Raw genomic sequence first — 57,671 nt, 5'->3', positions numbered from 1 at the left:
CCCTTTTAAGTATACTTGTTGAGGGTTATGCACAAGAGAAGTGCGATACCGTTTTTGTTCGTGCAAGCACCGAAAATGGTATCATCGAAGGATTCGAAAAGGCCGGGGTTAGGATTTTCAGGGGTATTCCTTATGCTCAGCCTCCGGTGGGAGAATTGCGTTGGAGAGAACCACAACCCGTAAAAAATTGGGGGGGAGTTAAAAAAACGGTTCAATTTGGTCCGCGTGCCATGCAATTGCCGGTTTTTAGCGACATGCGTTTCCGATCCAACGGGATGAGTGAAGATTGTTTGTATCTGAATGTATGGACTCCTTCGAAAAACTACCGGGAAAAACTTCCCGTTCTGGTTTATTTTTACGGCGGTGGTTTTATTGCCGGAGATGGTTCGGAATACCGCTATGACGGTGAAAGTATGGCCAGACAGGGTATTATAGCGGTAACGATTAATTATCGTCTGGGTATATTCGGATTTTTCAGTCATCCCGAATTGACAAGGGAATCGCCTCACCGAGCTTCCGGGAATTACGGGTTGCTCGATCAGGCTGCAGCCTTGCAATGGGTTAAACGCAATATAGCCCGTTTTGGAGGCGACCCCGGGAAAATCACCATCGGTGGTGAATCGGCCGGCTCATTTTCGGTAAGTGCACAGATGGCCTCGCCGTTGTCGCGCCATCTGATTGCCGGTGCCATAGGAGAAAGCGGTTCATTGTTGGGCTTCAGGGAGATGCTTTCTTTGGCGGAAGCCGAAAACCGGGGACTTTTGTTTCAGAAGGCAGTGGGAGCCGGCAATCTGAACGATCTGCGCACTCTTCCTGCCGATCGGTTGCTGAAAATGACCCAACGAAAGGATGTTCCCTCCTTTGGGGTTATTGTGGACGGTTATTTTTTCCCGGAAAAACCGGAAACCATTTTTTCGAAAGGTAAACAAGCTCATGTCCCTCTGCTCGTGGGTTGGAATTCAATGGAGGGCCATTATAAAGCGCTACTGGGAAACGAAGAGGTTACGGTAGAAAATTATGAAAAAGCTGTAAGACAACGTTATCCCGATATTGCAGAAGGGTTATTGAAGGTTTATAAAGCCAATTCCGATGAGGAAGTTGCTCAGGTTGCCACGGATTTGGCCGGTGATATGTTTATCGGTTACGGAACATGGAATTGGTCGGACATCCACGCACAAACCGGGGATAAAAAGGTATATCGCTATTATTTTGTTCATCCCCGTCCGGGTTACAAAAATGCAAAAACCGGCGACGACCCGTTGATTAAAGGAGCGGTTCATTCAGCCGAAATCGAATATGTGTTGGGTAATTTGCCGGTTAACGACGTTTATGATTGGCAATCGGAAGATTATTTTGTTTCGACCCTCTCGCAATTGTTTTTTGCCCATTTTATCAAAAAAGGCAATCCAAATGGTTTCGGCGTTCCTGTTTGGTTGCCTGTCAGACCAAACCAACCGGCCGATGTGATGATCATTGGCAGCAACACCCGGTTACAAAAAGAGCAACATCGCGATCGCTATCTGTATTTAAGGAATGTGCATTTTTAATATATTGAATGACAGAAAATAAACATCGATCGGGTTTCGTCAATATTGTCGGGAATCCTAATGTGGGTAAATCCACACTTATGAATTTATTGGTAGGAGAAAAACTTTCCATCATTACTTCGAAATCGCAAACCACGCGACATCGCATCATCGGCATTGTGAATACACCGGAATATCAGGTGGTTTATTCCGATACGCCGGGTGTGCTTCGACCCAATTATAAACTGCAGGAGCAGATGCTGTCTTTTTCGCTTTCGGCTTTGGATGATGCGGATGTGTTGCTATATGTTACCGATGTGGTGGAAACGATCGATAAAAACGATGATTTTCTGCAACGTGTACGACAAATGGATATTCCTGTGCTGTTGCTCATCAATAAGATCGATCTTACGAATCAGACAGAACTGGAAAAGCTGGTGGATCAATGGCATGAATTGTTGCCCAAAGCTGAAATTTATCCGGTTTCGGCATTAAACAATTTCGGGATAGAGGAAATCAAGAAACGAATAGTGGAACTTTTGCCCGAATCGCCTCCCTATTTCGAAAAAGACGCCTTGACCGACAGACCCGCGCGCTTTTTTGTTTCGGAAATTATTCGGGAGAAAGCCTTGATGCTGTATCAGAAGGAAGTGCCCTATTCGTTGGAGGTGTTGGTGGAAGAATTTAAGGAAGAAAACGATATCATCCGTATCCGTGCCGTGATATGGGTGGAGCGCGATTCTCAGAAGGGAATCATAATCGGGCATAAGGGCGAAGCCTTGAAAAAGCTGGGTACGATGGCGCGTAAAGATATCGAACGCTTTTTTGAAAAGAGAGTTTACCTGCAGCTTTTTGTAAAGGTTGAAAAAGATTGGAGAAACAACGAAAGAATATTGCGGTCATTAGGTTACAAATTGGATTGATGGATTTTTGGAGATAACACACCTCCTTTTGAGAAAAGAAGTATGAAAAAATTAGTTGCTATTGTAGGACGCCCCAATGTCGGAAAATCGACGTTATTCAACCGATTGACTCAGAGTCGACAGGCTATTGTAACAGAAATTGCCGGCACTACACGTGATCGCCAATACGGGAAAGTTTTTTGGAACGGACGTGAATTTTCGTTGGTAGATACCGGTGGTTGGATTGTGAATTCCGACGATATATTGGAGGATGAGATCAACAAGCAGGTCAACATTGCAGTAGAAGAGGCCGATGTCATTCTTTTTGTGGTGGATGTGAGAAATGGCATTACCGATTTAGATACAGAAATTGCCAATATGCTGAGGCGATCAAATAAACCGGTAGTGGTGGTTTCCAACAAAGCCGACAATTTTGAGTTTGGGTATCAATCGGCCGAATTTTATGCTCTCGGGTTGGGTGATCCGTTTAGTGTTTCGTCCATCAACGGTTCCGGAACGGGTGACTTGCTGGATCATATTCTTACTTTATTGGAAGAGGGGGGAGAAGAGGAAGATGTGACGGACATACCCAAAATTGCTGTAGTGGGTCGGCCGAATGTCGGAAAATCCTCGTTCGTGAACGCACTGATAGGCGAAGAACGCAACATTGTTACCCATATTGCAGGTACGACACGCGATTCCATTTATACCCGTTACAATAAATTCGGTATGGATTTTTACCTCATCGATACGGCAGGTATTCGCAAAAAGGGAAAGGTGAACGAAGGGCCCGAATATTTTTCGGTGATCCGCTCAATCCGGGTCATCGAAAATGCCGATGTCTGCATTCTGATGATCGATGCTGAGCGGGGAATCGAGAGTCAAGACTTGAGTATTTTTTCGCTTATTCAAAAAAACAAAAAAGGGCTGGTGGTCTTTGTGAATAAATGGGATTTGATTGAAGAGAAAGACAGTAAACTTCATAAGGAATATGAAAATGCCATTAGGCAACGGTTAGCCCCCTTTACCGATTTTCCCGTTATTTTTGGTTCTGCGCTTTCCAAACAGCGTTTGCTCAAAGTAATGGAGGCTTCAAAAGAGGTTTATCGGAACAGAAAACAAAAAATACCCACGGCAAAACTCAATGAAGTGTTACTCCCGATCATTGAAAGAACGCCACCACCCTCAAATAAGGGGAAATACATCAAAATCAAATATATTACCCAGTTGCCCAATACACAAATACCGTCGTTTGTGTTTTTCTGTAACCTTCCACAATGGGTTAAAGAGCCTTATAAGCGATTTCTTGAGAACCAAATGCGTGAAAACTGGAACTTGACAGGCACTCCCATTCATTTGTTTTTCAGAGAAAAATAAGAAAAAAAGGGATGTATTTGTATACTAATTTGATGAATAAGGAGGATAATTTTTTACTTTGCAGATTTCCATGTCGATAGTAATTGTGGTGAGGGAAAATAATCAATCCTATTGTTTTTGAAATTTTGGATGAAATAAAATTCTGCAAAAACGATGAAATACGAAAAATAATGTGTTATTTTGTATAAAATATTGTAAATCCGGCGCAGATATGTCGGATAGTTTTCGAAAAGTTGGATTTCAATACATTGAATTGAAACAAAAAAGAAGGATTAAAAACTGATGAATACGAACAATAATCTCGATGACGGCAAACTAGCCGTTAATGATGAAAACGTTACTCTAAAAGCTCTTTTGCCCACGAATCCGGAGGCAGGTATTTCAGATAAGAAAGCCGAAATGCCTGAAATTGACGAAAAACAGGAAAAAGAAGAATCTGTTTTTCGCGAATCGGATTTGCAGCAGGAAGATATTCCTGTAAAAGAAGAAGAATCTGTTGAGCATGTTGATCTCTCAGCCGGAAAGGATGAAAAGAAGCCAATTGAGAAGGAGGAAGAAAAGGATGATGGCGGCGACGGGAACGAGGATCTTGAGGGGGCAGATTTCGAAATAGACTATGGGCTTGAAATAATCGAAGAGGAAGAAGAGGACGAAGAGGACGAAGGTGGGGAAGAGGAACAAATAGAAGAATTGGGTGATGAATTTATCACACAGCTTTCTATCGACGAGATTATTGTGAAGCTTCGTGAATTGGCTGCATCCGACAAGCCGCAACGCAAAGAAGTGGATGTGGCTAAAGCTCAGTTTTATCGTTTACTTCGAAACGAAGTTGAAAAACAAAAAAATAAATTCATCGAAGAAGGGGGCGATGAGATCGATTTTGTTGCTCAGGAATCGGAACCGTATATCGAGGGTAAAAATCTTCTTCAGAAAATAAAAGAAAAACGATTGCAAATTAAGGCTCAAGAAGAAGCCGAGAAAGAAAAAAATCTGGCCAAAAAACTGGCCATTATCGATCGAATTAAGACTTTAATCGAAGATCAGGGGCAAGAAGATTTCAATATAATTTATCGCGAATTTAAGGACTTGCAGCAGCAATGGAAAGATATTCAATCGATTCCTCAATCAAAAGCGAATGAACTGTGGAAGAACTATCAGCTGTATGTAGAGAAATTTTATGATCTGGTACGCATAAACAACGAGTTCCGAAAATACGATTTTAAGAAGAATTACGAGTTAAAAACCGAATTATGCGAAGCTGCCGAACGATTGGATGATGAACCCGATATCGTATCCGCATTTCATCAATTGCAGAATTTGCATCAACAATGGCGCGAAATAGGCCCGGTTGCCCGAAAAGATCGGGAGATAATTTGGTTGCGTTTTAAAGAAGCATCGACCAAAATCAATAAAAAATACCAACAACATTTTGAGGAGATTAAAGAAGAAGAGAACGAAAACCTCAAAAAGAAAACGGAACTGTGCGAAAAATTGGAATCAATCGATTATTCCAAACTTATAAATATTAATGATTGGAAAAAGCAACTGAATGAAGTGCTGGATATTCAGGAACAATGGCGTCAGATTGGGCATGTTCCCAGAAAATCGCGTACAAAAATTTATGAACGTTATCATGCAGCTTGCAATACCTTTTTTAAGAATAAGAGTGCATTTTATAAATCGATGCGACAGGAAATGGAGGAAAACCTCCGGAAAAAAATCGCATTGTGTGAACGAGCTGAAGCACTGAAAGACAGTCAGGACTGGAAGAATACCACACAAGAAATGATAGAAATCCAAAAGGAATGGAAAGAAATCGGTTTGGTTCCCAGGAAATATGTGGATAGCATTTGGAAACGTTTCATAACGGCCTGCGATTATTTTTTCGAACAGAAAAAAATACATACTTCATCTCAGTATGAATCAGAAACAAAGAATCTGGAGAAGAAGAACGAAATTATCGAAAAAATAAACAAGTTGGATCCGATGTTGTCTTCCGAAGAGGCGTTGGCCCGATTACATCAATTGATAGACGAATGGTATGAAATCGGTCACGTGCCCTATAAATTGAAAGATAAGGTGTATGAAGAATTTCATGAGGCAGTAAATGCGCAATTTGATCGGTTGAATATCGATAAATCGGAGCGGAAACTCGGAAGTGTCGGCATGCATTCTTTCGATCCATCAAAATCGGGCAATCCAAGAAATCAAAATTATCGCGAACGCGAACGCCTTATGCGTCAGTACGAGCGGATGAAAAATGAGCTGCAAACTTATGAAAACAACATCGGTTTTCTTTCCGTTTCATCTAAACGTGGCAACAGTTTGTTGGAGGATATGAACCGGAAAGTGGAAAAGATTAAAGACGATCTTGCTTTTATTGCCAGAAAAATAGAGGCAATAGACGAGCAATTGTAAAAAGATATGACGTTGCTAATCTCTTAAAAACAGCTGACATTGTTTGTTGGCTGTTTTGTTATTTCAACGTTGAAAAATTAGAGATAGATTTTATACCTTTGTATTCTCTTATAAAAATGCATTATTGATTATGTCGAAGAAAATAAATTCAGCACTGATTTCCGTTTACCATAAAGATGGGTTGGAAGAAATTCTTCATGTATTGAATGAATTAAATGTTAAACTGTTGTCAACCGGCGGCACACAAGAATTTATCCAATCGTTGGGATATGAATGTGAAACGGTAGAAGATATTACAGGATATCCACCCATTTTGGGAGGAAGAGTAAAAACATTGCATCCGAAAATATTCGGAGGAATACTTTATCGCAGGGATAATGAAGGAGATAGAAAATTATTGAAAGCATATGGCATTCCTTCAATCGATTTGGTGATTGTGGATTTGTATCCCTTTGAAGAAACGGTGGCAAGCGGAGGATCGGAAGAGGAAATTATCGAAAAGATAGATATTGGCGGTATTTCATTGATTCGGGCTGCAGCTAAAAATTACAAAGATGTGCTTATCGTAGCCTCCAAACAACAATATAGGTCATTGTTGCAATTGTTGAATGAGAAAAAAGGCGATTCTGATCTTGACGATCGTCGATGGTTTGCCAAAGAGGCGTTTGCCGTTTCATCGCAATATGATGCAGCTATATTTAATTATTTCGATAAAGATAATTTTTCGGCATTACGGTTGGCTGTAAACGAATCCAAAAAACTGCGTTACGGCGAAAATCCGCATCAGCGGGGTGTTTTCTTTGGCAATTTCGACGAGATGTTCGAACAACTGCATGGGAAAGAAATATCGTACAACAATTTGCTCGATATCGATGCTGCTGTATCGCTGATTGCCGATTTCGATGAAACCTCCGTGGCTATTCTTAAACATAACAATGCCTGTGGCATGGCTTCCCGTCCAACCGTTCGTGAAGCTTGGGAAGCTGCTCTTCAGGCTGATCCGGTGTCGGCATATGGGGGAATCGTAATAACCAATCGTACCATTAACAGAGAGGCAGCCGAGCTGATCAATTCCATCTTTTTTGAAGTAATTATTGCACCTGAATACGACAAAGAGGCTTTTGAAATATTGAGTCAGAAAAAAAATCGCATCATTTTGGTTCAAAAGTCCCTCTCTAAAACGGCTTCTTCCTTTCAATATCGTTCAGCATTAAATGGCTTATTGATGCAGGATAAAGATACTAAAGTGGAATTGGCTGACGATCTGAAAGTGGTAACGAAAAAAGTTCCTACTGCCGGAGAAATTGAAGATTTGATTTTTGCCAATAAACTGGTAAAACATACCAAATCGAATGCCATTGTATTGGCAAAAAATAAGCAATTGCTGGCAAGCGGAACCGGACAGACTTCCAGAGTAGATGCATTGAAACAGGCCATAGAAAAAGCCAAGTCGTTCAATTTTGATTTGGAGGGAGCTGTGATGGCTTCCGATGCATTTTTTCCTTTTCCCGATTGCGTAGAAATTGCACATAATGAAGGAATTAGCGCCGTTATACAACCCGGCGGATCCATAAGGGATAACGAATCCATTGCTTATTGTGACGAACATGATATGTCCATGGTATTTACCGGTATCCGACATTTTAAACATTGAAACATTTCGTAAATAAAGTTCATATGGGATTATTTTCATTTACACAAGAATTGGCAATGGATTTGGGGACAGCCAATTCTATCATTGTGAACAATACAGGAAAAATTTTGCTGGATGAACCATCGATTGTTGCATTAGATCGTAAAACCGACAAAATGATTGCATTAGGTGAAAAAGCGCAACAAATGCATGGTAAAACCCACGAAAATATACGTACGGTCAGACCGCTTCGTGATGGAGTGATTGCCGATTTTAATGCGGCGGAGCAAATGATTCGCGGGATGATCCGCATGGCTAATAAAAATAAACGAGGAGGATTGTTTGCACCTTCCTTACGTATAGTAATTTGTATTCCTTCCGGGAGTACCGAAGTTGAAATACGTGCTGTACGCGACTCGGCCGAACATGCCGGAGGACGCGATGTATATATGATTTTCGAACCAATGGCTGCTGCACTGGGTATAGGAATTGATGTGGAAGCCCCTGAAGGCAACATGATTGTGGATATAGGCGGGGGAACAACAGAAATTGCCGTGATCTCGTTGGGCGGAATTGTTTCGAATAAATCCATAAAAATTGCAGGGGACGATTTTACCGAAGATATTATGGATTATATGGGAAGGCAGCACAACATGAAAGTTGGCGAACGCACTGCCGAACAAATTAAAATCAATGTGGGTGCTGTAGTAACCGAATTGGATAATCCACCCGAAGATTTTGTTGTTCACGGACCAAACCGAATGACTTCGTTGCCGATGGATGTTCCGGTTTCATATCAGGAAATTTCTCATTGTCTCGAAAAATCGATATCAAAGGTCGATTCGGCAGTATTAAGTGCGTTGGAACAGACTCCCCCTGAGCTTTATGCCGATATTGTACGCAACGGCATTTATTTGACCGGAGGAGGAGCTTTGTTGCGCGGGCTTGATAAACGGCTAACCGATAAAATCGGGATACCGTTTAAGGTGGTCGATGATCCGTTGCATGTGGTAGCTAAGGGAACCGGTATAGCATTGCGAAACATCGATAAGTTTAATTTTTTAATGCGATAGTCGGCTATTGGCAGCGTCAAGTAAGCTGATGGCTGAACCGAATGGCTGACAACGGAGTATGAGGAATCTTATTAATTTTATCATACGCAACAGTTGGTGGTTGTTGGCTGTTTTATTAATAGTCTTCAGCTTTTATCTGGTTTTTACACAAAATTCGTATCAACGAAGCGTTTATCTTTCCTCTGCAAACCGTGTTTCGGCCGAATTGTACCGCATATCGGGAAAATTAACCTCTTATTTTTACATGCAGAAAAATAATGAGGAATTACTCGCTCAAAATGCAAAATTGCAAAATGAACTTCAGGCATTAAAAAGCTATTTGAACGACCTTGCTTTAGATTCGATTCAAACACAATCCTTTGTCGGTGATTCCGTATCGGATATGCGATTCCGTTTTATCCCCGCCAATGTGGTGAATGTCAGTTTTTTTGGGAGTAATAATTACATTACCCTGGATAAAGGACTGCAAGAAGGCGTGAAAGCCGATATGGGGGTTGTTTCGCAGAACGGTATCGTAGGGGTGATTCTTGCGGCTTCTGATCATTTTTCGGTTGTAATTCCCATCGTAAATCCTAAATTCAGATTGAGCGCTAAACTAAAACACTCCGAAAATTCGGGGTCCGTTGTATGGGATGGGAAAGATTTGCATTATGCCCAACTCGAACAGTTGCCCAAACACGAGGTGTTTCATGAAGGAGATACGGTGGTAACCAGTTTTTCACGTATCTTTCCTAAAGATATGATTGTGGGTTATGTAGTCGGACAAGGAAAGACAAATGATGATAATTTCAATGCATTCAAGATACGTTTGGCAACCGATTTTTATACTTTACAGCATGTCTTGATTATTGATGATACGTATTACGAAGAAGAATATTCTCTTGAAAAATCGGTGGAACAGCCATGAAAATATCCCTCTTGCATGACATAATATGGTTTGTAGGACTGATTTTGCTTCAAACATTGGTGTTGAATCGAATCAGTGTTTTCGGAGTTGCCGTGCCTATTCTTTATATTTATTTTTTGATTAAATTACCGAGGAACAGCAATTTGTTTTACGTGGTTATTTCGGGATTTTTGATGGGGTTGATCATCGATATTTTTCTTAATACACCCGGTATGAATGCGGCTGCAACCACTATTGTTGCAACTTTACGCAAACCGTTAATTGACGTGTTTTTTTCAAAGGTCGAATATGAAGATTTTGTACCAAGCATTTACACCGGAACCGGAGCTTTTTTGCGTTATATTGTCGTAATGGTGTTGTTGCACCAAACGCTGTTATTCTTTATCGAATCTTTTACTTTTTTTAATTTGACAAGTACATTTATTCATATTGCAGCTTCATCGGTGCTCACATTGATATTGATCGTTGCTTTAGATAGTTTAATGTATAGACGAACGAGTGGAATATAATAGCAAAACCACATATGCCAAACGTAAATACATCATTGCCTTTATTGCTGCGGCTGTGGTGGTTGTATATATTTTACAATTATTTTATCTGCAAATTTTAAGTCCGGAATACCGGGAGTTTGCCGATAGTAATGCTTTTTTGCGCAAAACGCTGTATCCGGCACGGGGTAGCATTTACGACCGTAACGGAAATTTGCTTGTTTATAATCAGCCTACTTACGATGTAATGATGGTTGTTCGTGAGATGAACAAATTCGACACACTTGATTTCTGTAACACGTTGAATATCGATAAAGCTACTTACCTGAAATTAGAAGCTGACATGAAAGACAGGCGAAAAAATCCCGGTTATTCATCCTATACGCCTCAACTTTTTATGTCACAACTTACGGTGGAGCAATACGGACTGCTGCAAGAAAAGTTATATAAATTTCCGGGTATATATGTTCAAAATCGTACACGGCGGCAATATAAATATCCCAACATGGGCGTTATTCTGGGATATATTGCCGAAGTCGATAAGAACGTATTGGATGCTGATCCCTATTATGTTAGAGGCGATTATATCGGGAAATCGGGTATTGAATCGTCGCACGAGGCAGATCTCAGGGGAGAAAAAGGAGTCGAAATTTGGTTACGCGATGCAAGAGGACGGCTACAGGGTCGTTACAAAGACGGTGCAGAAGATAAAGCTCCCGTTTCAGGGCGCGATCTTACACTCAGCATCGATATCGATTTACAGGCATATGGCGAATATCTCATGCAAAACAAAATCGGGTCGATTGTGATGATTGAACCCCAAACCGGAGAAATAGTATGTATTGTATCTTCTCCGAGTTACGATCCGGCTCTACTGACAGGAAAAGATTTTGGCAGTAATTACCTTTCGCTGGAACGCGATCCTTACAAACCCCTTATTAATCGAGCCGTTGCCGGAATGTATCCTCCGGGTTCTACCTTCAAACCATCGCAAGGTGCTGTCTTCATGAAAGAAGGGATTATTACGGCTGATACCCGGTACAGTTGTTTTCACGGATATCCTCCTTTAGGGGGACATCCGGCCTGTCATAGTCATGCCTCTCCCTTGTCTGTTGTACCGGCATTGGCCACTTCGTGTAATTCGTTTTTCTGTTACGGTCTGAATGCGATGTTGAGCAACCGAGAAAAATATGCCGATGTGAATGCGGCTTTTGATGTGTGGCGAAATTATCTCGGCAAGATGGGATATGGGGATAGGCTTGGCGTTGATCTTCCTTCAGAAAAAAAAGGATTTATCCCGAACAGCAAGTTTTACACCAAGGTATTGAAAAGGAAAAATTGGAATGCACATAATATTATATCGATTGCCATAGGACAAGGAGAAATTTTGGCAACCCCCCTGCAAATAGCCAATTTTGCTGCTGTTGCAGCAAATAGGGGTTATTATTATGTGCCTCATGTTGTGCGTGAACGCAAAGGAACTGCTTTAGATACGCTTTATACGCGAAAACACGATTCGGGAATCTCCCCCTCGGTTTTTGAAATAATAGTACAAGGTATGGCGAACGCGGTAACCGGTGGTACTTGTCGTGTGGCCAACCTGTTACCCGAAATAGAGGTATGCGGGAAAACCGGCACTGCGCAAAATCCGCATGGCGATGACCACTCGCTATTTATGGGGTTTGCACCAAAAAATAACCCGCGTGTAGCTATTGCCGTGATTGTGGAAAATGGACGATTCGGAGCAAGTAATGCCGTTCCGATCGGGAGACTTATGCTGCAGAAATTCTTTAACGATTCCATACCCGAAACGGATAAATGGCTGGAAACTCGAATTGTGAATACAACTATTCTTCCGCATATTTACACCAGAGAACTTTCGAGTGCCAAAACCGATTCGCTTCGAAATAAAAACAATTGATCGTCATGTATTTCAACAGCAAAGAAATAACGGATAAGGGACAGGTAGATTGGCTAACGGTGCTGATGTACGTGGTTTTTCTCATTCTCGGTTGGCTGAGTGTATACGCTGCAAGTTATGATATTGAAAATGCGGTGAGTTGGTTTGATTTGTCCGACAGGGCAACCATGCAACTGGTGTGGATAGGTACTTCTCTTATGTTGGCTTTTGCATTGCTGAAAATCGATGCCGGATTTTATGAAACATACGCTTTTGTTTTTTATTTGACAGGCATTTTTCTGCTCATCGTAACCTGTCTTGTTGCACCTGAAATTAACGGATCACGTTCGTGGCTGGTAGTGGGACCTGTGCGACTTCAACCCGCAGAGTTTATGAAGTTTATTATTGCTTTGGCTTTAGCTAAAGTATTCAGTTTATATGATTTTCACCTGATGCAGTGGAAAAATTTGATACTCACGTTATCCATTATAGTGTTTCCGGCTTTTTTGGTTGTTTTGCAAAGTGAAACCGGAACGGCTTTGGTTTATTTAAGCTTTCTGTTGGTGCTTTACAGAGAAGGATTGCCGGGAGGAATTTTGTTTGTATTCATAGCCGCAATTGTCTATTTTGTGTTCGGGCTCAAGTTCTCGGATACGCAACTCGGCCTCTTTTCATTAGGCGAATTTATTACCCTTATTCTTATTATTTTATTTACCGCTGTGCTGGTAAGAAATTATGTAAAACGTAAAGAAGTTGTTTTTATGATTTTAGGAATGCCGGCATCTGTCTTTTTAATCGCTTTTTTGGTGAGTCTTTTTGGCATAACTATTAATTGGGGTTTAATAGCGCTTGTTGCATTGATATCTGTAATCGTGTATTTGTTATTACTCTTTTTTTCATACAGAAAAAGAATATACATCTATATAGTGGCTTTTGTAATCGGATCTTTTGCTTTTTTGGAATCGACAGAATATGTGTTTAACGATGTTTTACAACCCCATCAGCGAATTCGGATTGAAGTGGCATTAGGTATGAAGCAAGATTTGCAAGGAGCGGGTTATCATGTTGGTCAATCGAAAATAGCTATTGGTTCGGGCGGTTTTTCGGGTAAGGGATTTTTGAATGGAACGCAGACTAAATTAAAATATGTACCTGAACAAGATACCGATTTTATTTTTTGTACGATTGGCGAAGAGGCGGGATTTGTGGGATCAAGCATCGTATTGATTTTATATTTATGCTTTATTCTTCGGCTTATTTATCTGGCTGAGCGACAAACCACGACTTTCGGACGGGTCTATGGCTATGGAGTGGTTAGTGTTTTTCTTTTTCATTTAATGATTAATATTGGAATGGTTATCGGGTTGATGCCGGTAATTGGTATTCCTTTACCCTTCTTTAGTTATGGCGGATCTTCGTTGTGGGGATTTACCCTTTTGCTCTTCATTTTTTTGAGATTGGATAAATCTCGACGAAAAGAATAAAAATATCGCTTTTATTTTTGATAATCAACTTTTCTATATACCTTTGCGACGTATTTTATATCAAACATAATGAAGGTTATCTGTTTTATTTTAATTGAGTTAGCCATTTCACTTAATTCATGTTCAAGGGGAAAAACAAATAGCAACGATCCAAGTGCAGTTTCAGCGACATTCTCCGCCTCACAACTGACCCAAAACAATCAATTATCTCAGGCCGGCAATGAAAATTTTTATGACTTTCTGGAGAAATTCAGCACCGACAGGATATTTCAGTTAAAACGTATTGCATTCCCGGTTAAAGCCGTTGTATCTGATGTCGCTGATGAAGGAATGATTCTCAAGGAAGAAACCATTCAAAAGCAAGAATGGGAACACCTTGATCTTACCTACGACAGCACTTATCAAACGCGCGATTACGATCAATATTCTCAAGAAGTTCTTTTCAAACTCGATTCGGCTATTGTTGAACTTCGAGGTATCGATAACGGAATTTATGCCAATTATTTTTTTAAACGAAAAGAGGGACAATGGTATTTGGTTGCTCTCGAAGAAACATCGTTTTAGACAGGCATTGAGTTGCAGCAATCGATTTATCACGATATTTCCTCTCCAAAGTTTAGTGGGAGCAGCTCTTTTATGCTATCCGCAACATAAATGCCATCCTCTCCATACATTACTGTTTTTATGGGTGATTCGAATCGATTTTCTGTTTCCCAAAGCACTTGTCGACAAGCACCGCAAGGAGTAACGGCTTTTTTTGTAAATTTTCCTTCATGAAAAGCAGCAATTGCAATGGCCGTGATTTTCTTTTCCGGGAAATTGGCATTAGCAAAGAAAACGGCGATGCGTTCTGCACATAATCCCAAAGGATAAGCTGCATTTTCCTGATTGTTGGCCGGTAGAATAGTACCATCTTCAAGTAAAGCTGCAGCCCCTACACAGAAGGTTGAATAAGGTGCATAAGCATGTCGGGAAACTTTTTTTGCTTCTTCTATAAGTTTTTTTTCGGTTTCGGAGCACTCCTCTATCCGATAAACTCTTATCTTTGTGATTAGATTAATTTCGATCATTGTAATCCATCGATTGAATGGTTTATGTAATTATAGATAATGGGATCCTTTAGACACAAATATAACTATATTTCGCGCGCTTCTGTTGTTTTTTCGGCTTTATTTTTTTCTGTAGCCCTATTCGGACAGACAAGAATAAAAGCTTATGAGAATTATATTGAAAGATACAGCAACATAGCTGTGGAACATATGCAGAAGTATCGTATTCCTGCGTCTATCACCTTAGCTCAGGGATTATTGGAATCGGGGGCAGGCATGAGTGATTTGGCGCGTTATTCAAATAATCATTTTGGAATAAAATGTCACCGCGATTGGGATGGTCCAACGGTATACGCCCCGGATGATGGTCCGAACGATTGTTTCCGAAAATATCGAGCCGTAGAAGATTCTTATCAAGATCATGCCGAGTTTCTGGCATACGGAAGTCGCTATAAAGTATTGTTTGATCTCTCGATCAGAGATTATAAAGGATGGGCAAGAGGACTTCAAACAACAGGGTATGCCACAGATAAAGCTTACGCGAATAAACTTATTAAGTTGATTGAAGACTACAAGCTATACCGGTTTGATGATAAAAATTATCATAAAAACTACAAGGGAGAAGATAAATCTCTTTCCGGTAATGAAGGCTGGAAACATCAGCCTTATAAAACACATGGTTTGGTATATATCATTGCGATGGAAGGGGATACTTACGCAAGTATCGCGAAAGAATTCGGATTTAAAGAAAAAGATCTCTTGAAATATAACGAAGTTCCGAAAGATTTTCCATTGAATGAAGGCGATATTGTTTATTTTCAGAAGAAAAAAACTCGCGCCGACATACCCTATTTTCAACATGAGGTGCAGGTGGGCGAATCGATGCACAGCATTTCCCAAAAATATGGCATTCGACTTCGAAATTTGTATCGCTTAAATAAAAAAAGTTATAGTTACGTTCCCGAAGAAGGGGATGTGCTTAAATTAAGATAAGTATATATGAAGTATAACACGCAACAAAAACGATTGATTATGCCTGAATACGGCAGAAATATTCAGAATATGGTGGATTACTGTGTTTCTCTACCCGACAGAAATGAACGTAAAAAATGTGCACAAGCTGTTATAAATATTATGGGAAATATGTTCCCTCATTTACGTGATGTAGAGGATTTCAAACATATTCTATGGGATCATTTGGCTATCATGTCGGATTTTAAACTTGATATTGACTATCCTTACGAAGTAATTAAAAAAGAGGAATTAAACCTACCTCCCGGTCGTATTGAATATAGCCGTTCCGACATGAAGTATCGTCATTACGGTAAAATTTTGGAAAAAATGATCGACATTGCTGCCGCTATGGAAGATGGGGAAGCAAAGAATCACCTTATCGATATATTGGCGAGTCAAATGAAACGGTCTTATATTCAGTGGAATAAAGAGGTAGATGATACCAAAATTATTCAGGATTTGTATGAACTATCCAACGGAAAAATACAGTTGGATAAATCGAATTATTCAATTCCGGAAATAAAAACGAATGGTTTTGGTAAAAAAATGAAGACCATCAAAGTACAACGAAAGCACTAAAAACAACCATGATATTGGCAGAAAATGTCACCCCAATCGGTCGATTGTTAAAGCCTCATGGAATAAAAGGAGAAATGACTCTTCTTTTTGATCGACGATCGTATTCCGATATTGATGTGTCGTATTATTTTCTGGAAATCGATGGCATTTTCGTTCCTTTTTTTGTGGAAGAAATCCGCTTCACCAATGATACGACAGCACGGGTAAAATTTGAGGGAGTGGATGATGTAGCTACGGCAACCAGGTATGCCGATCTTCGTGTTTATCTTCCAAAAGAAAGCCTGACAGTTGCAGATGAAGAGACAGAAACCGGATGGGATTTTTTTGTTGGCTATACCATAATCGATCAAACGCTAGGTAATTTAGGAGTGGTTGAGGCAGTGGATAACGCAACAATGAATGTGCTTTTCGCCGTAAAAAGGAATAATTCGGAATATTTGATTCCTGCTACGGAAGATTTTATTCTTGAAATTGATGAACAGGAAAAAATTCTTCACGTCGATCTTCCTCAAGGGTTGATTGAAGAATCAACCGAATAGTACTCCACCTTACACGCTTGTAAACGGGAATGAATTTTACTATCTTTGCGAACGTAACAGACGTTGTGTCTCAAAAATGAGAGAAGAAAAACGAAAAATAGCCATTTTAGGTTCTACAGGGTCTATTGGAACACAGGCCCTGGATGTGATTCAGCAACACCCTGATCGTTTTGAGGTATTTGCCCTTACAGCGAATAATCATGTACAACTTTTGGTTGAGCAAGCCCGTCAATTCCTTCCGGAAATAGTAGTGATTGCCAACGAAAAAAAATATACCGAGGTAAAAGAAGCCTTATCCGATCTGCCTATTAAAGTGTGGGCAGGAAGTGATGCTATTTGTCAGATGGTACAAAGCGAAGCCATTACTATAGTCTTGGTTGCAATGGTCGGTTTTTCGGGATTAAAACCCACAATTTCGGCCATAAAAGCAGGTAAAACCATTGCTTTGGCAAACAAGGAAACGTTAGTGGTTGCCGGAGAATTGATCACATCGATGGCATTGGCACATCGCGCTCCCATTTTACCCGTCGATTCGGAACATTCGGCTATTTTTCAATGTTTAAATGGGGAAGGTTGCAACAGGATCAATAAAATCATTCTTACGGCTTCGGGAGGGCCTTTTCGTTCCTTTTCAACGGAAGAATTGGCAAAAGTTACCACAACACAGGCGTTGAAACACCCTAATTGGAAAATGGGAGCTAAAGTAACCATCGATTCATCCACATTAATGAATAAAGGTTTTGAAGTGATTGAAGCCAAATGGCTTTTTGATGTAGCACCTTCGGATATCGAAGTGGTGATTCATCCGCAATCCATCATTCACTCTATGGTGCAGTTTGAAGATACCTCCATTATTGCTCAACTGGGTCAACCCGATATGCGGTTACCCATTCAATATGCATTGTCATATCCGGAACGGCTGACGTTAAATATAAAACCCTTGGATTTTACCGAAATATCGAGTCTTACGTTTGAAAAAATCGATTACGACAAATTCAGGAATTTAACATTTGCATATCAAGCAATCGAAATGGGTGGCAATATGCCCTGCATACTTAATGCTGCCAATGAAGTTGCCGTAGCATCTTTTTTACAAGAGTCTATCGGTTTCCTTCAAATGAGTGAGATCATCGAAAAAACCATGCAAAAATCAACGTTTGTGAAAACACCCGATCTGGACGATTATTTTCGTACCGATCTTGAAGCAAGAACAATTGCTTCAGAATTTATTTAAAAGCAATAACAGATCAACAGAAACTTGTAGAATTTAATGGAAACATTTCTAATCAGGGCTTTACAATTGGTGATGAGTTTATCGATACTCGTCATCGTACATGAGTTTGGACATTTCATTTTTGCACGTATCTTTAAAATACGCGTCGAGAAATTTTATCTTTTTTTCGATCCCGGTTTTGCACTATTCCGATATAAACCCAAAAACAGCGATACGGAATACGGCATTGGTTGGTTGCCATTGGGAGGTTATGTGAAAATAGCCGGCATGATTGATGAATCCATGGATAAGGAACAAATGGCACAGCCTCCTCAACCATGGGAATTTCGATCTAAACCTGCATGGCAGCGTTTGTTGGTAATGATTGCCGGTGTATTGTTCAATATTATTTTGGCATTTATCATCTATGCAATGGTGCTCTTTACCTGGAACGATACCTATTTGCCGCTTAAAAATGTGCATATGGGAATGGAATACAGTGAAGTGGCTCATAAGGTGGGATTTCAGGATGGGGATATTTTGCTGAAAGCTGATGATAAAGAATTGGAGCGTTTTGGTGTAAGTACCCTTCTCGATATAGCCAATGCCCGTGAGGTAACCGTATTGCGAAACGGGCAAGAGGTGGTTATACCCATTCCCGAAAATTTCATGAATGAATTGATGGCGGCAAAAGAGGGTTTTGCTACATATCGATTTCCAACAGTAGTGGCCGAAGTACAGGAGGGTAGTGGGGCAGCTAAAGCCGGATTACTACCGGAGGATAGTCTTGTAGCCATAAATGGCATTCCGACTCCAACTTTCACCGATTTCAAAAGTGAACTCGAGAAAAATAAAATTCAGGAAATTGTTCTTGATTTTTATCGAAACGGTATGTTAAATACTGCGGTTGCATCGGTCGACTCCCTGGGATTATTGGGTTTTTATCCCAAATCGCCCATGCAAATATATCCGACAGTTACACTCCGGTATAACTTTTTTGAAGCTTTCCCGGCCGGAATTAAAATGGGAGTACAAACGCTCAAAGATTATGTAAATCAATTTAAATATATATTTACCAAAGAGGGTGTTTCCTCTTTGGGCGGATTTGGGACTATCGGCAGCTTGTTTCCTCCTGTATGGGATTGGCATGCATTTTGGTTGATGACTGCATTTCTTTCTGTAATTTTAGCATTTATGAATATACTCCCAATACCGGGATTGGATGGTGGACATGTGTTATTTTTGTTATGCGAAGTAATTTCGGGCAAAAAACCAAGCGAAAAATTCTTGGAATATGCACAAATTGCAGGTATGATCTTTTTGTTGGCTTTGGTTCTCTATGCTAACGGCATGGATATAATTCGAGCCATATTTAAATAAGTTGGAGAAATATGAAAGTTTCAGAACGAATACGAACAGCAACAAAAACCGCTTTTTCTTTCGAATTGTTGCCACCCCTCAAAGGGAATGGAATTTATCAGGTTTTTGAAACGATAGATAGATTGAAAGAGTTTGATCCAAAATATATCAATATCACGACTCATCATAGCGAAACAGTCTATAGAGAAGATAAGGATGGTGTGATTCGTAAAGTAAATATCCGTCGCCGGCCGGGAACAGTTGCCCTTGCCGCAGCTATTCAAAACAAATACGGCATCACGGCAGTTCCTCATATTATTTGTAAGGGTTTTTCGAAGCAAGAAACAGAATATGCTTTAATAGATCTCATGTTTCTCGGAATTACTAATCTGTTGCTTTTACGTGGGGATACCAATAAATTGAATGAAGAACAGAAAAAAATGGATAGCCACGAACATGCAACCGATTTGCAGGAACAAGTCAACAATTTCAATCGGGGTATTGCTCTTGACGGAAGTAGATTTACTCCTCCCGAAGAACCTTTTTCTTATGGAATGGCTTGCTATCCGGAGAAACATGCCGAATCTCCTAACATGGAATCTGAAATTTTTTACACAAAAATGAAGGTTGACAATGGAGCAGAATATTTGGTAACCCAAATGTTTTTCGATAATCGGAAATATTTCGAATTTGTTGATCGATGTCGTGTCGAAGGTATTCAAGTGCCAATTATTCCCGGCATAAAACCCATCCACATGAAAAATCAATTGACAGCTTTACCTAAAATTTTCGGAACAAATATTCCTGAAGACTTGGCAAAGGAATTACGAAAATGCAAAAACGATGAAGATGCCAAGGAAGTGGGAGTAGAATGGTGCACGGCCCAGTGTAAGGAACTTATTCGACATAACGTGCCAAGTATTCATTTTTATTCTCTGATGGCAACAGAGAGTGTTTACAGGGTTGCGAAGGAAATTTATTAAAAGGTTTTCGAAATTATAGCAAAGGGTGAGATATCCCTCTTGGCAATCGAAGGAGAAAATGTATTTTAAAGATATCATTGGATTACGGGATATAAAAAAGCATCTTTTGGAATCTGAACAAAAGGGGTTTGTTTCTCATGCCTATTTGTTTTATGGGCCTGAGGGAGTGGGTAAATTGCCTCTTGCCATTGCGTATGCAAGGTATCTCAATTGTTTGCATCCTCAGGTCGGCGATGCGTGTGGAAAATGTCCTTCATGCCTAAAATTCAATAAATTGGCTCATCCCGATTTGCATTTTGCTTTTCCTGTTATTAAATCCAAAGTTTCTGATGAATATTTGCCACAATGGCGTAGTTTTCTTTCACAACATACCTATTTCAACCTCAATGACTGGCTTAATTTCATTGATGCTCAAAATGCACAAGGAATTATTTATGCTAAAGAAAGTGAAGAGATTATCCGAAAGCTCAGTTTAAAAATTTATGAAGCAAAATATCGTATCATGATTGTCTGGCTTCCGGAAAAAATGCATGAGGTATGTGCTAATAAGCTTTTGAAGATGATCGAAGAACCACCTGTTAATACGGTGTTTCTTTTGGTTTCGGAAGAGCTTGATGGGGTATTGCCAACCATTCAATCTCGTTGTCAACTTGTTCATGTAAATGCAATTGAGAATGATGAAATGGTAGACGCTATTGAATCGAAGTATTGTCTTGCAGAAAAAGACGCCTTATCGGTTGTTCATATCGCTAATGGCAGCTTTACCAAAGCGATGAAAATTATCGAATCGACAGATGAGACAAAATATTTTTTTGATCTATTTAAAACGATGATGCGTGCATCTGTTTCACGAAACATAAAGAATATCAAAGCAATAGCAAATGAAATTGCCGGTATAGGCCGTGAAATGCAAAAGAGTTATGTGTTGTATTGTCTGCGAATGTTTCGCGAATATTTCATAAACAACCTGCATGAACCCCAAATGGTATATTTGAACAGTGAGGAAGCCGAGTTTGGCATTCGTTTTTCTCCCTTTATCAATGAACAGAATATAGAGAAACTTAACGATGAGTTTTCTCTTGCCTATCGGCAAATTGAGCAGAACGGCAATGCAAAGATTATTTTTCTCGATCTTTGTTTGAAAATTACCGTTTTATTATTAAATTAATCGTGTGATCCATTTTGGATTGCAATATAAGAAGTTGAATCAATATAAATTCGGTAAATCAGTTCTTTTTTTCTATGGAAAATGAAAATATATATGAAGATTTTTCGGATATTGTACCTGAAAAATCATCCACAATAAAAAATACAACGTGCTGTTACGGTTGTTCCCCTCATATCAACAAGTTGCATACTTACGATTGGCTGCATGATTATCCCGAAATGCAAGCAGCCACTAAAATGGTAGAGGTACAATTTAAAAATACACGTAAAGGATATTATATCAATAGCAACAATATCGATTTGAAAATTGGTGACATTGTAGCTGTGGAAGCGACCCCCGGACACGATATCGGCACAGTTTCGCTTACCGGTAAGTTGGTGGAACTGCAAATGAAAAAGAATAACTTTCGAGAGGAGAATAACGGCGGGTTGAAACGCGTGTACCGTATTGCAAGACCTACGGATTTGGAGAAATACAATCAAGCGAAAGCAAGAGAATACCCAACAATGATCCGATCTCGTCAAATAGCTGAAGAGTTGGGTTTGCAAATGAAAATAGGAGATGTGGAGTATCAAGGCGATGGGAGCAAGGCTATTTTTTATTATATTGCCGATGAACGGGTAGATTTTCGCCAGTTAATTAAAGTTTTGGCATCGGAATTCAAGGTGAAGATCGAAATGAAACAAATTGGAGCAAGGCAGGAGGCCGGACGAATCGGAGGAATCGGACCTTGTGGGCGCGAATTGTGCTGCAGTTGTTGGATGACAAACTTTGTATCGGTTTCCACATCTTGTGCCCGTTGTCAGGATCTTTCCATCAATCCACAAAAATTGGCGGGTCAGTGTGGAAAACTAAAGTGTTGTCTCAATTATGAAATCGATGCTTATGTAGAGGCTCAAAAAAACTTACCTTCTTATGAAATTGTTCTTCAAACAAAAGATGCCGATTATTATCATGTAAAAACCGATATTTTTCAAGGCCTGTTAACTTATTCTACCGATAAATATAATCCCGTTCATTTGGTTACCATTTCCAAGGATCGGGTTTTTGAAGTTATCAATATGAATAAGAAGGGAGAAAAACCCTTAAAATTGGAACCGGATATTGAAGAAAATGTTCAAAATGAGGCTCTTTATATGAATGACTTGTTGAACGATCAAAATATCGATCGTTTCGATGACAAAATTTCTTCTTCTTCAGTTAAAAAGAAGAAGAAAAAGAAAAAACGTAAACAAAATAAAAAGTCAGCAAAGACAAATACAGAAAATTCGTCGGATAATCCCGATAAAAATGAATAGTAAGGCGTATTTTTTCTTGACCTGTTTATCAGTTATATTCTTGTCGTGCAACGAGAACAACGAATATTATGCCTTTAAACATCTTTCGAGTGGACAATGGCCGAGGGATAGTGTTATATGTATCCAATTCGACTCCCTTCGGTTGAATCCATCCGATATCTATCAAGCGGATATTGTGATTATGCATAACAAAAGTTATCCCTATCAGGATTTGTGGCTCCTGATAGGGAATAATTTGCAAGATACCATTTTACAATACGATACGTTAAAATGCAAGGTTTGCGATCGATATGGAAAATGGTTAAGTTCGGGTGGGGGTGGCATGCATCAACTTTCGGTACCCTGCAAAAAAAATATAAGGGCAAAGGACAGTGTAACTCATTATCGTTTTTATATTCGTCATTTTATGAAAGATGATCCGTTGGTGGGAATCGAAAGAATAGGTGTAAAAATTTCTAAAACATAGAAATTTTTATTCTACTTCTTCTTTTTCTTTCTTTACAAACTTCTCAACATTGGCTTCCCTGATGCTTTTCAGTTCGGCTTCTAATTTTTTGATTTTCTTTTCCTGATTGCGGATGATGGTAAGAAGAGAGCCAAGCTCCTCATTTTGAACCGTATCGGGGTATTGAGCTTTAACGCGGGCAATAAAATCGCTTAATACATTCATGTAGTTGTTAAAAGCATCATAGGGAGAGGGGTAAGGGCTAAATCGTGTGTAGGGTTCTCCTTTCGAAAAATGCTTAGTCGACATATAATAAAAATGGTCGCTGGTTTGCAGGTAAAGCCAATCCTGCTTTAACCGTCTGTCTTCGCACAAGCGAACCCGTTCGCTGATCCCGCAAAGTGTATTAAAGGCGCTGCGCTGCAATGTGTTTCCGAGCCATGCACTTAGATCGCGTTCCTCATCCGACCATGAAATAGGATCGGGCACCGATATTGGCCCAACCGGTTTATACTCATCGAGAATTTCACTTGGCGTAGCAAATTCGATATTATTTTCAAAAGCAAAACGAGGCAACGCTTTCATAAATTCGAAGATACCGGTATAGGAAGGTTGCAAATTGCCAAATGTTTCGTAATTCATAAAAAGATTGATAATCTCTTCCTCCGGAGGAGTTGCTGCTATCCAACTGATGAATTTTTCTGCTGTTAATGGATAATCATGCCAAGTGTAATCGGAAAAACGGAACGTAATATTTTCAGTCAACCCCGAGTTTCTGAGCAGCAACTTCATATTGGGTTGGGTTACGGAGTGATAAACATAATTCGGGCTTTTCCAACCTAAAACCTGTTTAGCACCTTCAGTAATCATTTTTTTATATCCCATCTTGTAAACCAATTCCGATATTTCGTCGGAATAAATAAGTTCGGTATTTCGGAATACGGTTGGTTTCTGATCGAACAGCAATTTTATTTTTTCGGCATGTTGCTTCACCTGTCTTTGAAATTCGATGGGATCACCCAAGCAAGAAAGGGAATGGGCATAGGTTTCGGCAAGGAATTCCACATTTCCCGTTTTGCTCAATTCCATAAGTCCGTCTATTACCTCCGGTGCATAGATTTCAAGTTGATCCAATGCGACACCCGAAATGGAGAACGCGATTTTAAAACGTCCTTTGTAGAGATTGACGAGATCCAAGAACATGCGATTGGCAGGTAAAAACGATTTATCCGCAATTTGTTGAAGAATACTTTCGTTGGAATAATCGTCGTAATAGTAATGATCTTTTCCGATATTGAAAAAGCGGTACCTTTTTAGACGAAAGGGCTGATGAATTTGAAAATAAAAACAAATTTTTTTCATACAAGTATCATGCTTTTCTGATTAATTATCTATAAACGAGTTGGTTGTAAATATCGCATACTTTTTGAGCAGCATATTCCCATTTTATGTTGTTCGCTTCTTTTTTCCCTTCTTCCTTAAGAAATTCGGATATGCCGGGATATGTGCAAAGCGAATAGATGGAATCAGCCATAGCATCCACGTCCCAATAATTGGTTTTGATGACATAATTCAGAATTTCGGAGCAACCCGATTGATACGAAATAATGCAAGGCACGCCGCATTGCATGGCTTCGAGAGGGGAGATGCCAAACGGCTCCGAAACAGAAGGCATTACATATACATCACTCGATTTGAACATTTCATACACCTGTTTCCCCCGAAGAAATCCGGTAAAATGAAATCGGTCGGCAATACCTCTGTCGGCCACCATATGAATCATCTGATTTAGCATATCGCCACTACCGGCCATCACAAAACGGATATGATTTGTTCTTTTGAGAACCTGCGTGGCTGCTTCAACAAAAAATTCGGGTCCTTTTTGCATGGTAATACGACCGAGAAAAGTGACAATCTTTTCCGGAACGCCGGCCAATCGTTCGATCGCTTCGATTTCGGGACTCAATGGGTCTACTGCATTATGAACCGTCACTACTTTATCCTCCGGTTGATGATAATTATTGATTACGGTTTTTCGCGTCAAATTGCTTACGCAAATAATTTTGTCGCAGTGGTCCATCCCATCTTTTTCAATGCCATAGACAACAGGGTTGGGTTTTCCGCGACTGCGGTCGAATTCGGTTGCATGAACATGGATAACAAGTGGTTTCCCGGTGACACTTTTGGCATGAAGGCCTGCAGGATAAGTAAGCCAATCGTGCGCATGAATAACGTCAAAATCGTACGTTCGGGCAATTACGCCGGCTACGATAGAATAATTGTTGATTTCTTCCAAAATATTGGATGGGTAACGTCCCGAAAATTCAATGCAACCCAAATCATTCGTGTGTATGTAGCTGAAATCGGCGTAAATATGATCACGCAAGCGATAATATTCCTGAGGAGCCATAAATTTTCCCAGGCGATCCCTAACTGTTTCCCATGCCACATCGCGCCATACAATAGGTGTGCTGTTTGCCCCCAATATTTTTACAAAACTCTGATCCTCGTCACCCCAAGTTCTAGGTATTACAAAGGTGATCTCCATGTCCGGTTGCATGGAAAGGCCCTTTGTTATTCCATAACAGGCAGTTCCGAGTCCGCCGAGAATATGAGGTGGAAATTCCCACCCAAACATCAAAACTTTCATTTCTATATCGTCGATCCTTTTTGAGGTTCACTTTCATAAGACTTCATTAATTTTAGTGCCCGAAGCAATTCCGAAACGCTCATGGCAAAGGAGAATCCCCCTCGTCCGAGAAATGGAGGCGTAGAATCGTACATTTCTGAAATAGTACCGATGCAGTTGTTTTGCATTTCATCTTCCATTGCCACCATAATTCTGTCGGCTAATGATAAACCGCTTTTGTGGAAAACTCTAAGATAAGCCTCGATATAGGAGCCAAAAAGCCATGGAAAAGCCATGCCATTAAAGTAAGCAAAAGTTTTTTCTTCAGGGCTGCCTTCGTAATGCGGTTTAAAATTGCCGCTTTTAGGACTTAGCGACCGGATGCCACAATTGCTCAGCAATTCTTTTGTCACATAATCGATTACCGATTTTTGTTGACTGCGTTCCAGTGGTGAATAGTCGAGCGAAACGGCAAAAATCATATTTGGGCGAACGTTTACGTCGCGATAATCGTTTTCCACATAATCGTATAAATATCCGGCTTCGTTCATAAATGTAGTTACAAATGTCCGCCTCACAATTTCTATTTTTTCACGAAACAACGTTGTCAATTCTTTATCCTTTGTAATTTCGGCTATTTCTTCGGCAAAACACAAAGCATTATACCAAAGAGCATTAAATTCAACCAAATAACCCGATCTGGGAACTACAGGTTTTCCGTTCAGCGTAGCATTCATCCAACTCACGGCAACATCGTGTCCGTCTGTATAAACCAAACCGGTTTCATTATTAACCTTTAAGTTGGGATGTTTGTTCGTTAAAATATATTTCATGATGAAAAAAAGAAAAGGAGTATACTTTTCATTGGACGTCTCGTTATTTTCTTTCCGGTATTGTTGCAATGCCCAAACTACCCATAAAAGGACATCAGGATCTTCGATTTGTTTAATGATATTTTTCAACGGTTTTTCCTCCATAAAATCCATTAAATGAGGAATTGACGAATCCATTATTTTTTCGAAATCATCGACCCTATCTACTGCAAGCGTAGAACCCGGCAGTGAAATAAATAGATCCCGCGCACGTACCTTAAACCAGGGATAACCGGCCAATAAATACGTTTCCTCGTTTTTGGGGATATAAAAAAATTGGTGACTCGAATTTCTAAGGCAATTATAAAAATTGGAACGAGGGGTGCGTTTCCTTAATTCATACTCAAATTCATCAAACAAGATAGAAGTATCTACCACTATGTCGCTTGCCGATAAAATAATTTCTTCATCTTTTTCGATAGACATTTCGAAATAACCGGGAACGTAAAGATCCTCTTGATACGAATCCCCATTTTGTTGGTCTTGAATGTATTCGATTCCGCGGTACCAATCGGAATGATATATAAATTCGGGTTTTTTGTTGAATTGAAGGAAAAGTTCCGGGTATCCAAAGTACATACATGTGCTGATACCGTTTTCAACCTGTCGGTACGAGCGATCGACCTGATCGTTCTCTCTCGTTAATTGCGAAGCTTTTCGAAAGGCCAAAAACGGTTTAAATCGGATGATAGTGGGAGAATGTGCGTCGATCAGTTTATATCGGATCATCAATCTGTTTTCTCGCGATGAAAACATAGTTTCTTTGGAAAGAAGAACGCCACCCACTCTGTAAATGGTTTGAGGAACGCTGTCACAATTGAATTCATGAATGTATTGATGTCCTCTCGGATAATAAATATCTCCGCTATATTTGTGAATTCCCAGGTTAAATTCGGCTCCATGTTGAATAATAGTTTCATCGACAGCAGATAGAATCACATGATTTTCATCGTCGAGATAAGGGACGGGCATTACCAGCAATCCTTGATATTTACTGGTATTACACCCCGAAATAGATGTGTTTTGATAAGCACCTTTTCTGTTTGTCCTCAGAACACTTCGATATAACGAATATTCCAGATTTATCATTAAACGTCTATCGAATTTAAGATAACTCATTGCTAGTAAATTTAAAATAATAAATGTGTGTTTAATTCTTTTCGAAAGATAGATAATTTAATATTATTTACAAAAAAATTCAATTGTTTTTTTATTTCGATAATTTGTAAATATCTTTGAGGATACGGAATATTATTGTTTTTGACAAGAACTGAATTTTCATATTTTGTTCTATTTTTTTAGTAAATCGATGAGCGAGAATAGTGAAATAGCCCGAGAAAAAAAGCGGATGCGTTTAGCGCTGATTCCGCCGATTGTATATATTGTCTTTCTCTGGTTGATTTTTGGTTTATATGTTTCGAATATTTTCGGATTCGATCTTTTCAGACTGGGAATCCTTCCTCGTCATACCCAAGGCTTGGCGGGAATCGTCTTTGCACCGTTGATTCATGAATCGGTTTCTCATTTATTTTCCAATACGATTCCGATGTTGATTTTAATGTGGTGTTTATTTTATTTCTACAGTCAGATTGCTTTTAAGTCGTTTGTTTATTTGTGGCTTCTTAGCGGTGTATTCACATGGATTATCGGGCGCGAATCGTATCATATCGGATCCAGCGGTTTGATTTTTGCCCTGATTTTTTTCTTGTTTTTCAGCGGTATTTTCAGAAAACATGTTCCGTTGATCGCCTTATCGTTGGTCGTTATATTTATATACGGGAGCATGATATGGAGCATTTTCCCTTTTTCGGAAAAGATAGATACGCAAATTTCGTGGGAATCGCATCTTTCAGGAGCCATTAGCGGTTTAATGATGGCTGTTGTTTTAAGAAAACAAGGCCCGCAAAAACCCTTGATGGTCCGTGAGGAAGACGAGGAAGAGGAGGAAGAAAGTGGCGGCGATGATTATGATTATGATTATGCCATATTGTCATTTAACGGCAATCATTTCATAAAACCATAACAAAAGTTGTATAAATAAATTTACGCTCCTAAGTAGTATAAAAGCTTAAAAACAAAAAGAATAACAGGAATCAAAGATCGATGGTTGGCCCCGCCGATTATTTTTACTTAATTACAATTGCATAGTTTTTGTACCAATTCCTAATGAAGGCGTATTAATTATAAAAATTTAATGTTATGATAAGCAAAAAGGATATCCAACGATTCAAAAAAATCATTAGCAGTGTAGATAAACCGGTATTGTCTGTATACTGCAATGTTAATCCTGCTGATCCGGATAATTTTGGAAGAGCATGGCATGGACGACTGAAAAATACGTTAAAGTCGATGGACGAGCTTAAGGTAAACTTGAAAAAAGGCAAAACATTTTATGACGAATTGATCGTTTTCATCGATCAGCTTATCGTAGGGGCTCGTACGTTGGCACTTTTTGCATGGGTTAACGATAAAAATGAATTGGAAGTCGAACATTTTGAATTACAGGTAGAATTGCCCGTTGTAGATTTGGTAAGAGGGAGAGTTGAAACGCATTTCGGAAAACCGTATGTATTGCCAATTCTTTATGCTTTTGATGAATTTTACAGAGTGGGGGTAGTACATGTTTATGGCAGCAAATGGAGATTTTACGAAGCATTTTTAAACGAAATCGAGGAAATTACGGAGACTTTTGCTGAAATAACGCCGGATGAATGGAAAGAATTCAATGAATATGCACAAATTATCGAGTCGGGAGTATTGGAAGAAAGAACATTTAACGACAAATTGAAATTCAAAGACAGACAAAAAGCCAGGATCCAAACCTTTTCTCACAAATTGTATGTAAGATTGGCTCAGATGGTAGAAAAATCGGTACTCGACTTAGGGTTGGACCGACTGATATTGATGGGAAATGATTGGGAAGTGAAATTATTCGAAAACCATTTGAATCGTCATATTCGCGAGTTAATAATCGGATATGTATCCAATCCGTTAGATACCGAAAATCCTTCTTCGAAAGATGTGTTGGAACGAATAGCGCCTGTATTAAGGGAAGCCGAAGAACGCGAAGAAATGCAATTAATCGCCGATGCACAAAGTCCAAAAGGTGTTTGTGGTTTGCAAAATGTGCTGGAAGCTATTCAGATGGCTCGTCTTCAGGTGTTGATTTTGCCTTGGGATTTACATGCTAAGGTATATAAATGTAAAGACGAGATGATTTTCGCCAATCCTGAAGAAGCGCAGGAGCTTGATCCATCCTATGAAGAAGTCGAGTTAAAAAAAGAAGTGTTTCTGTTGGCTGCCCAATATGCTACTCGAATAGAATTTGTCGATGGAGCAATGAAAGAAAAACTGTATAACGAATTACAAGGTATTGCCGGTATAGTGCGCTGGTAATTAACAAAAAAGAAAGAAAAAAACGGAGAATGACTTCAATTGATGAAAGTTATTTTCCGTTTTTTTATTTATATGCATTTTTTCTCCGGAACGAGAAACCCTTAAAAGATGACCTGATAATTGCAGCATACATGTAGAACGTTCGCTTCATGCTTGCTCTATAGCAGGGACAAAACCCCCGAATTATGTCGGTTCAGTGTAAAACCGACCTGAATATAAACATCAAAAAATGCAAAATCGAAGAGCGGAGTTGGAGCGAGGATGGTGCAGCCTTGGTACGGAGAAGGTGCCGCCCGGGTAGCTGCTTATACGGGTTTAATTCGCTGTTTTCGGAAATTGCTCCCATGAAAAGTATATATCTAATAAAATTGACTATCTTTGCCACAAATTAAAAACCAATGAACACACTGTTATATGTAACATGGAATGTGGATCCCACCCTTTTTACTGTTTTTGGTCGTGAGATTCGTTGGTATGGCTTGTTATGGGTCATCGGACTGATTGTGGCGGTATATATTGTGCAACAAATTTTCAAGCGCGAAAATCTTCCCGAAAAATGGTTCGATTCATTGTTCATTTACACAATTATAGGCATAATTGTGGGAGCCAGGTTGGGGCATTGTTTATTTTACGAACCGCAATATTATTTGTCGCATCCTGTGGAAATTTTGAAAATCTGGAAAGGCGGACTAGCCAGTCACGGAGGCGTTTTGGGGATTATTATAGCTGTCCTGCTATACTCAAGACGGGTGACCAAGTTGAGCATGCTGTGGACATTTGATCGATTAATGGTCCCCACCGGTTTCACGGCAGCCATGATTCGGTTGGGCAATCTCATGAATCACGAAATTTATGGTGGTCCTACCGATCTTCCGTGGGGTTTTCGATTCATTACCAATACGTATGCCTGGATGAATGGAGCAGAGCCGGTTTATTCCGAACCTTCGCATCCTACTCAAATTTACGAAGCACTCATTTACCTGTTCGTTTTTGGGGTATGTATGTATATGTATTGGAAAACCGATGCCAAAGACAGAAAAGGTTTGATTACCGGTGTTGGATTAACGCTGATTTTTGTGGCTCGTTTTTTAATCGAATACATAAAAAATGTTCAGGTCGATTTTGAAATTATGTTACGCGATCATACCGGTTTGATTCTTGGCCAATGGCTTAGTATTCCTTTTATCATTTGGGGAATAGCATTAATTGTATCTGCTCTTAAGAAAAAACCTGAACCTGCAAATACACCCAAAGCATCGGCTATAAATAGAGCTAAAAACAAAGGTAAAAAAGAATACCAAAAGAAGAAAAAATAGTATTTTTACCTCCTCAATTTCTCATTTTGCGAACAAATGTCGGGATAAAAAAGCGTGATGTATGATGTATAAAACCAGTCAAATCAAAGAAGGAATATATTATGTGGGCGTGAATGATCGCACCAAACATCTTTTCGAAAATTTATGGCCTCTTCCCAAAGGAATTTCCTATAATTCGTATCTTATCGATGACGATAAAGTAGCTCTTATCGACACAGTAGATGTTTGTTATTCGGAAGTATATTTTCGTAAAATCAGATCGGCGTTGGGAGATAAGCCCATCGATTATCTGGTGGTAAACCATATGGAACCCGATCACTCCGGATCCATTGAGTGGCTGGTGAACCAATATCCCCATATTACCATTATCGGCAACAGCCGCACAATGGACATGTTGAAAGGATTTTACGGCATCACGGAAAATATTCTTTCGATAAAGGATGCGGATGAGGTTAAACTCGGGAAAAATACCCTGAGGTTTTATCTTACACCCATGATTCATTGGCCTGAAACGATGATGACCTATGTGCCGGAGTTAAAAATACTTTTTTCGGGTGATGCTTTCGGAACATACGGTTCACTCGACGGTGGCGTTGTGGATTCGCAACTCAATTCGGATGGGTATTTCGACGAAATGATTCGTTACTATTCCAATATTGTGGGCAAATATGGTTCACCGGTACAGGCAGCATTAGGAAAACTATCGGGAATCGATATCGAGGTTGTTTGTTCTACACACGGCCCTGTATGGACGGAAAAAGGGAATATCGAAAAAGTGATCGCATTGTATGATAAACTGAGTAAATATGAAGCCGATAAAGGGCTGGTAATTGCTTACGGAAGCATGTATGGAAATACGGAACAGCTTGCCGAAATTATTGCTGCTTCGGCAGCCGAAAACGGTATAAAAAACGTGGTCATGCACCATGTTTCTAAAAGTCACCAATCGGATATACTTCGCGATATATTTAAATATAGGGGGTTGATTATCGGATCGCCAACGTACAATAATCAACTTTATCCCGGCATAGAAAGTTTGATTTCTGCATTGCGCAATCGAAACATCAAAGACCGGTTGTTCGGCTATTTTGGCGGATTCAGTTGGGCCGATGCTTCGTTGAGGCATCTTAAGGAATTTGCAGAGGAGATGCGTTTTGATATAGTTTGCGATCCTGTTTCCATGAAACATTCCTTACATGCCGATGTAGTCGAGAGTGCATGGAATCTGGGGCAAATTATGGCCGAAAAATTACAGCGACAAGATTGAATCGTTATCCTGCAAAAGAGTAGTAATTTTTTAATTCATATAAAAAAATAAAATCATGAGACTGATTATTCAACCCGATTCCGAGCGATTAGCTCAATGGGCAGCCAATTACATTGCTTCCAAAATCATCAAAGCAAATCCGACACCGGAAAAACCCTTCAAATTGGGTTTGCCTACCGGATCATCGCCACTGGGAACGTACAGTGCACTGATTAAGTTATGCCAAAAAGGGACGATTTCGTTTAAAAACGTCATTACCTTCAATATGGATGAATATGTGGGGTTACCAAAGGATCATCCCGAAAGTTATCATTCTTTCATGTGGAATAATTTTTTTAATCATATCGATATCCGCCCGGAAAATGTGCATATTCTCAATGGTAATGCCGAAAATCTGGAAGCCGAATGTCAAGCGTATGAGGATGCGATTAGGGATGCCGGAGGAATCGACTTGTTTTTGGGCGGAATAGGCCCTGACGGTCATATTGCTTTCAATGAACCGGGGTCTTCGCTGAGTTCGCGTACGCGAGTAAAACGGTTGACAACCGATACCATCATTGCCAACTCGCGTTTTTTTGATAACGATGTGAATAAAGTTCCTAAATCCGCACTGACCGTGGGAGTAGGAACCGTTATGGACGCAAAAGAGGTCTTGATTCTTGTTAATGGGCATCACAAAGCGCGTGCTTTGCGTCATGCCGTAGAAGGTTCCATAACGCAGATGTGGACAATAAGCGCCATACAACTTCATCCTAAGGGTATTATCGTTTGCGATGAAGCTGCATGTGTGGAATTGAAAGTGGGGACGTATAACTATTTTCTCGACATCGAGCAAGGTAATCTCAATCCCGAATCGTTGTTGCCATAGGCGTCGCTATTTCGCAGCGTGAAGGTATTTTTGAAGTGTGTGTTGATTTACCTTCGTTGTTCGGATATAACTTTACTATTTTTTCCTATGAAACACAGGGTTATTCCTTTTTTTCTGTTTGCGGCATCCTTTTCATTGTTTGCCCAAACCAACACCGTTACGTTGTCTCATTATCTGCTCCCTGAATTTCAAGAGGGCAGGGTATTGATGAAAAACGGCACTGAATTGAAAACGCGATTGAATTATAATTCGCTTACGGAAGAAATGGTTTTTGATGACAACGGCAACGTTTTAGCTATCGGGAAAACCGTTATTCCTCAAATAGATACCGTTTTCATTGGAGATAGAAAGTTTATCTATACCGATGGTAATTTTTTAGAACTGCTTCATGATTCCTCCTACAAATTTTTTGCTCAGCATAAATGCCGGGTTATCCCTCCGGGGAAACCGGCAGCTTATGGCGGGACCTCCGAAACATCGGCTACCGACAGTTATTCTTCGCTCATTTCAGATGGAAGAATTTATGATCTTAAGTTGCCCGACGATTTCAAGGTAAAGCCTTATACGGTTTATTGGATCGAAAAGGAGGGAAAATTAAAAAGTTTTCGTACCCTTGGGCAAATCAAAGCATTTTACAAGCAAAAGAAAAAACTGTACGAGGAATATACAAAAACCCATAAAGTTAATTTTGAAGATCAGAAAAGCGTTGCCGATCTGATAAATTTTATGGAAACACATGGATAGAGGCATTTTGTACGAATGAAAGTATGCTGCTAAACCAACTCATTTTTTAAATAATAGTATAATGAAACACATTATTCGTTTTATTTTTGTGTTATTGTTAATCGCGACGGGCGTGAAGGCACAGCCGGGGTATGTGCCTGCGAAAGAAAATTTGCAAAATCGGGAAGAATTTCAGAACATGAAATTCGGGGTATTCATTCACTGGGGCATTTACAGCATGATGGCCAACGGCGAGTGGATTATGAACAACAGAAATATTCACTATAAAGAATATGCCAAACTTGCCGAAGGTTTTTATCCTTCAAAATTTGATGCCGGCAAATGGGTGTCGGATGTTAAAGCAGCGGGAGCCAAGTATATTTGCATCACTTCTCGTCATCACGATGGTTTTTCGATGTTTGCAACCAAACAGTCGCCGTTTAATATTGTGGATGCCACACCTTTTAAACGGGATGTTCTTAAGGAGCTTGCCGATGAATGCCATAAACAAGGCATCAAACTGCACTTTTATTATTCGTTACTCGATTGGTCGCGCACCGATTATTGTCCGTTGGGCAGAACCGGTCGCGGAGTAGGGCGTACCGAACACGGACGTTGGGATACCTACCACCAATTCATGTTGAACCAGTTGACCGAATTGCTCACGAATTATGGTGAGATAGGGGCAATTTGGTTTGACGGCCAATGGGATCAAGATCAGAATCCCGGTTTCGACTGGCGGTTGCCCGAGATTTATGCTCATATTCATAAACTGCAGCCCGGTTGCCTTATCATCAACAATCACCATTTGACGCCCATTGAAGGTGAGGATGCGCAAACTTTCGAAAAAGACTTGCCCGGTCACAATACAACCGGTTTTGCCGAGGAGCAGACGGTGGGGGCTCTTCCGCTCGAAACCTGTGAAACCATGAACAATTCGTGGGGATATAACATTACCGACTTAAATTACAAATCGGAGAAAGAACTGATTCATTATCTGGTAAAAACAGCCGGATACAATGCCAATTTACTGCTGAATGTCGGTCCGCGACCAAACGGTGAATTTCCCGACATTGCCGTTGAACGTTACAAAGCCATGGGGAATTGGCTGAAACAATATGGCGAAACCATTTACGGTACGCGCGGCGGAATGGTGACTCCTCGTCACTGGGGTGTTACCACACAAAAAGGCAACACATTGTTTGTGCATATATTAAATCTTGAAGATCGGGCTTTATATTTGCCGTTAAACGGCAGAAAGGTAAAATCGGCAAAAGTATTCATCGATAAAAAGCCGGTAAAATATACCGCTGTTTCCGATGGCGTTATATTGTCTTTCGATAAAGTACCTGATGATGTGGATTTTGTAGTAGAAGTAGAGCTCAAATAGAATAAAAAAACCTCGCTGCAATATAGTGTTGAACTTATCGTTGCGGTGAGGTTTTTATTTTTCTTTAATTTCCTCGAATTCAACGTCTTCGATAGTGGTCGATTCAAACTTTTTTTTCTGGTACGAAATGATTCTATCTTCTTGGGATGGAATCTTAGGTTGATTTTGTGATTGTTTTTGCCGATATGTTTTATTTTCTGATGCCCATCTTTTGCCCATCACAAGATTGAAGACAAATCTAATCAGAAAATAAAAGGCAAGAAGAGAGAGAAAAAATCTCAGAATAATACCCATTTTTTGCTTCGAATATGATTTTTACTATGTAAAGATACAATAAGCCCTGAAGTAAAGAAAACGATTTTGATTATTTAACGGTAATTATTGCGATTAAATCCTCCTATTTGGGTATGTTTTTTGGTCTTTTACCGGCAACGAGTCTTCAATTTTCCTTTTCTTCTCCTTTTTCTTCTTTTTCTTCTTTTTTGGTAATAGGAACAGGTAGTCTTTTTCTGAAAGCTTGTTTGAAACTAACCAGTGTTTCGGATCGGGCTAATCCCAACGGTTGCAGTTTTTCGTGAATGAGATTCAGTAAATCATGATTGTTTCGGGCATATACTTTTATAAATAAATCGTATTCCCCTGTGGTGTAATAACATTCAACAACTTCAGGTATTTTCTGAAGCTCTTCCACAACCGCTTGATGATTGCTTGGCGAATTCAAATAAATTCCGATATAAGCACAGGTTTCATAGCCGATTTTTTCGGGATCGATAATAAATTCCGAACCTTTAATGATGCCGAGATTGATGAGTTTTTGTACGCGCTGATGGATGGCAGCACCCGATACCCCACATTCGCGAGCTACTTCAAGAAAGGGTATCCGTGCATTGTCGGCAATGAGATTAAGGATTTTTTGGTCCATTTCGTCTAATTCGTGATACGTCATAGGATTTTTTTTTAATCTAATTTATGAATTATCAGCCCCGAACGCAGTTTGGGTTCAAACCATGTGGTTTTTGGAGGCATAATTTTTCCGCTATCGGCAATTTCCATCAATTGTTTCATGGAAACCGGGTACAGCGCGATCGCCAATGCCATTTCACCACTATCTACGCGTTTTTTTAGTTCGTTCAGACCGCGAATACCGCCGACAAATTCGATGCGTTTATCTGAGCGCAAGTCTTTAATCCCCATGATATCGTCGAGTATATACTTCGATGTAATCGACACATCCAATTGATCCACCGGATCTTCATCATGCAAAATATGAGGTTTGGCTGTCAGGCTATAGGATTTTCCGTCTAAATAGATCGAAAAATTGTGCAAATGTTTTGGCTTTTCAATTTCCGAACCGGTAGGTTCAATAACGAAATTTTCTTCCAGCTTTTTTAGGAATTCTTCGGGCGTTAAACCGTTCAGGTCTTTTACGAGGCGATTATAATCGATAATGTTGAGTTGTCCTGCCGGAAAACAAACAGCCATGAAATAATTATACTCTTCATCTCCTCTATGGTACGGGTTGTTTTTCGCTTTTTCGGCACCTACCAAAGCTGCTGCAGCAGAACGATGATGACCGTCGGCAATGTACATGGAGGGTATGAAAGCAAAAATGCGGGTGATGTTTTCGATATCTTTCTTGTCGCGAATCAACCAAAAATGATGTCCGATCCCGTCTCCCGAAACGAAATCGTATTCCGGTTCTTCAGCGGAAACACGTTTCACGATGGTTTCCAATTCCGGATTGTCGGGATAAGCAAAAAATACCGGCTCCATGTTGGCATTGGTTATTCGCACGTGTTTCATGCGATCTTCTTCCTTATCACGACGTGTCAGTTCGTGTTTTTTTATTTTCCCCGTCAGATAATCTTCCACTGAAGCTCCCACTACGATTCCGTATTGAGTCTTCCCATTCATCGTTTGAGCGTACACATAATACATTTCGTCCGGATCTTGCACCAACCACCCATTTTTCATGAATTTACGAAAATTTTCGGCAGCTTTTTCATATACCCGCGGATCATGCTCGTCCGTTCCTTCGGGAAAGTCGATTTCGGGTTTAATGATGTGATAAAGCGATTTTTCGTTTCCTTCCGCTTCTTTGCGGGCTTCTTCAGAATTGAGTACATCGTAGGGGCGTGATGCCACTTCCATTACCATCGATTTTGGCGGACGGATTCCTTTAAAAGGTTTTACTTTCATTTTAGTATGCTTGTTTCACGATTATTTCGGCGCAAAGTTACTATTTTTGTTTCATAAAAAGATGATGTCGGTTTGTTTTAAAAAAAGTTACTACATTTGTAAAACAATAACGAAATCTATTCCACAATGATACAAATTGATGAAGATAAATTGCTTGCGGCTTATACTCGGGGGATGGACGAATTTCTGAAGTTACTTACAGACACGTATCTCGATTGTGTCAACAATGACCTTAGTGCAGAAAACATGGATAAACTCAATGGTTATCAGCATGCTTTATTAGCCTATCGTTTTCTGCAAGAGGAGGTTAACCACGGAGGTTTTGTCCAATTGATCCAGAACGGTTACGGAGGGTATGTTTTCGATAATCCGACGGCAAAAGCTTTAAAGCTGTTCGGAGCCTTAGAAACCGCAAAAATCATTTATAAAGCAGCAGAGATTTATCGTGCTCATCGAGAGGAACTCGAACGTGAAACTACGGATGACGAATTTATGGCCATGTATGCCGATTTCGAGGAGTTTGATGAGTTGGAAGAAGCCTATTTTTTGATCGAAGAAGAGGAAACGGCTTGCATTGCCCGTTTTGTAAAGAAAAATATCGAGGATTTCGTCGATTCGATTCGTTGAAATTATCTGAAGAGAAATGCTTGGCATCGTTTTTGAGAACACATTAAACGACATTTAATTCATTTATCCTAATCATGGCTACCGAAATAGACGTTAACGAGATTAATGAACGGATAGAAAATATCCACAGATATTTGAACAAGCACAAGGAATATTTAAACAGCTTGAATGTTTTTCCTGTTCCCGACGGAGATACCGGTTTAAACATGGTACTGACCCTTCAAGGAGCAATGGCTAACATGAAGAATTTTGAAAACCAATCCATGTTGCCCGGTGAGTATTTGAAAAATTTTGCCGAACAAATGCTTTTGAACAGCAGAGGGTGTTCAGGTGTCATTTTGTCTTTGTTTATGCAAGGTTTTGCCGAAGTGGTCAAAAACAGCGATTTTTCGAAGCAAAACGTATATAGAGCCATCGAAAATGGTTATCGAAATGCATATGAAGGCACGGAAAATCCACGTGAAGGCACCATGCTTACCTTGATGCGGGCTTTAAAAGAAAAATATGCCGAGTTGATGAAAGAGGAAGAAGATCCTATTGTTATTATCAGCAAGACCATTCCTTACCTGAAAGAGGTGCTAAACCAAACGCCCGAAATGCTTCCCGTGTTGAAACAAGCCGGTGTTATCGATTCCGGCGGCGCCGGATTTGTCGTTTTTATTCAGGGAATAAACAGAGAATTGCAGCATAACGGTTTCGGCACAAACGGTTTATCGGTTCCTACTTTACTGAAAATCGGTAAAGCAACCCGAAAACATATCAAGATGAGATTATCCAAATTCAAAAATACCCCTTTTGCTCATCTTATCTCCAACATCGATTTTTCGAGAATACAGAACAGTCGGCTGCAGGAAATTTTGCAGAATGTAAGAAAAATAACCACCAATTTATCTGTCAACAATCACGTTAACAGCAAAAAAACGCTTCAGAAGAGAATTATCAATGAACTCGAAGAAATAAACAATCTTTGGAATCCGGACATCAAGCAAAAATACTGTACGGAATTTGTTTTGGAATCCGACAAAATTGCTTCCAAAGAACAACTGCGAGAAATGATCTCCGCTTTTGGTGACAGCCTCATTATTATTCAGGCAGGCAATAAATTTAAAGTGCATATTCATACCAACAAACCCGATGATATTTTTGATAGGGTCCAACCCTATGGCGAATTGGTTTTCACAAAGGTTGACGATATGAAAAAGCAACATCGGAACTTTATCAGCGACGATGTTATTGATTACCGGCGTGATAAAAGTATATTTTGCATTGTATCGGGAAAAGGTTTTGCGGAAATACTTCAAAAATTAGGGGCCGACGATATATTGTGTTACGGAAAAAATAAGCCTTCGGTCGATCAATTGGCAAAGGGGCTCGACAATTTGCAGGCCAAAAACATCATTGCGGCTGCCGACGATGGCGATATTCTTATGGCATTGAAATATGCCGTTTCGCTTTGCAAATCGAATGTTTATATTGTCGAATCGGATAATCCCATTGCCCTTATCGGCATGATGATGGGTATTTCGAAAGATTATGACATCATGACCATGTTTGAAGAAGCAATGAAGAACATCAATACCATCCCTTTCTGCGGCATTGCACGTGCCAACCGCGAAGTACTTGCCGATAACGAAATGACGGTGAGGAAAAACGATTATTTTGCAGTGTACAAAAAGAAAATCGTTCTTTCGAATCCCAACATGGAAGAGCTTGCCGTTGAGGCGATTCGTCAATTGGCAAACGGTTGCGGTCTTGTTACGTTATACAAAGGACTGCCTTCACGTAAGGAGAACGGCTTGGTCGATCGCCTTAAAGAGCAGTTCCCCGATACTGATTTTGAAGAATATTATGGTGGCCAGTACAATTACAACTATTATATAACCTTTGAATAAAAACGAAAGCATATGAAAAAGAAAATTTTTATCATTGTGGGCGATAATTTAGGTCTCTCGAGGGATCAGATCGATTACGAAGATCTTGAGATTATCAAATTTCCCGTGCTGGTAGATGGAAAAGAATATCGCGAGAGTGACGAATACAGTGCGAATTGGCTGGTATCCAAATTCGAAAAAGAAAATATTGTGGCAAAATCATCCACGTTGCCACAAAATGATGTTGTTGAAGCGGTTGAAAGGAATTATCGAAATTACGACCTCATCATTCATGTGGTAATGAGCAGCGGCTTGTCGAGTGCTTCATGGAAAGTAGCCGAAAACGTTCGAAAGCAATATGAAAATGTAATTCCCATTATCAATGTGGATAGCAGGCAAGCTTTAATTGGAGTGGGTAATGTTCTTTTGGGCATCATCGATTTCATTAAAAAGAGCGATGATTTGAGTATAGAAGAAATCGAAAAATTATGTCAACAAGTAGTTGAAAATACCTACAGTTATTACATTTTTCCCGATTTAAACTACCTGTACAAAGGCGGCAGAATCGGAAGAGCTCAGTCGCTGATGGGCAGTTTACTGCATATAATTCCGATAATCGGCATAATGGGAGACGACCCGGAAGGCATTGTTTCTTCTTTAGGTAAGGGAAGAACCTTTAAACAGGTAAATAATCAGGTTGTAGAGTTGATAAAAGCAAAGATGCAAGAAAAATCGGCATCGAAAATCCGGCGAGCTATTCCCGTGAGCGGATATGGCGAAAAAAACAAAGATGTTGCTAATGAGTTGATAGAAAAAATTAAAGCACTTCCCTGTGACGATCTTGTCATTGGGAAACCCGGACTTGTGGATGCAGTGTATTGCGGTCCGGGTGCATACGGAGTTTCAATTCTTTTATAAAAGCAGCTTATGGAGAATCCGATTCTTTTATATGGAATTTGTTTTGTTGCCGGCTATCTGATCGGGTCGATTTTGTTTGCCCATTTGATTACCCGATTAGTAAAAAACGTCAATATCCGTGAGTTGGGAAACGGTAATCCCGGTGCTTACAATGTGTTCAGAAACGTAAGCAAATTTTGGGGAGTGGTGGCCGGACTGTTAGATGCGATGAAAGCATTGGGCCCTATGCTCATTGCCTCGCATTTTTTTCATCTTTCCGATATTGCTTTGGGATGTTTGGCAATGGGTGCCATTTTGGGACATGGACTCCCGGTCTATTATCATTTCAAGGGAGGGCGGGCAGCATCAGTGCTCATGGGAATGTATATTTTCTTTATTCCCTATGAATTTTTTGTTGCTCTTGCTGTTACCGCAATTGTTGTGTTGGGCTTTATCAGAAAGGAATATGGAGTATGGGGTCCCACCGGGATTATTGCCCTGTGTTTTGTCTTATGCCTGTTTTTTCCCCATCCGACAGAAATAAAGATTTTTGTATGGATAGGAGGACTTATCGTTTTGTTGTTCAACATGGATAAAGTGAAGGAAAAAGCCCAATCGATTACACCGTCTGCCGTAAAATAGCTGTAAAAAGATATTTTGATTACTTTTGTGTTTTAAAAATACAAACATATGCCTGAAAATAAAAGTCAGTTGGTGAATTACGCGATGAATAGTGGGCTGATAGTCGGTGTATTCTGGGTAATCAAATATTTTTTTGTGATAGCAGCAACCGGTTATCCTTTTTTGGGATACATTAATACGTTGTTGAGTATCGGGACCCCCTTGTTATTGTTCTTTTTTTTGGTTCGATACAAAAATTTTGTAGTAGGCGAAGAGAAAATTGGTTTTTGGCACGGGATACAGTTTTCGGTGATGCTTTTTTTCTTTGCTTCGCTTTTGGAAGCAATCGTTGTGATTGTGCATATTATATGGCTCGATCCGGTATATCTTTCGAGAACTTTTGAACAAACCCTTGCATTGGTAGAAAGTATGTCTGTCGATCAAAATATGATCAGCAAGTTGAAACAACAACCTGTTCCTACGCCTTTTTCCTACACTTTCGGAATGATTATGGGGAATTTGCTGATCGGTTTTTTCCTTTCGTTGTTTCTTGTTCCCCTTGCCAACCGTTTTACGTTTAAAAACGACAATCGTCAGTCAGGAGAGTAATTATGGATATTTCGGTTATTATACCTTTTTACAACGAGGAAGAATCGTTGGGCGAGTTATACCAATGGATTAAACGCGTGATGGACGAAAACGGTTATTCGTATGAAATTATTTTTGTGGACGACGGCAGTACCGACGGTTCATGGAATATCGTTACCGAATTAAAAGCCACAGCGGAACAGGTACATGCGATAAAGTTTCGTCGCAATTACGGAAAATCTCCGGCATTGCATTGCGCATTTCAAAAAGCCGAAGGAGATGTGGTGATTACGATGGATGCCGATTTGCAAGATTCTCCGGAAGAGATTCCCGAATTGTATCGGATGATTAAGGAAGAAGGGTACGATTTGGTGTCGGGATGGAAGAAAAAAAGGTACGATGCCCTATTGACCAAAAACTTGCCATCCAAACTTTTCAATGCAACGGCGAGGTGTGTATCGGGTATTAAATTGCATGATTTCAACTGCGGACTCAAAGCGTATCGAAAGGACGTCGTAAAAAATATCGAACTGTATAACGAAATGCACCGCTATATTCCCATTTTGGCTAAAAGTGCCGGTTTTACCAAAATTGCCGAAAAGCCGGTGCATCATCAACCCCGAAAATACGGGAAAAGCAAGTTCGGGGCCAGTCGTTTTTTTAACGGCTATCTCGATTTGATGACCTTGTGGTTCCTGAACCGTTTCGGAAAAAAACCCATGCATTTTTTCGGCATATTGGGCACCTTAATGTTTTTCATCGGTTTTGTAGCCGTGATCGTTGTTGGTGCCACAAAACTATATGACATGCATCACGGCAATCCGTACCGGTTGGTAACCGAGTCGCCCTATTTCTATATTTCCCTAACTATGATGATTCTTGGAACGATGCTTTTTCTGGGAGGATTTTTGGGCGAACTTATTTCGCGAAATTCTCCCGAAAGAAATTATTACCGGATAGAAGAAGAATTCTAGGATACGATCATTTTTTTTAACCATTTAATTAACAAGAGAATAATGAATTTTGATGAAGTAATACGTAAACGAAAATCGATCAGGAAATTTAGTGAAAAGCCTGTCGGTAAAGAAGCGATTTTGCAATTGCTCGAAAGTGCACGGTTGGCTCCATCGGCCGTAAATTTTCAGCCATGGAAATTTTATGTATGTACTTCGGAAGAGGCTAAAAAGGCAATTCGGGAAAGCTATCCCCGTGAATGGTTTGCCGGTGCTCAGGCATACATAGTGGCGTGTGGCGATCACAGTCGTTCATGGAAGCGCCCGTCCGACGGTAAGGATCATTGCGATATCGATATTGCAATTGCCGTGGAACATATGGTACTGAAAGCCACCGACCTAGGATTGGGCACGTGTTGGGTGTGCAACTTCGATCCGTTAAAAGTGAAAGAAGCGTTGCATTTGAGCGAGGAATTCGAACCCGTTGTTCTTCTGCCATTGGGTTATCCTGCTGATAATTATGAAGCCGATCCGCGTACCGGCAAGCGTAAATCGCTTGAAGAAATTATGGAATGGGTGTGAGTCGGCTTGTTGGCGAATAAAAAATGGTAAAGAAGAGAGATTGGTGGTAGGATGAATGATAAATGAAATTTAATGGCGGAAACGGCGAAGAGTAACATATGAAAGCCTATGTCGAAAAATAATATGAATGCAAAAAACAAGATAACGATACCGATTTTATGCTGCCTGATTCTTGTGCTTTCGGGGTGCAATCAGGCGGGAAAGAAAAATCGGAATAAAGCCCATTATACCTATCTTCAGGAGTATGGCGAAATTTTCCATACGAGTTTCCATATCAAGTATGCTTATGATCGCTCGTTATACGACGAAATTATGACCGAATTGCACAAATTCGACAATTCGTTGAATCCTTTCAATGAGAATTCTATTATTTCGAAGATCAACCGGAATGAGCCGGTACAACCCGATTCGTTTTTCATTGCCGTGTTCAATAAGGCAATGGAAGTATCGCGTATCACCGATGGTAAATTCGACATCACCATTGCGCCCTTCGTAAATGCTTGGGGATTCGGGTTCAAAAACAGCGATAACATAACCCCGAAACTTATCGATAGTTTGAAGCAGTTCGTCGGCTATGAAAAAGTAAGGTTAGAAAACGGAAAGATCGTAAAAGCCGATCCGCGTATTCAGCTCGATGCTTCGGCAATTGCCAAAGGCTATGCCTGTGATATGGTGGCCAATTTGCTTAGGAGTTACGGTGTGGAAGATTACATGATTGAGATTGGAGGTGAGATTGCCATGCGGGGCAAAAACGATAAAGGAGTATGCTGGCGCATTGGGATTGACAAGCCGATGGATGACAGTACCGGTCTGCGTCACGAATTGCAAACTATTCTCTCCATTTGCGACAAATGTGTGGCTACTTCGGGCAATTACCGTAACTATTACATTAAAGACGGCAAAAAATATGCACATACCATTGATCCTCAGACCGGTTATCCTTCCGAACAAGACATCCTTAGTGCGACCGTCATCGCCGACGATTGCATGACTGCCGATGCCTACGCCACGGCTTTTATGGCATCCGGAATGGAAAAATCCAACGAAATTGCCAAAAAAGTTCCGGGATTGTTTTACTACTTTATTTATGCCCGACCCGACGGTACAATGGCAGCGACATACTCTACCGGTTTCGAACAATTTTTTGCCGAAGAAAAAGCAGAGGAACTGTAATACGATAGTGAGGTAAGGGGGAAAGAACGAAAGCGAATGGAGATAATAAGGATATTCTGTCGAAAAGGAGAAAATGAGAAGATAAGATATGCGTTTTATCAAACACTTTTCGGTCCGGCCCTCATTGCTTCTACCTCAAAAGGAATTTGTTTTTTGGCTTTCGGGGAAGAGGAAAAGACCTTGCCTGCGTTGAAAAAGCAATATCCAGCAGCTATTGTCAAAAATCAATCCGATGCATTTCAAATGTTGGCACAAACATGGATAAACGGGGAAGCCTCTTCGGATGATGCCTTGCCTTTGCATATCGGGGGAAGCGCGTTTCAAATGGCTGTTTGGGAATCGTTGCTAGACATACCTTTTGGAGAATTTTGCACATACCGTCAAATTGCAGTCACCATCGGTAAGCCAAAAGCCTGGAGGGCTGTTGCTTCCGCCATTGGCAAGAATCCTGTGGCATACCTTATTCCCTGCCATCGGGTGATTCGTTCTGACGGCCGGATCGGTGGTTATCGCTGGGGAATTGGTTTCAAACAGAAAATGCTTGAGCAGGAAGAATTGAGGAGAAAATGTTCCCCCGATTATGGGAAAAGTTCTGAGCCGAAGGGACAGGTTGCCGGCATTTTACGATTTAATATTACAGGCACTTGTTTACCGGTTTCGAGTCGGAGAGGTGGGGTATAAGCCAACAATGCGGGCTTTTCTTATTATCAACTATTCACGTAAATATATACAGCTAATGAAATATCCTTTTTTTAGCCGGTTGTTCATCGTATGTGTTTTAATCATTGTTTCGGCATCTTCGCTCTTTTCTCAGCAAGGCGATTCGGATAGTTATCCGACTTTTAAGTTCGACGGGAATTTGAAAACCAAATTCGAATATGCGCCCGAGGAGGGAACTTCACGATTTTCGGTGCGAAACTCCCGACTGGGTCTGTCGGGAAGAATTGTTCCAAAAGCCGATTATCGGGCACAAGTGGAATTGAGTAAAGAGGGAAAATTCGAGGTACTCGATCTTTTCGGTACTCTCACGCCTTATAAAGGACTTTCCTTTACACTCGGGCAAACAAGCATTCCGCTTTTCAATTCCTATATCATCAATCCGGGAACAATGATGTTTGCCAATCGCAGCTTTCTGGGAAAATATTATGCAGGCACCCGCGATATCGGATTGCTTGCTAAATATAATTTTCGTCTTGCAGCAATTCCAACCGGAATAGAAGTGGGTGTCTATAACGGAAGCACCATCAATAATCCGGTTTGGACCGATAGATTTTCCTATGCCGCCCGCTTGAGTTTTGGCAGCATGAAAGGATTTCGTACGACTTTTAAATTGTATGATTATCCCAACGGCGAGGAAATTCATTATTTTCTTTACGGTGCCGATTTTCGTTATGAGGGATGCAATTGGAAGGTTGAGACCGAAGCCATGAAAAGAGATGACAAGGTAACCAACAAGGATTTGTTTTCTGCTTATATTCAAGGGGCTTATTGGACGCCCATCAAAGGAGGCTTGTTTAAAAATATTATTCCCGCAGCCCGTTGGGATGCGATCGACCAAAACAAAGACGATTCTGCTTTCGACGTCAACCGCTTGACACTGGGACTTGGTTTCGGACTCACTTCCAACGCAAACGGCTCGTTGTTGCGCATCAATTACGAATGGTATTTTGTAAAAAATCAGCTCGATTTTATGCACCAATCCGAAGAAATGGATGCGGATAAACTTACTGTGGAACTGGTGTATGTTTTCTGATATTTTCGTAATTTCGTTTCAAAAATTTTCTTTTGCTTGCTTTGTAAAGGCAATTTTTTTATTTTTGAGTTCCGGTTTAATCCGTTAATTCTGATTTTCTATGCGTAAAAAATATTTTTCCCCTATGTTTTTCTTCTGCCTCATTGTTATGAGTGCATGTACGGAAAATAAAACCGGACGTTCGTTATTTAACGGTGAAGACCTTGATTTGTGGAATACCCAAGGCAACGTGAAAGTGGAAAATGGAATTGTTACTCGGCAAGTTGGAATATTGCATCCGGATGATGAAAGAATGCGGTATAACTGCTGAAGATATGTTCAAACCCCATATCAAAGGATAGAGGAACTGTTCAATACTAAAAATACCTATAGTTATGAAACCGGAACACAAACATCGTGTTACGCCCAGCTACGTTACACATCTCAATGACAACGAGATATTTGTTTTTGGCAGTAACATTCAAGGACATCACGGCGGAGGGGCAGCCCTTGACGCTTTAAAAAATTTCGGAGCCATTATGGGGCAGGGGGTTGGTTTACAAGGACAATCCTACGGTATCCCCACCATGCAGGGAGGCGTAAAAGATATAAAGCCTTACGTCGATGAATTTATTGCCTTTGCAAAGGCACATCCCGAACTGAAATTTTTGGTAACCCGTATAGGTTGCGGCATAGCCGGTTTTAAAGATAAAGAAATTGCCCCCTTGTTTGCCGAAGCTGCAAAAATGGAAAACGTGTATCTCCCTGCCGGCTTTTGGGAAGTGCTCGACGGTGAATGATTTACTTTTTCTTTGGCAGTTGGATGTTTTGCATTTGCCGTAAAATTTGTTGTTGGCGCTTTAGCATGTAAGGCGATGGGTTTTTTGAGCTGAATCGACGCGGGTTGGGCAGTGTGGCAGCAATGAGAGCCGATTGAGCTGCAGTGAGTTTTGAAGCGGTAGTATTAAAATGGCGATTGGCAACGGCTTCAGCGCCATAGATGCCGTTGCCTGTTTCCATGCAGTTGAGATACACTTCCAAAATGCGTTCCTTCGGCCAAAAGAATTCGATAAGTACGGTGAAATAGGCTTCAAGCCCTTTGCGAACCCAGGAAGATTGCGGCCAAAGAAAAACGTTTTTCGCCGTTTGCTGACTGATGGTGCTGGCTCCTCGCGGACGCCGGCGCTTTTTGTTTTCTTTCATGGCCTTCTCTATTTCTACACGGTCGAAACCGTTATGCTGAAAAAAACGCTGATCCTCAGAGGCAATTACTGCCCGTTTCAGGTGATCCGATATTTCATTGTACGGCACCCATTTGTGATAACATTTCACCGATTCTCCTGCCGCAATCTGTTCAACCATGCGAATACCCATCAACGGGGTAAAAAAAACGGGAACAAACCGGTACACAATCACTGCTCCTATGGACAGAATAAAAAACCACAGGACGACTTTTTTGAGCACCCTGACGATTTTTTTCATCACCTTTCTTTTAATTTGAATCGTACCCGCCAGCGACCGTTTTCATAATCGTGACTGATTATTTCAAAACGTCCTATTTCCGAAGTATGTTTTACATGTTCCCCGATACAGGCACACACGTCATAATCGCCGATGCGGACAATTCGCAGGGTTTCGGACACATCATCGGGCAATTTGGATAAATCTACAATTTTTGCCGCTTCATCCATAGGCATAAACTCTTCCGTAACCGCAAGATCGCGCATGATCACCGCATTCACTGCCTCTTCAATGGCTTGTACCGTTTCGTTGTCAGGTTGCCGGGAAAGAAAATAATCGCATTTGCTTTTCTTGCGCTCGATATGGGTATTTTTCGATCGTGCGCAGCCAAACATCCGGATCATGGTTTGATTCAATATATGCTCGGCCGTATGCATGGGCGGATATTCTTTTTTGTTATGATCGTTCAATTGCAATTCCATTGTATCGAATTTGAAGTTTCAAAGGTAATAAAAAGAGAAAAAACGGGCAATCCCAATTTGGATGTGATACAAAGTTTTTGTCCTGTTTCTGAAGTTGATTATGGTGTTGACCCCATTCTTTACGCTATTCTTAGCGTCAATTTTAAGAAGGTAGTTAAATCATGTTATTTAAAAATTATCCTTATCTTTGTTTAAACAATAAACGCAATGCAATGAATCTTCAACAGACAATAGATGACCTGTTTTTATCGCAATGCAAAGAGTGGAAACTGTTGGATACAGCCATAAAACAATTGGATAACGTAAAAGTTAAAGATATTGTGTGGGGTGGAGATATTTCCGTAAAAGTTCAATTTAATCCGGCACGCATGGTGTCCACATCGGCAAAAATCGATAAGGAAGCCATCGAGAAGCGACCTTGTTTTTTGTGTCCCAAAAATCGTCCGAAAGAACAAAAAGGGATTCCTTTCCTCAATAAATACCTGATTCTCGCCAATCCCTATCCCATACTTCGCAATCATCTTACCATTTCGTTTCATTCGCATGTTGCGCAGCGCATCCGAAAAAAAATCGGAGATATGCTCGTCCTGGCCGAGTCGCTCCCCGATTACGTTGTCTTTTACAACGGACCCAAATGTGGGGCTTCTGCACCGGATCATTTTCATTTACAGGCAGGATTGAAAATGCCTATATTGCAATCGGGAGATAATGAACTTCGGTCGTGCCTCATTATCAAAAGTAAAACACGCAATGAAGCGGAAGACCGCTTTGAAGATGTCTATCGGTATCTCCATCGTTGCCAACCACAGGAAGATGAACCTATGATGAATGTGATTGCTTATATGGAGGGCGACACGTATGTTTTGCATGTTTTCCCACGTAAAGCGCATCGTCCCCGTCAATATTATTTGGAAGGTAAAGAACAATTGCTGATCAGTCCGGGTGCACTCGATATGGCAGGGCTCATTATCACAGTGAGGGAAGAAGATTTCGAGAAAATCACAAAAGAAGACATTGAGGATATCTATGCTCAGGTTTCGATGCCTGTGACATAGTTTGGTTATCTTTAACTTTAAAATTTTTATATTAACGGCTAAAAAACGAACTCGATATGGAGCCGATAGATACCTTTTTAAAAAAGATAAATGAAGATCTCGATTATAAAATTCCGGTCAATGCGTTGATTAGCTTTATTGACCCCGATACCGGAAAATTTTTGTGCAAATTGGCTGCAGACTTCATTAAATCGCAAACCTCGCGGTCAACTTTAACCGTACTCCATTTTATCGATGAAGACAAAGCTGTTGAAATTGGCGATATTGAATATTACAAAAACGACTTTTACAGCGACATTGTCGAATTATATGAAAAAGAACAACTGTTGATTCGCATTTTTATACAGGTCTCGACCGATTATGTTGCAGACATTGTCGAGATGAAAGAAAAATATACCTGCAATTTGTTGCTTATTGGCGTTGAACATGAGGTCTTTTCATCTTTTTGGGAAGAAGATTATTTCAGATTGAAAAATTCGGTAGCCGACTCCATCACGATGGCAATTTTTGATAATCATGGTTTTCAACAGCTCAACCGTGTTTTTGTTCCTATTGTGGACAAAACCGATGTGTATGTTTTTTTGTTTATTAATAGGCTGATTGTTCATGAAAAGATTTTTATAATGATTTGGGACGCCATCGGCATTATTGAATCGGAGCCTGAAATGAAGAAGCTTTATCAGTATCTTTACAAAAAAAGCGAAGGGAGATTAGCATTGTGGAACAACGACAAAAAAATCGGCAACGATTACATCGCAGAGCACGATCTTGTTTTGATAGGAGCTGAAGGATGGAAAAAACTGACATCATCGGCTGTTTCTTGGGCACATTCGCTTCCCTCTACGCTTATTGTGAAACCCGCAACATATGAATGAGTATGACACATAAAGAAATACAAGACACATTAAAGACAATCTATTCGTATATCGAACAACGAGAGTTGAAAGATGCTTTTGACCACATTCGGTTATTTTTGAAAGATCAGAAAAACTGGACGCTTTCGGAAGATCTGACCGAGTTGGAGAATAACTATCGGTATATGATTCATTATTTTATCAAAGGTAACAAAGACCCTCAACAGCGCAACATTTACAATCAATTGTTGCGGCGCGCCTACACCTTGGCACATGATGCTGCCGAAAACCTTTGTTTGCAAAGCAGTGCCACCTTGTTTTTCGAGAAAGCGCGACTCACCCTGTTGCGGGGAGCTGTTTCGATGGATCAGTATCGTGAAATCATCGGTAAACAGATGGATACTTTTTCGTTTATCGATTTGCTGGAAGACGGCAACGAAAAAGAGTTACGCCTCAAATCGAATATGCAGGATCACGAACAAACGGTGGAAGATTTGTTCTATTCCGTTTTTGTTTCTCCTCGTGCCAATGACGATATGATCGCTTCATACCGTCGTTTCATGGAAGACGAAATTATTCCCGTGAACGATAAATGTATGGTTGTTTCTGCACTTACACTCAATATATTGCAGCGCTTCGACGGGAAGAAGATCGAATTTCTGCTGGATACTTGTAAGAGCGAGCATCCCGAAATAGCTATCCGCGCTGTGGTGGGCATAATTCCCATTTTTCAAACTTACGAATCGCGATGGGAACTTTATCCCGAATGTACCGACCGACTGAAGCTTTTGTCGGATGATCCCGTTTTTACCCGCAGGTTGATCTATGCCATTCTTCGATTTATTCAAGCACAGGATACCGAAAAAATAACCAAGAAGCTGACCGAAGAAATTTTACCTCAGATGATGAAGTTGACGCCGATCATCGGCAAAAAAATTAATCTCGACGAGTGGATGGGCGAGGGCGGAATGGAAGAAAAGAATCCCGAGTGGCAGAAGATTTTGGACGAAACGGGATTGACCGACAAATTGCAGGAATTTTCGAATATGCAGCTGGAGGGAGCCGATGTGTTTCATTTCACCTTTTCATCCTTGAAATCCTATCCCTTTTTCTATGAAATGAGCAACTGGTTCTTGCCGTTCGACTCACGACATTCGCAATTGCAACAGCTTTTCAGCAACAAGGAAGAAGGGAAATCGTTGATCGAATCCATCGCCGAATCGCCTCATATTTGCAATTCCGACAAATATTCCTTCTGTTTCAGCATCATGATTATGCCCGAGCAATACCGCAAAATGATGATTTCGCAGCTTTCAGCCGAAGGTGAGGGAGTTAAAAATATGCAGGAAGAAGAATTTTTATTGAAACCGTATCAGAAGGAAGAAACCATTTGTCGGCAGTATATTCAGGATCTGTATCGTTTTTTCAAAGTTTTTCCCCGACGAAGCGATTTTATCGATATTTTTGCGTTACCGCTCAATTATCACCGCATCAAGCCTTTTCATCCCATCACGATGATACCCGAAAACCTGCAACGCATCGCTTTGTATTATTTCGAAAAAAACCACTTCGAAGAAGCATTGGATTCGTACACCACACTTTCGAAAATAAGTAAGCCGAATGGTGAAGTTTGGCAAAAGATGGGCTATTGCCATCAAATGCTCGGCAACATTCGTGAAGCACTGGATGCTTATTTACACGCCGAACTCATCGAAGAAAACAATACCTGGGTGTTGCGCCGCATAGCCCAGTGTTACCGGTTGCTCAAAAAACCGACCGATGCGCTGCACTATTACCGACGACTGGAACAGCTGAAACCCGATGACCTGAATATTCAGCTCAACATCGGTCATTGTTATCTGGAATTGAAGGATTACGATACTGCCCTCAATTATTATTTCAAGGTAGAATTGTTGGACAGCAGCAATACCCGTGCCCTGCGGTCTATTGCGTGGTGTGCTTTTTTGTCGGGAAAATTCGATATTGCCCAAAAGTATTACAGGCGGATATTGGACGAAAAGTGCTATGCACACGATTATCTCAATGCCGGGCATGTGGAACTTTGCCTCGGAAACATGGTGAAGGCGGTGGAGCTTTACGAAGAATCGTTGAAAATGACGGGAAATTTTTCTACTTTCAAAACCATGCTCAACGAGGATGAAGGCGAATTGCAAGAAGCGGGTGTGAATACGGATATTCTTCCTCTTTTGCTGGATAAAATCAAATACGACTTCGAAGAAAAGAACAACGCAAAAAATATTCGGCAATGAAAGGACTTTTAACTTATAATCCTGTATTGTTGGCATTTGTTGCTACGCTTTTCACTTGGTTTGTCACCGCCTTGGGTGCTTCAATGGTATTCTTTTTTAAATCGATAAACAAGAAAATTCTAAACTCGATGCTGGGCTTTGCTGCCGGAGTGATGATTGCCGCCTCCTTTTGGTCGTTGTTGAACCCCGCCATAGAAATGAGCGAAACAACGCTGTCGCATCCCTGGATGCCGGCCCTTATCGGCTTTTTGGCAGGAGGAACTTTCCTGTTTTTGATCGACCGCATTTTGCCTCACTTGCACATGGGACTATCGATCGATAAAGCCGAAGGTGTGAAAACTTCGTGGCAGCGAAGTATTTTGCTTGTCCTTGCCATTACGCTTCACAACATACCCGAAGGGTTGGCCGTAGGTGTGGCATTCGGAGCATTGGGCAACAATCCCGATTTGGGAACCCTCGCCGGAGCCATCACACTTGCCCTGGGAATAGGGTTGCAAAATTTTCCCGAAGGAGCCGCTGTATCGATACCGCTTCGCCGTGAAGGATTTTCACGGTTCAAGGCCTTTACATACGGACAACTTTCCGGCGTGGTTGAGCCTATCAGTGCCGTTATCGGAGCCTTTTTGGTTACCGCAATTACTCCATTGCTGCCCTATGCCCTTTCTTTTGCGGCAGGAGCCATGATTTTTGTGGTTGTGGAGGAATTAATCCCCGAGTCCCAAACAGGAGGTGAAACGGATTTCTCTACTATCGGCGTTCTTTTGGGATTTGCCGTGATGATGGTGCTGGATGTTGCTTTCGGATAAAAAACACGTCTCAAACCGTGATGATCAATTTGGTTACCAAGCTCGAAAATCGGAATAAAAATGTCAATACTTTCTTGTTTTGGGATGGCGGTCATTGTGTCGATAACGATTTGCAGGGTTTATTAATGGGATCGGAGATATTACCTGTTATAAATCAAATGATAGTAGGTGATGTTCAGAATATTTCATCAATAGATGATAGATTGAAGTTGAATTTTGAGACAGACAATATAAATTGTACTATAAAAGAAGCTTGATGCGAACAGAATTTAAGGAAAATATTTTCAATTCGAATTTGATCCTGATGTTTTTTGTAATGCTAAATTTATAAATGATATTTTCGTTTTATATCAAATTCTAACCAGGTGATTTTGTCCGATCCTAAAGGAATGATTATATTTGTGCTGCAATAAAAACCGAATAATAAATATTGGAAATCATAATATAAATCCGTTTTCCGGTGCAACGTGGACAAGCTTACCAAAGAACAAAGAAGAAAGAACATGCAGGCCAACAAAGCAACAGGAACAAAACCCGAAATCATGTTGGCAAAGGCGCTTCATGTACGCGGATATCGCTATCGAAAAAATGACAAAAGTGTTTTTGGAAAGCCCGATTTAACCTTTAAAAAAATTAAACTGGCAATTTTTGTCGATGGTGAATTTTGGCATGGAAAAGATTGGGAAAAAAGGAAATACGATCATAAAACCAATAAAGAGTTCTGGTATCAAAAAATTGAACGAAATATTCAAAGGGACGAAGAGGTAAACGAAAAATTAACCAAAGAAGGGTGGCGGGTTTTACGTTTTTGGAGTAAAGAGATCGAAAAAAATTTGTTGGAGTGTGTTTTGCAAATTGAAAACGAAATAAATGCTTTAAAAATGAATTTAAAAGAAAAAATATCCATAAAAGAAGTCGGAGATATAAAATTAAAAATAAAATTGATCGAGGATGAGGGAGATAAGGAAGCAGCCTTTACCCATTATTTGCATAATCGAAAAAATGGAATTTCCCGATTTTACAAAAAAGAGGCAATAGAATATACAAAAGAAATATTGAGTTATAAATATCCTGAAGAAGAAATATCGACAGGTGTTGCTGAAGAAGCTTTGCAATATGGTATTTTCGAGATTTTTGATGTCCCTTTTCCTCCTCCTGAAAATCCTAAATTCAAGTTTATAGATTTGTTTGCAGGTATAGGAGGCTTTCGGATTGCTTTACAAAATTTAGGTGGAAAATGTGTATATAGCAGCGAATGGGATAAAGAAGCAAAGCGTACCTATAAAGCCAATTTCGGAGAAATTCCATTTGGAGACATCACAAAAGAATCAACAAAAAGTTATATCCCCGACGATTTCGATATCTTGTGTGCAGGTTTCCCCTGTCAAGCTTTTTCGATAGCAGGTAAACGTGGAGGATTTGAGGATACAAGGGGTACATTGTTTTTTGATGTTGCCGAAATCATCAGGAGAAAACAGCCTAAAGCTATTTTTCTCGAGAATGTAAAAGGGCTAAAAAATCATGATAAAGGAAGAACATTAGAAACTATTTTGAATGTTTTGAGAAATGATTTGGGATATTTCGTTCCGGAGCCGAAAATCATCAATGCAAAAGATTTTGGTGTACCACAGAACAGGGAACGCATTTTTATTGTGGGTTTTCATCCAAAAACAGGCGTCAGCGAGTTCAAATATCCCGAATCTGTAAATCGAAATGTAACTTTTGCCGATGTAAAAGAAGAAAACGTTGTTCCTACGAAATATTATTTGTCGACACAATATCTGCATACCTTGAGACTCCACAAAGAGAGGCATAAAAATAAAGGCAACGGTTTCGGCTACGAAATTATTTCTGACGATCAAATTGCTAATGCTGTGGTATGTGGCGGAATGGGCAGGGAAAGAAATTTGGTCTACGATGACAGGATAACCGATTTTACTCCTACAACCAAAATTAAAGGTGAAGTAAATCGGCAAGGGATAAGGAGAATGACACCAAGAGAATGGGCGAGATTGCAAGGGTTTCCTGATAATTTTGTTATTCCTGTTGCAGATGTTTATGCATATAAACAATTCGGAAATTCTGTTGCAGTACCTGCAATTCAAGCTACTGCAAATGAAATTATAAAATTGATATCGAAATAATGGGAAAATTAAATGATCTCGGAATCACCGTTGGAGTTAACAACAGAGCAGAAACAATCTTCGATAGCTTATTTCCCGATTTCATGAAGATTGAATACGAAATGCCTTCTCAATATGTCCGAAAATATTGGGATGCATATTCTTTAAATCCGGAAAGAAACAATAATTTAAACGGGAAAATATTCGAATATATTCTTGCTACATTATGCGTCAGAGAAGGAATTTTACCTATTTTTTTAAGTGCAAAAGTAGCCTTTGTACCAAATGTAGTGTACGATCTCATGTTTTATGCAAACGAAAGAGGCCCGATATGCTTTAGCGCAAAAACAAGTTTGAGAGAAAGATATAAGCAGGCAGACTTGGAAGCGATCGCTCTAAAATATGTGCATAGAAAAGCATTATGTTATCTTATAACACTTGATGAAAATGAGGCAAAGGGTACCAAAGAAAAAATCAAGAGAGGTGATATAATCGGCCTTGACAAGGTAATTGTTGCAACATCTGATGAGTTTGACGGACTTATCGGAGAGCTGAAAGGATATGAATTTTCAGATCCGCCTACCGTGAAAGTAATAGAAAGTAATCAAATTATCACCAAAGAAAAATTAGAGAAAATAAAATCCGATTAGTTTCGTGCTTGCAGCACTTTCGAAACAAGTACAGATTAATTCTGCACTTGTTTTTTGGCAAAGATTACAGGGATGCCCTCGGGCGGGAAAAGGCCCGGTAAATTAATACCCATATGACAATTGATCAGTTTTTCTGTTGCCTGGTCGATTTTGAGGAAAAGAACGGCAGGGATATCCATGATATCGCCTGAAATATCCAACCGATCATTTTCCAATTTCCATGTACCTGTTATTTCATCCACCATCCCAACACCCGGAATTTCGATGTTCAGAATCACCTTTGCACTCTTGTTCTCGTTAATCTCAACAATCATACCAATAAGGTCGTCATAGTTTGAATCGCCGGAGTTTTGAGCAGTCATTTCCCATCTTCCGACCAAAATATCTTCCAATGATGCTGCATCTTGAACAACATTGATTGTTTTTTCGATTGCTTCTCCTTTTACGGAAATTGTAGCTTCACGGTTCTCTAAAAGCATGTTAGGATCTACTGTCACCTTGAATGTTCCGTTTCCATTACCTGATGTTGGAAATACTTTACACCAATCGGCAGAACTTGAGCTCACAGTCCAACCGATATTGGATGTTACATTCACATCTGCGTTTCCTCCTTCGGCGGTCATTTCGATCTGACGGGTCGAAACATCCAGTTCGGGTGATGCTTTTTCATCTTCACTGCACGCCATCATAATGGCGAGAAACAAAATAGTAAAAAGTGAAATTCTAATTTTTTTCATGATCCAAATTATTTAAGAGTTTGTAATTATGAATAATTTTATCACAAATGGATAATCCGGAGCATGTCCACCCACTTTCCGGTCAAAATCCGGTGATTTAAGAAGATAGCAAATTCTTCGAAAATCAACCATTTTGTCATATATCCAAGAAAACAGCTTATATATTGTAAAAAT

At 40.2% G+C, this 57,671-nt stretch carries 54 protein-coding genes and 2 pseudogenes (1 of these 56 running past the window's edge); 47 read left to right on the top strand and 9 right to left on the bottom strand.

What is annotated here, in order from left to right:
• From OLM34_RS08455 to OLM34_RS08405, 11 genes are all read left to right on the top strand, one after another.
• On the top strand, window positions 1-1,547 hold the 3' portion of the coding sequence (locus tag OLM34_RS08455) for a carboxylesterase/lipase family protein (RefSeq protein ID WP_264406617.1). Its footprint begins 25 nt before the window's first position; 1,547 of the gene's 1,572 nt are visible here — the last part of the coding sequence; its start codon lies beyond the left edge, outside the window; the stop codon is at window positions 1,545-1,547.
• 8 nt (window positions 1,548-1,555) lie between these two features.
• Window positions 1,556-2,449 (top strand): GTPase Era, encoded by an 894-nt coding sequence (gene era / locus OLM34_RS08450; protein ID WP_264406615.1) that lies wholly within the window; start codon window positions 1,556-1,558, stop codon window positions 2,447-2,449.
• Window positions 2,450-2,491: 42 nt separating this feature from the next.
• Window positions 2,492-3,805, top strand: coding sequence for a ribosome biogenesis GTPase Der (gene der, locus OLM34_RS08445; protein WP_264406613.1), 1,314 nt, complete (start codon window positions 2,492-2,494; stop codon window positions 3,803-3,805).
• Between the two features lie 282 nt (window positions 3,806-4,087).
• Window positions 4,088-6,223 carry a DUF349 domain-containing protein gene (locus OLM34_RS08440; protein WP_264406612.1) on the top strand — a complete coding sequence of 712 codons (2,136 nt, stop codon included), beginning with the start codon at window positions 4,088-4,090 and terminating at the stop codon, window positions 6,221-6,223.
• 124 nt (window positions 6,224-6,347) lie between these two features.
• On the top strand, window positions 6,348-7,877 hold the full coding sequence (gene purH, locus OLM34_RS08435; protein WP_264406610.1) for a bifunctional phosphoribosylaminoimidazolecarboxamide formyltransferase/IMP cyclohydrolase: 1,530 nt from the start codon (window positions 6,348-6,350) through the stop codon (window positions 7,875-7,877).
• 23 nt (window positions 7,878-7,900) lie between these two features.
• Window positions 7,901-8,929 carry a rod shape-determining protein gene (locus OLM34_RS08430; protein ID WP_264406609.1) on the top strand — a complete coding sequence of 343 codons (1,029 nt, stop codon included), beginning with the start codon at window positions 7,901-7,903 and terminating at the stop codon, window positions 8,927-8,929.
• 58 nt (window positions 8,930-8,987) lie between these two features.
• On the top strand, window positions 8,988-9,836 hold the full coding sequence (gene mreC / locus OLM34_RS08425) for a rod shape-determining protein MreC (RefSeq protein ID WP_264406607.1): 849 nt from the start codon (window positions 8,988-8,990) through the stop codon (window positions 9,834-9,836).
• Window positions 9,833-10,345 carry a rod shape-determining protein MreD gene (gene mreD / locus OLM34_RS08420; protein ID WP_264406606.1) on the top strand — a complete coding sequence of 171 codons (513 nt, stop codon included), beginning with the start codon at window positions 9,833-9,835 and terminating at the stop codon, window positions 10,343-10,345. Before mreC ends, mreD begins: the two co-directional genes overlap by 4 nt.
• Window positions 10,335-12,245 (top strand): penicillin-binding transpeptidase domain-containing protein, encoded by a 1,911-nt coding sequence (locus tag OLM34_RS08415; protein ID WP_264406604.1) that lies wholly within the window; start codon window positions 10,335-10,337, stop codon window positions 12,243-12,245. Before mreD ends, OLM34_RS08415 begins: the two co-directional genes overlap by 11 nt.
• A gap of 5 nt (window positions 12,246-12,250) precedes the next feature.
• Window positions 12,251-13,708 (top strand): rod shape-determining protein RodA, encoded by a 1,458-nt coding sequence (rodA, locus tag OLM34_RS08410; protein WP_264406602.1) that lies wholly within the window; start codon window positions 12,251-12,253, stop codon window positions 13,706-13,708.
• Between the two features lie 69 nt (window positions 13,709-13,777).
• Window positions 13,778-14,272: a DUF4348 domain-containing protein gene (locus OLM34_RS08405; RefSeq protein ID WP_264406600.1), complete on the top strand. Its 495-nt coding sequence runs from the start codon at window positions 13,778-13,780 to the stop codon at window positions 14,270-14,272.
• Between the two features lie 29 nt (window positions 14,273-14,301).
• Here the strand turns inward: OLM34_RS08405 and OLM34_RS08400 are convergent, their stop codons facing one another.
• Complete coding sequence (locus tag OLM34_RS08400) at window positions 14,302-14,778, bottom strand: cytidine deaminase (RefSeq protein WP_264406598.1); 477 nt, start codon at window positions 14,776-14,778, stop codon at window positions 14,302-14,304.
• Window positions 14,779-14,817: 39 nt separating this feature from the next.
• Between OLM34_RS08400 and OLM34_RS08395 the strand changes: the two genes are divergently transcribed.
• The 9 genes and pseudogenes from OLM34_RS08395 (at window position 14,818) to OLM34_RS08355 (ending at window position 23,376) form a co-directional block, all read left to right on the top strand.
• Window positions 14,818-15,750 carry a glucosaminidase domain-containing protein gene (locus OLM34_RS08395; protein WP_264406597.1) on the top strand — a complete coding sequence of 311 codons (933 nt, stop codon included), beginning with the start codon at window positions 14,818-14,820 and terminating at the stop codon, window positions 15,748-15,750.
• A 6-nt stretch (window positions 15,751-15,756) separates the two neighbouring features.
• Entirely contained in the window at window positions 15,757-16,350 is a 594-nt protein-coding gene (locus OLM34_RS08390; protein WP_264406596.1) for a DUF4290 domain-containing protein, read from the top strand.
• 14 nt (window positions 16,351-16,364) lie between these two features.
• Window positions 16,365-16,889 (top strand): ribosome maturation factor RimM, encoded by a 525-nt coding sequence (gene rimM, locus OLM34_RS08385; RefSeq protein WP_264406594.1) that lies wholly within the window; start codon window positions 16,365-16,367, stop codon window positions 16,887-16,889.
• A 76-nt stretch (window positions 16,890-16,965) separates the two neighbouring features.
• Entirely contained in the window at window positions 16,966-18,123 is a 1,158-nt protein-coding gene (locus OLM34_RS08380; RefSeq protein ID WP_264406592.1) for a 1-deoxy-D-xylulose-5-phosphate reductoisomerase, read from the top strand.
• Between the two features lie 36 nt (window positions 18,124-18,159).
• Window positions 18,160-19,482, top strand: coding sequence for an RIP metalloprotease RseP (rseP, locus tag OLM34_RS08375; protein ID WP_264406590.1), 1,323 nt, complete (start codon window positions 18,160-18,162; stop codon window positions 19,480-19,482).
• An 11-nt stretch (window positions 19,483-19,493) separates the two neighbouring features.
• Window positions 19,494-20,444, top strand: a complete 951-nt coding sequence (gene metF, locus OLM34_RS08370; RefSeq protein WP_264406589.1) for a methylenetetrahydrofolate reductase [NAD(P)H] — start codon at window positions 19,494-19,496, stop codon at window positions 20,442-20,444.
• 58 nt (window positions 20,445-20,502) lie between these two features.
• On the top strand, window positions 20,503-21,612 hold the full coding sequence (locus tag OLM34_RS08365) for a DNA polymerase III subunit (RefSeq protein ID WP_264406588.1): 1,110 nt from the start codon (window positions 20,503-20,505) through the stop codon (window positions 21,610-21,612).
• Between the two features lie 74 nt (window positions 21,613-21,686).
• Window positions 21,687-22,892, top strand: a pseudogene (locus tag OLM34_RS08360) (PSP1 domain-containing protein); the annotation flags it as partial.
• 10 nt (window positions 22,893-22,902) lie between these two features.
• Window positions 22,903-23,376 (top strand): gliding motility lipoprotein GldH, encoded by a 474-nt coding sequence (locus OLM34_RS08355; RefSeq protein WP_264406587.1) that lies wholly within the window; start codon window positions 22,903-22,905, stop codon window positions 23,374-23,376.
• 6 nt (window positions 23,377-23,382) lie between these two features.
• Here the strand turns inward: OLM34_RS08355 and OLM34_RS08350 are convergent, their stop codons facing one another.
• The 3 genes from OLM34_RS08350 to OLM34_RS08340 are packed head-to-tail and all read right to left on the bottom strand — an operon-like array spanning window position 23,383 to window position 27,975.
• Window positions 23,383-24,717: a glycoside hydrolase family 57 protein gene (locus tag OLM34_RS08350; RefSeq protein WP_264406586.1), complete on the bottom strand. Its 1,335-nt coding sequence runs from the start codon at window positions 24,715-24,717 to the stop codon at window positions 23,383-23,385.
• Window positions 24,718-24,742: 25 nt separating this feature from the next.
• A complete protein-coding gene (locus OLM34_RS08345) occupies window positions 24,743-26,005 on the bottom strand; it encodes a glycosyltransferase family 4 protein (RefSeq protein WP_264406585.1) in 1,263 nt (420 codons plus the stop codon).
• A gap of 2 nt (window positions 26,006-26,007) precedes the next feature.
• Window positions 26,008-27,975 (bottom strand): amylo-alpha-1,6-glucosidase, encoded by a 1,968-nt coding sequence (locus OLM34_RS08340; protein ID WP_264406583.1) that lies wholly within the window; start codon window positions 27,973-27,975, stop codon window positions 26,008-26,010.
• Between the two features lie 190 nt (window positions 27,976-28,165).
• On the opposite strand from OLM34_RS08340, the gene OLM34_RS08335 reads away from it, so the two are divergent.
• From OLM34_RS08335 to OLM34_RS08305, 7 genes are all read left to right on the top strand, one after another.
• Window positions 28,166-28,879, top strand: a complete 714-nt coding sequence (locus OLM34_RS08335) for a rhomboid family intramembrane serine protease (protein WP_264406581.1) — start codon at window positions 28,166-28,168, stop codon at window positions 28,877-28,879.
• Window positions 28,880-29,055: 176 nt separating this feature from the next.
• Window positions 29,056-30,252: a VLRF1 family aeRF1-type release factor gene (locus OLM34_RS08330; RefSeq protein WP_264406578.1), complete on the top strand. Its 1,197-nt coding sequence runs from the start codon at window positions 29,056-29,058 to the stop codon at window positions 30,250-30,252.
• A gap of 398 nt (window positions 30,253-30,650) precedes the next feature.
• Entirely contained in the window at window positions 30,651-31,568 is a 918-nt protein-coding gene (gene lgt / locus OLM34_RS08325) for a prolipoprotein diacylglyceryl transferase (RefSeq protein ID WP_264406577.1), read from the top strand.
• 64 nt (window positions 31,569-31,632) lie between these two features.
• On the top strand, window positions 31,633-32,835 hold the full coding sequence (locus OLM34_RS08320) for an FprA family A-type flavoprotein (protein WP_264406661.1): 1,203 nt from the start codon (window positions 31,633-31,635) through the stop codon (window positions 32,833-32,835).
• 55 nt (window positions 32,836-32,890) lie between these two features.
• Window positions 32,891-33,703 (top strand): glucosamine-6-phosphate deaminase, encoded by an 813-nt coding sequence (nagB, locus tag OLM34_RS08315; protein ID WP_264406575.1) that lies wholly within the window; start codon window positions 32,891-32,893, stop codon window positions 33,701-33,703.
• 87 nt (window positions 33,704-33,790) lie between these two features.
• Complete coding sequence (locus tag OLM34_RS08310) at window positions 33,791-34,447, top strand: hypothetical protein (protein ID WP_264406573.1); 657 nt, start codon at window positions 33,791-33,793, stop codon at window positions 34,445-34,447.
• Window positions 34,448-34,508: 61 nt separating this feature from the next.
• A complete protein-coding gene (locus OLM34_RS08305; protein WP_264406571.1) occupies window positions 34,509-35,816 on the top strand; it encodes an alpha-L-fucosidase in 1,308 nt (435 codons plus the stop codon).
• A gap of 439 nt (window positions 35,817-36,255) precedes the next feature.
• Here OLM34_RS08305 and OLM34_RS08300 read toward each other — a convergent pair whose 3' ends face one another.
• Window positions 36,256-36,762 (bottom strand): Lrp/AsnC family transcriptional regulator, encoded by a 507-nt coding sequence (locus OLM34_RS08300; protein ID WP_264406569.1) that lies wholly within the window; start codon window positions 36,760-36,762, stop codon window positions 36,256-36,258.
• Between the two features lie 11 nt (window positions 36,763-36,773).
• Entirely contained in the window at window positions 36,774-38,015 is a 1,242-nt protein-coding gene (locus tag OLM34_RS08295; protein ID WP_264406568.1) for a DUF1015 domain-containing protein, read from the bottom strand.
• 126 nt (window positions 38,016-38,141) lie between these two features.
• Between OLM34_RS08295 and OLM34_RS08290 the strand changes: the two genes are divergently transcribed.
• The 12 genes from OLM34_RS08290 to OLM34_RS08235 all read left to right on the top strand — a co-directional run bounded on the left by OLM34_RS08290 (window position 38,142) and on the right by OLM34_RS08235 (window position 47,859).
• A complete protein-coding gene (locus OLM34_RS08290) occupies window positions 38,142-38,642 on the top strand; it encodes a DMP19 family protein (RefSeq protein ID WP_264406567.1) in 501 nt (166 codons plus the stop codon).
• 74 nt (window positions 38,643-38,716) lie between these two features.
• Window positions 38,717-40,534, top strand: coding sequence for a DAK2 domain-containing protein (locus OLM34_RS08285; RefSeq protein WP_264406565.1), 1,818 nt, complete (start codon window positions 38,717-38,719; stop codon window positions 40,532-40,534).
• Between the two features lie 12 nt (window positions 40,535-40,546).
• Complete coding sequence (locus tag OLM34_RS08280; RefSeq protein ID WP_264406563.1) at window positions 40,547-41,431, top strand: DegV family protein; 885 nt, start codon at window positions 40,547-40,549, stop codon at window positions 41,429-41,431.
• Between the two features lie 9 nt (window positions 41,432-41,440).
• Window positions 41,441-42,052, top strand: a complete 612-nt coding sequence (locus OLM34_RS08275) for a glycerol-3-phosphate acyltransferase (RefSeq protein ID WP_264406561.1) — start codon at window positions 41,441-41,443, stop codon at window positions 42,050-42,052.
• A 48-nt stretch (window positions 42,053-42,100) separates the two neighbouring features.
• The gene (locus OLM34_RS08270) at window positions 42,101-42,640 is read left to right on the top strand and encodes a DUF4199 domain-containing protein (protein WP_264406559.1); all 540 of its coding nucleotides are present in this window, start codon (window positions 42,101-42,103) and stop codon (window positions 42,638-42,640) included.
• A gap of 2 nt (window positions 42,641-42,642) precedes the next feature.
• Complete coding sequence (locus OLM34_RS08265) at window positions 42,643-43,593, top strand: glycosyltransferase family 2 protein (RefSeq protein WP_264406557.1); 951 nt, start codon at window positions 42,643-42,645, stop codon at window positions 43,591-43,593.
• 42 nt (window positions 43,594-43,635) lie between these two features.
• Entirely contained in the window at window positions 43,636-44,154 is a 519-nt protein-coding gene (locus OLM34_RS08260; RefSeq protein ID WP_264406556.1) for a nitroreductase family protein, read from the top strand.
• A 108-nt stretch (window positions 44,155-44,262) separates the two neighbouring features.
• Window positions 44,263-45,327, top strand: a complete 1,065-nt coding sequence (locus tag OLM34_RS08255) for an FAD:protein FMN transferase (RefSeq protein WP_264406554.1) — start codon at window positions 44,263-44,265, stop codon at window positions 45,325-45,327.
• Window positions 45,328-45,363: 36 nt separating this feature from the next.
• Window positions 45,364-46,008: a methylated-DNA--[protein]-cysteine S-methyltransferase gene (locus OLM34_RS08250; RefSeq protein WP_264406552.1), complete on the top strand. Its 645-nt coding sequence runs from the start codon at window positions 45,364-45,366 to the stop codon at window positions 46,006-46,008.
• Window positions 46,009-46,063: 55 nt separating this feature from the next.
• Window positions 46,064-47,080, top strand: coding sequence for a hypothetical protein (locus tag OLM34_RS08245; RefSeq protein WP_264406550.1), 1,017 nt, complete (start codon window positions 46,064-46,066; stop codon window positions 47,078-47,080).
• Window positions 47,081-47,180: 100 nt separating this feature from the next.
• Window positions 47,181-47,390, top strand: coding sequence for a hypothetical protein (locus OLM34_RS08240; protein WP_264406548.1), 210 nt, complete (start codon window positions 47,181-47,183; stop codon window positions 47,388-47,390).
• 64 nt (window positions 47,391-47,454) lie between these two features.
• Complete coding sequence (locus tag OLM34_RS08235) at window positions 47,455-47,859, top strand: A1S_2505 family phage non-structural protein (RefSeq protein ID WP_264406546.1); 405 nt, start codon at window positions 47,455-47,457, stop codon at window positions 47,857-47,859.
• Between the two features lies 1 nt (window position 47,860).
• On the opposite strand, the gene mtgA is transcribed toward OLM34_RS08235, so the two are convergent.
• Both mtgA and OLM34_RS08225 read right to left on the bottom strand, forming a co-directional pair.
• Window positions 47,861-48,541 (bottom strand): monofunctional biosynthetic peptidoglycan transglycosylase, encoded by a 681-nt coding sequence (mtgA, locus tag OLM34_RS08230; protein ID WP_264406544.1) that lies wholly within the window; start codon window positions 48,539-48,541, stop codon window positions 47,861-47,863.
• Window positions 48,541-49,002: an alanyl-tRNA editing protein gene (locus OLM34_RS08225; RefSeq protein ID WP_264406542.1), complete on the bottom strand. Its 462-nt coding sequence runs from the start codon at window positions 49,000-49,002 to the stop codon at window positions 48,541-48,543. Before OLM34_RS08225 ends, mtgA begins: the two co-directional genes overlap by 1 nt.
• A 212-nt stretch (window positions 49,003-49,214) precedes the next feature.
• Here OLM34_RS08225 and OLM34_RS08220 point away from each other — a divergent pair, with 212 nt between their 5' ends.
• From OLM34_RS08220 to OLM34_RS08185, 8 genes and pseudogenes are all read left to right on the top strand, one after another.
• Entirely contained in the window at window positions 49,215-50,057 is an 843-nt protein-coding gene (locus OLM34_RS08220) for a DUF4922 domain-containing protein (RefSeq protein WP_264406540.1), read from the top strand.
• Window positions 50,058-50,113: 56 nt separating this feature from the next.
• Window positions 50,114-50,932 carry a hypothetical protein gene (locus OLM34_RS08215; RefSeq protein ID WP_264406538.1) on the top strand — a complete coding sequence of 273 codons (819 nt, stop codon included), beginning with the start codon at window positions 50,114-50,116 and terminating at the stop codon, window positions 50,930-50,932.
• Between the two features lie 2 nt (window positions 50,933-50,934).
• Window positions 50,935-53,181: a tetratricopeptide repeat protein gene (locus OLM34_RS08210; protein WP_264406536.1), complete on the top strand. Its 2,247-nt coding sequence runs from the start codon at window positions 50,935-50,937 to the stop codon at window positions 53,179-53,181.
• Window positions 53,178-53,987: a ZIP family metal transporter gene (locus tag OLM34_RS08205; RefSeq protein WP_264406534.1), complete on the top strand. Its 810-nt coding sequence runs from the start codon at window positions 53,178-53,180 to the stop codon at window positions 53,985-53,987. Before OLM34_RS08210 ends, OLM34_RS08205 begins: the two co-directional genes overlap by 4 nt.
• Before the next feature lie 17 nt (window positions 53,988-54,004).
• Window positions 54,005-54,244, top strand: a complete 240-nt coding sequence (locus OLM34_RS08200) for a hypothetical protein (protein ID WP_264406532.1) — start codon at window positions 54,005-54,007, stop codon at window positions 54,242-54,244.
• Between the two features lie 246 nt (window positions 54,245-54,490).
• Window positions 54,491-54,748: pseudogene (locus tag OLM34_RS11480) on the top strand (very short patch repair endonuclease); the annotation flags it as partial.
• Window positions 54,749-54,868: 120 nt separating this feature from the next.
• The gene (locus OLM34_RS08190; protein WP_413777212.1) at window positions 54,869-56,131 is read left to right on the top strand and encodes a DNA cytosine methyltransferase; all 1,263 of its coding nucleotides are present in this window, start codon (window positions 54,869-54,871) and stop codon (window positions 56,129-56,131) included.
• A complete protein-coding gene (locus tag OLM34_RS08185) occupies window positions 56,131-56,760 on the top strand; it encodes a PDDEXK family nuclease (protein ID WP_264406530.1) in 630 nt (209 codons plus the stop codon). The genes OLM34_RS08190 and OLM34_RS08185 overlap by 1 nt, the downstream gene beginning before the upstream one ends.
• 35 nt (window positions 56,761-56,795) lie before the next feature.
• Here the strand turns inward: OLM34_RS08185 and OLM34_RS08180 are convergent, their stop codons facing one another.
• Window positions 56,796-57,497: a BACON domain-containing protein gene (locus OLM34_RS08180; protein ID WP_264406528.1), complete on the bottom strand. Its 702-nt coding sequence runs from the start codon at window positions 57,495-57,497 to the stop codon at window positions 56,796-56,798.
• Window positions 57,498-57,671: the final 174 nt, after the last annotated feature.

This window comes from Anaerorudis cellulosivorans (assembly GCF_025943985.1).
Taxonomy (GTDB): Bacteria; Bacteroidota; Bacteroidia; order Bacteroidales; family Dysgonomonadaceae; genus Anaerorudis; species Anaerorudis cellulosivorans.
Note: the sequence above shows the minus strand (reverse complement) of the source record. Positions and strands in the feature narration are given on the sequence as shown.

Bases quoted from the DNA above. Each gene is read 5' to 3' on its own strand.
- era (WP_264406615.1), top strand. From the start codon at position 1,556: ATGACAGAAAATAAACATCGATCGGGTTTCGTCAATATTGTCGGGAAT.
- der (WP_264406613.1), top strand. From the start codon at position 2,492: ATGAAAAAATTAGTTGCTATTGTAGGACGCCCCAATGTCGGAAAATCG.
- OLM34_RS08440 (WP_264406612.1), top strand. From the start codon at position 4,088: ATGAATACGAACAATAATCTCGATGACGGCAAACTAGCCGTTAATGAT.
- OLM34_RS08430 (WP_264406609.1), top strand. From the start codon at position 7,901: ATGGGATTATTTTCATTTACACAAGAATTGGCAATGGATTTGGGGACA.
- mreC (WP_264406607.1), top strand. From the start codon at position 8,988: ATGAGGAATCTTATTAATTTTATCATACGCAACAGTTGGTGGTTGTTG.
- mreD (WP_264406606.1), top strand. From the start codon at position 9,833: ATGAAAATATCCCTCTTGCATGACATAATATGGTTTGTAGGACTGATT.
- rodA (WP_264406602.1), top strand. From the start codon at position 12,251: ATGTATTTCAACAGCAAAGAAATAACGGATAAGGGACAGGTAGATTGG.
- OLM34_RS08405 (WP_264406600.1), top strand. From the start codon at position 13,778: ATGAAGGTTATCTGTTTTATTTTAATTGAGTTAGCCATTTCACTTAAT.
- OLM34_RS08400 (WP_264406598.1), bottom strand. From the start codon at position 14,778: ATGATCGAAATTAATCTAATCACAAAGATAAGAGTTTATCGGATAGAG.
- OLM34_RS08395 (WP_264406597.1), top strand. From the start codon at position 14,818: ATGGGATCCTTTAGACACAAATATAACTATATTTCGCGCGCTTCTGTT.
- OLM34_RS08390 (WP_264406596.1), top strand. From the start codon at position 15,757: ATGAAGTATAACACGCAACAAAAACGATTGATTATGCCTGAATACGGC.
- OLM34_RS08380 (WP_264406592.1), top strand. From the start codon at position 16,966: ATGAGAGAAGAAAAACGAAAAATAGCCATTTTAGGTTCTACAGGGTCT.
- rseP (WP_264406590.1), top strand. From the start codon at position 18,160: ATGGAAACATTTCTAATCAGGGCTTTACAATTGGTGATGAGTTTATCG.
- metF (WP_264406589.1), top strand. From the start codon at position 19,494: ATGAAAGTTTCAGAACGAATACGAACAGCAACAAAAACCGCTTTTTCT.
- OLM34_RS08365 (WP_264406588.1), top strand. From the start codon at position 20,503: ATGTATTTTAAAGATATCATTGGATTACGGGATATAAAAAAGCATCTT.
- OLM34_RS08355 (WP_264406587.1), top strand. From the start codon at position 22,903: ATGAATAGTAAGGCGTATTTTTTCTTGACCTGTTTATCAGTTATATTC.
- OLM34_RS08350 (WP_264406586.1), bottom strand. From the start codon at position 24,717: ATGAAAAAAATTTGTTTTTATTTTCAAATTCATCAGCCCTTTCGTCTA.
- OLM34_RS08345 (WP_264406585.1), bottom strand. From the start codon at position 26,005: ATGAAAGTTTTGATGTTTGGGTGGGAATTTCCACCTCATATTCTCGGC.
- OLM34_RS08340 (WP_264406583.1), bottom strand. From the start codon at position 27,975: ATGAGTTATCTTAAATTCGATAGACGTTTAATGATAAATCTGGAATAT.
- OLM34_RS08335 (WP_264406581.1), top strand. From the start codon at position 28,166: ATGAGCGAGAATAGTGAAATAGCCCGAGAAAAAAAGCGGATGCGTTTA.
- OLM34_RS08330 (WP_264406578.1), top strand. From the start codon at position 29,056: ATGATAAGCAAAAAGGATATCCAACGATTCAAAAAAATCATTAGCAGT.
- lgt (WP_264406577.1), top strand. From the start codon at position 30,651: ATGAACACACTGTTATATGTAACATGGAATGTGGATCCCACCCTTTTT.
- OLM34_RS08320 (WP_264406661.1), top strand. From the start codon at position 31,633: ATGTATAAAACCAGTCAAATCAAAGAAGGAATATATTATGTGGGCGTG.
- nagB (WP_264406575.1), top strand. From the start codon at position 32,891: ATGAGACTGATTATTCAACCCGATTCCGAGCGATTAGCTCAATGGGCA.
- OLM34_RS08310 (WP_264406573.1), top strand. From the start codon at position 33,791: ATGAAACACAGGGTTATTCCTTTTTTTCTGTTTGCGGCATCCTTTTCA.
- OLM34_RS08305 (WP_264406571.1), top strand. From the start codon at position 34,509: ATGAAACACATTATTCGTTTTATTTTTGTGTTATTGTTAATCGCGACG.
- OLM34_RS08300 (WP_264406569.1), bottom strand. From the start codon at position 36,762: ATGACGTATCACGAATTAGACGAAATGGACCAAAAAATCCTTAATCTC.
- OLM34_RS08295 (WP_264406568.1), bottom strand. From the start codon at position 38,015: ATGAAAGTAAAACCTTTTAAAGGAATCCGTCCGCCAAAATCGATGGTA.
- OLM34_RS08290 (WP_264406567.1), top strand. From the start codon at position 38,142: ATGATACAAATTGATGAAGATAAATTGCTTGCGGCTTATACTCGGGGG.
- OLM34_RS08285 (WP_264406565.1), top strand. From the start codon at position 38,717: ATGGCTACCGAAATAGACGTTAACGAGATTAATGAACGGATAGAAAAT.
- OLM34_RS08280 (WP_264406563.1), top strand. From the start codon at position 40,547: ATGAAAAAGAAAATTTTTATCATTGTGGGCGATAATTTAGGTCTCTCG.
- OLM34_RS08275 (WP_264406561.1), top strand. From the start codon at position 41,441: ATGGAGAATCCGATTCTTTTATATGGAATTTGTTTTGTTGCCGGCTAT.
- OLM34_RS08270 (WP_264406559.1), top strand. From the start codon at position 42,101: ATGCCTGAAAATAAAAGTCAGTTGGTGAATTACGCGATGAATAGTGGG.
- OLM34_RS08265 (WP_264406557.1), top strand. From the start codon at position 42,643: ATGGATATTTCGGTTATTATACCTTTTTACAACGAGGAAGAATCGTTG.
- OLM34_RS08260 (WP_264406556.1), top strand. From the start codon at position 43,636: ATGAATTTTGATGAAGTAATACGTAAACGAAAATCGATCAGGAAATTT.
- OLM34_RS08255 (WP_264406554.1), top strand. From the start codon at position 44,263: ATGTCGAAAAATAATATGAATGCAAAAAACAAGATAACGATACCGATT.
- OLM34_RS08250 (WP_264406552.1), top strand. From the start codon at position 45,364: ATGGAGATAATAAGGATATTCTGTCGAAAAGGAGAAAATGAGAAGATA.
- OLM34_RS08245 (WP_264406550.1), top strand. From the start codon at position 46,064: ATGAAATATCCTTTTTTTAGCCGGTTGTTCATCGTATGTGTTTTAATC.
- OLM34_RS08240 (WP_264406548.1), top strand. From the start codon at position 47,181: ATGCGTAAAAAATATTTTTCCCCTATGTTTTTCTTCTGCCTCATTGTT.
- OLM34_RS08235 (WP_264406546.1), top strand. From the start codon at position 47,455: ATGAAACCGGAACACAAACATCGTGTTACGCCCAGCTACGTTACACAT.
- mtgA (WP_264406544.1), bottom strand. From the start codon at position 48,541: ATGAAAAAAATCGTCAGGGTGCTCAAAAAAGTCGTCCTGTGGTTTTTT.
- OLM34_RS08225 (WP_264406542.1), bottom strand. From the start codon at position 49,002: ATGGAATTGCAATTGAACGATCATAACAAAAAAGAATATCCGCCCATG.
- OLM34_RS08220 (WP_264406540.1), top strand. From the start codon at position 49,215: ATGAATCTTCAACAGACAATAGATGACCTGTTTTTATCGCAATGCAAA.
- OLM34_RS08215 (WP_264406538.1), top strand. From the start codon at position 50,114: ATGGAGCCGATAGATACCTTTTTAAAAAAGATAAATGAAGATCTCGAT.
- OLM34_RS08210 (WP_264406536.1), top strand. From the start codon at position 50,935: ATGACACATAAAGAAATACAAGACACATTAAAGACAATCTATTCGTAT.
- OLM34_RS08205 (WP_264406534.1), top strand. From the start codon at position 53,178: ATGAAAGGACTTTTAACTTATAATCCTGTATTGTTGGCATTTGTTGCT.
- OLM34_RS08190 (WP_413777212.1), top strand. From the start codon at position 54,869: ATGAATTTAAAAGAAAAAATATCCATAAAAGAAGTCGGAGATATAAAA.
- OLM34_RS08185 (WP_264406530.1), top strand. From the start codon at position 56,131: ATGGGAAAATTAAATGATCTCGGAATCACCGTTGGAGTTAACAACAGA.
- OLM34_RS08180 (WP_264406528.1), bottom strand. From the start codon at position 57,497: ATGAAAAAAATTAGAATTTCACTTTTTACTATTTTGTTTCTCGCCATT.